Genomic DNA, 57,671 nt, shown 5'->3' on the forward strand with positions numbered 1-57,671 from the left:
TACAAGTACACAGACTACGGCTCGTTGATTTCGCTGTCGCGTTTTTCGGCTGTGGGTAACTTGATGGGCAACCTGACTGGCAGCGTGATGCTTGAGGGTTGGCTGGCGCGGATGTTTTATGTGTCGCTGTACCGCATGCACCAGATGGCACTGTATGGCGCGTTCCGCACGGCGATGTTGATGCTGGGCAGCAAGATTGGTCGCGGAACTGAGCCGCGCCTCAAGCTGCACTAATAACCATCCCCTGTGGGAGCGAGCCTGCTCGCGATAGCGGTGTGTCAGTCGCCACATGAGTTGGCTGACACACCGCTTCGCGAGCAGGCTCGCTCCCACATTTGATCTCCACTGATTTGGAGATCCGTGTCTTACTGTACCTCCCCCCGCGATTTTCCCCCTTCGCTTACAAACTCCCCCTTGCGCGACACAGCAGCGATACACCTCGCCCGTTAAATGGCCACATCCGAGCAAGGCACCCGGCCGCGCTTCTCCACCGAGAGGTGCGGCTTTTTTTCGTCTGGCGGTTTTACACCCGAAAACGCTGCACCATCCCCTGCAACGCATTGGCCAGTTTCGATAGCTCATGGCTGGAGGCACTGGTCTGATCCGCGCCGGTAGCGGAACGCACCGACAGATCACGAATGTTCACCAGATTGCGATCCACTTCCCGGGCCACTTGGGCCTGTTCTTCCGCTGCACTGGCAATCACCAGGTTGCGCTCGTGGATTTCGTGAACCGATGCAGTGATCGTCTGCAATGCGTCACCCGCCCGCTTCGCCATCACCAGAGTTTCGGCAGCACGGGAAGCGCTGGCATTCATCGAGTCCAGCGCCAGGCTCGAACCATTGCGCATGCCCTGGACCATTTGTTCGATTTCCTGGGTCGATTGCTGCGTGCGATGCGCCAGTGCACGTACTTCATCGGCCACCACCGCAAAACCGCGCCCGCTTTCACCCGCACGCGCCGCTTCAATCGCAGCGTTGAGCGCCAACAGATTGGTTTGCTCGGCAATGGCCCGAATCACATCCAGCACCTTGCCGATGTCCTGGGACTGATTGGCCAGCGATTGCACCAACTCACCGGTGTGCTGCACATCATTGGCCAGGTCGCTGATAGCACTCGCGGTTTCGCTGACCCGCTCCTGCCCCAGATGCGCCGACTCGCTGGACTGGCGAGTGGCATCGGAGGTCGACACTGCGTTGCGCGCAACTTCTTCGACGGCGGAGGTCATTTCGTTGACCGCCGTGGCGGCTTGCTCAATCTCGTTGTTCTGTTGTTGCAGGCCCTGGGTGCTATCCAGGGTGACGGCGTTCAGCTCATCCGCCGCCGTGGCCAGCTGCGTCGCCGAGCCACTGATGGCTTGCAGGGTTTCCCGCAGGTTCTGCTGCATGGTCGCCAGCGCCTTGAGCAAACGGCTCACTTCGTCGTTGCCATGGGTCGCGATAGGTCGGGTCAAATCGCCCTGCGCCACGCTTTCCGCCGCACTCAGGGCTTCGTTCAGCGGACGGACGATACTGCGAGTCAGCAACATTGCCAGGCCGACTGTCGCCAGCGCCGCGAGTGCGATGAACAGGCTGACGATGGACCGCGAGGTTTTGTAGTGCGCTGCGGATTTCTGGCTTTCAACGGCGACCTGTTTGGCGAACAGGTCCGCCAGGTCATTGAGCTGCTTGCCGGAACCATCGACCACGGTTTTCATGTCGATCAACAGCAGTTTGGTCAGCTCGTCACGGCGACCTTGCTCGGCCAGGGTGAACGACTGGGCAATGCCGGTGCGATAGGCGGCGAAGGTGGTTTTGAACTGGTCGTACAAGGCCTGGCCTTCAGCGGTGTCGACCAACTTGTCGTAAGCCGCAATCTTCTCGCTCAGTTCCTTGTCGCGGGTGTCCATCTGGCCGCGGTAGGTTGAAATGTTCTTTGGGTCTTGATCCAGTGCCATGCGCAAGGAAATGGTACGGATGCGCAGCATCAGCTCGCGGATCTCATCACCACCACGGATGCTCGGCAGCCATTGCTTCTCCACCGCCACCTCGCTCTCGCGAATGCTCGACATCTGCCCCAGGGCAAATATTCCAAGCAACGCCACCAGCACGGCAATCAAGGCAAAACCCAGCGCAGCACGAGGGGCAATATTCAGCTGACGAAGAAACATAACGAGTGCCTTTCTTGTTGTTGGCCTGAATGGGAGGTCGCGAGTGCGCCCCGACAGCTCGTTATCGGCTAGTTGTACGATGACTTGAAAGGATTCGGCTTTTTCAAAGGCAAAAAAAATCCCCGTATCTTTCGATACGAGGATTTTTAATATGGTCGGGGTAAGGGGATTCGAACTCCTGACATCCTGCTCCCAAAGCAGGCGCGCTACCGGACTGCGCTATACCCCGGTAAAAAAAAGGCACCTTTAAAAGGCGCCTTCTGCGAACAGAGCTTTTGGCGTCTGATCTTAAGATTCGATTCCAGCGTTAACTGGTTTCAAAAATGGTGGGTCGTGTGGGATTCGAACCTACGACCAATTGGTTAAAAGCCAACTGCTCTACCAACTGAGCTAACGACCCAAAAATGGTCGGGGTAAGGGGATTCGAACTCCTGACATCCTGCTCCCAAAGCAGGCGCGCTACCGGACTGCGCTATACCCCGGTTTGAAATTGGCTCCGTGACCAGGACTCGAACCTGGGACCCAATGATTAACAGTCATTTGCTCTACCGACTGAGCTATCACGGAACTACATATTTCAATTTACAACGGTGAAGCTTTACTGCGTTCTCTTCGACCCGTTCGCATCGCTGCGTTCGTGTGTCTGAGGCGCGCTATTCTACAATCTTAAGCACCTCTGTCAACCCCCTAAATTGCATTCAAGTTAATGATTTGCAACTTATTTCAGATTCCTGCTTGGGGAGCAGAAACCCTTCCGGGTGACTTACTGCGGGGCGCACTTTACAAGCCTTTTCCTTTGAGTTCAACAACCTGACGAAAAAAAGGCCTCGCAATGCGAGGCCTCTTCAGTTTTGTTGCTAACGCGGATCAGGCGAAGACGATTTCGTCGTTTTCCACCACACCCTTGGCGGTATCGCCGGGCATGAAACGCCCCGACAAAATCAGCTGCGCCAGCGGGTTTTCGATCCAGCGCTGAATCGCACGTTTGAGTGGCCGTGCGCCGTACACCGGGTCGTAGCCAACCGCGATCAGCTTATCCATGGCCTCAGGGCTGAGTTCCAGTTTCAGTTCGCGCTCAGTCAGGCGACTGCGCAGACGACCCAACTGGATCTCGGTAATGCCCGCGATCTGATCCCGCGCCAATGGCTCGAAGATCACCACTTCGTCGACCCGGTTGATGAACTCCGGCCGGAAGTGCGTGGAAATCGCATCCATCACCGCTGCGCGCTGAGCCTCACGATCACCGACCAGTTCCTGGATCTGTACCGAGCCCAGGTTGGAGGTCATGACGATCACGGTGTTCTTGAAATCCACCGTGCGGCCATGGCTGTCGGTCAGGCGGCCATCTTCCAGCACTTGCAGCAAGATGTTGAACACGTCCGGGTGGGCCTTCTCGACCTCATCCAGCAGGATCACCGAATAAGGCTTGCGACGCACCGCCTCGGTCAGGTAGCCGCCCTCTTCATACCCTACGTAGCCTGGTGGCGCACCGATCAACCGGGCCACGGAATGTTTCTCCATGAACTCGGACATGTCGATCCGCACCATCGCCTCTTCGGTATCAAAGAGGAACTCGGCCAACGCCTTGCACAACTCGGTTTTACCGACACCGGTCGGGCCGAGGAACATGAACGAACCGCTTGGACGATTCGGGTCGGACAAACCGGCCCGCGAACGACGCACCGCGTTGGAAACCGCGATCACCGCTTCGTCCTGACCGATCACACGCTGGTGCAACAGGCCTTCCATCTTCATCAGCTTGTCGCGCTCGCCTTCGAGCATTTTCGACACCGGAATGCCGGTCCACTTCGAGACGACTTCGGCGATTTCTTCCTCGGTCACCTTGCTGCGCAGCAACTGGTTTTCGCTTTTGCCATGCTGGTCGACCATTTGCAGGCTGCGCTCCAGGTCCGGGATCACCCCGTATTGCAGCTCGGCCATGCGGTTCAGGTCGCCTTTACGGCGTGCGGCTTCCAGTTCCTGGCGGGACTGTTCGATTTTCTGCTGGATCTGCGCAGAACCCTGGACTTCGGCTTTTTCCGAGTTCCAGATTTCTTCGAGGTCCGAATACTCACGCTCATGACGAACGATTTCTTCCTGGAGTTTTTCCAGACGCTTGATCGCCGCTTCGTCGCTCTCTTTCTTCAGCGCCTGGGATTCCACCTTCAGCTGAATCAGACGGCGCTCCAGACGGTCCAGCACTTCTGGCTTGGAGTCGATCTCCATGCGGATGCGGCTGGCGGCTTCGTCGATCAGGTCGATGGCCTTGTCCGGCAACTGACGATCGGTGATGTAGCGATGACTGAGCTTGGCTGCAGCGATGATCGCGCCGTCGGTGATCGCCACTTTGTGGTGAACTTCATAACGCTCTTTCAGGCCACGCAGAATGGCGATGGTGTCTTCTTCGCTCGGTTCATCCACCAACACTTTCTGGAAGCGCCGCTCAAGGGCCGCGTCCTTCTCTATATATTGGCGGTACTCGTTGAGCGTGGTCGCGCCGACGCAGTGCAACTCGCCACGGGCCAACGCAGGTTTGAGCATGTTGCCCGCATCCATCGAACCTTCGCCTTTACCGGCGCCGACCATGGTGTGCAGTTCGTCGATGAACAGAATGATCTGCCCTTCCTGCTTCGACAGCTCGTTGAGCAGGGATTTCAGGCGTTCTTCGAACTCGCCACGGTACTTGGCACCGGCAATCAACGCACCCATGTCCAGGGACAGCAGGCGTTTGCCTTTCAGGCCATCCGGCACTTCGCCGTTGATGATGCGCTGGGCCAGGCCTTCGGCGATGGCGGTTTTACCCACGCCAGGCTCACCGATCAGCACCGGGTTGTTCTTGGTGCGGCGTTGCAGCACCTGAATGGTCCGGCGAATTTCGTCGTCACGACCGATTACCGGATCGAGCTTGCCGTCTTCGGCGCGCTTGGTCAGGTCGACGGTGTATTTATCCAGCGCCTGACGCGACTCTTCGTGGTTGGCGTCGTTGACCGCTTCGCCACCACGCAGGTTGTTGATCGCGTTTTCCAGGGCTTTTTTGCTGACGCCCTGACCGAGCAACAATTTGCCGAGCTTGCTGTTCTCGTCCATGGCGGCGAGCAGCACCAGCTCACTGGAAATGAACTGATCGCCCTTCTGCTGGGCCAGGCGATCCGCCTGGTTGAGCAGACGCGCCAAGTCCTGCGACATGTTGACGTCGCCGGTCGGGTTCTGGATTTTTGGCAGCTGGTCGAGCTCTTTGGTCAGCTCTTTACGCAGGCTGTTGACGTCAAAACCGACCTGCATCAACAGGGGTTTGATCGAACCACCCTGCTGTTCAAGCATGGCTTGCATCAAATGCGCCGGTTCAATACCGGGATGGTCGAGGCCGACGGCCAGCGATTGGGCGTCGGATAGAGCTAACTGCAATTTGCTGGTTAAACGATCTATACGCATGGGTCACCTTCCTTTTGAGCAGGCCGGACCTATAAAACATCCTGAATGAAGAAACCTGCCAGATACCGCTATAGATGTGGTCGATTCTGGGAGTTTCAAGCGTCGTACAGTTGACGCAGGTCAGAGGAGTTTAGCGTTCGAGCCAGATAAGGGAGGCAAACCGACCGGTGCGAGGGCTGCGGCGGTAAGAAAAGAAGCGGGGATCGGTCACGGTGCAGAAACCGCCACCATAAACAGCAGTGACACCACGAGCCGCCAGACGCAAACGCGCCAGCTCATAGATGTCAGCCATGAATTTGCCAGCGTTTTGGCTGGGCACGAAGGCTTTCGCGGATTCGGGCAATTGCTCGACGAAGGTAGCCCGCACTTCCGGGCCGACTTCAAAGGCTTGCGGGCCAATGGCCGGACCGAGCCAGACCAGCACGTCTTCCGAGGGCACGGCCAGCGCATCGAGCGTCGCTTCGAGCACACCCGCCGCCAACCCGCGCCAACCGGCGTGGGCCGCAGCGACACGAGTGCCGGCACGGTCGCAGAACAACGCGGGCAGGCAATCAGCCGTCATCGCCGCGCAGGCAATACCGGGCGTTGCCGTCCAGCTGGCGTCGGCGGTGGCCACAAGGCTTGGGTCCGCATGAGCCACGGCGATGCCGTGAACCTGCTTCAACCAGGCCGGCTGCATGGAGAAATGATCGGTGAGGCGACGGCGGTTTTCGGCAACAGCTTCGGGGCTGTCGTCGACGTGATCGCCGAGGTTGAGGCTGTCGAACGGCGCCAGACTGACGCCGCCCGCACGGGTGGTGACGCAGGCTTTCACCCCGGCAGGCGCAGGCCAGTCGGGAATCAGCCAGTCACTCATCCGATGAACGCCTCGCGGTCTTGCTTGAGCAGCGTCAGCAACCAGACGAAATCGTCCGGCAGTGGCGATTCCCAGCTCATGCGTTTACCGGTAGTCGGGTGATCCAGCTCCAGGAACCGCGCATGCAGCGCCTGACGCGGGAACGTCTTCAAGGAATCGACCATGGTCTGGCTGGCGGCTGGCGGAATACGGAAACGACCGCCGTAGGCAGGATCTCCGACCAACGGGTAGTTGATGTGCGCCATGTGCACGCGAATCTGGTGCGTACGACCGGTTTCCAGCTTCACCCGCACGTGAGTGTGGGAGCGGAAACGCTCAAGCACACGGTAATGGCTGACGGCTTGCTTGCCACCTTCCATCACGGCCATGCGCTGGCGTTGCTGGCCGTGACGACCGATCGGCGCGTTGATCTTGCCGCCCGCCGTCACCACGCCGATCACGATGCACTCGTAGATCCGGCTGACGCTGCGGCTCTGCAACTGTGTCACCAGCTGCGTCTGCGCTTGAATGGTCTTGGCCACCACCATCAGACCGGTGGTGTCCTTGTCCAGACGATGCACGATACCGGCGCGGGGCACATTGATGATGTCCGGCACGTGGTGCAGCAAGGCGTTGAGCAAGGTGCCATCAGCGTGACCGGCAGCCGGGTGCACCACCAGGCCCGCAGGCTTGTTGATCACCAGGATGTCGTCGTCTTCATAGACGATGTCCAGCTCGATGTCTTGAGCGATCCATTCGCCCTGAGCTTCCTGCTCGGCAGTCAGTTCAAGAATGGCGCCACCGTGAACGATGTCTCGCGGGCGGATAACCGCCCCATCCACAGTCAGGCGGCCGTCTTTGATCCAGGCGGAAAGGCGCGAGCGCGAGTGCTCAGCGAATAATTGTGCGGCGACTTGATCGAGGCGTTGGCCGCCCAATTCGGACGGCACCTCTGCGCGAAGTTCAATTTTATCGGACATGCTCAGACTAGGCGTCGGCACAGCCTTTGGTTTCGGCTGCGCGCTTGTGGTTAAATACGGCGTCTTTTGCCCCGAGGCTATTCAACGGGGCGCTCATCATAACAGGACGGCCCCGCCCAAGACAGCGGCCGTCATAGGGACGCAAGCCGCCATGCAAGTGAAACACCTGCTGCTGATCGCCATCCTCGCATTGACCGCTGCTTGCTCATCGAAGGAAGTCGTAGACGAAAACCTTAGCGAAGTCGAGCTGTACCAGCAGGCTCAGCAAGATCTGGACAACAATAGCTACACCGCCGCCACAGCCAAGCTGAAGGCGCTGGAGTCGCGTTATCCGTTCGGTCGCTACGCCGATCAGGCTCAACTCGAGCTTATCTACGCCAACTACAAGAACACCGAGCCTGAGGCTGCGAAGTCTGCCGCCGAGCGTTTCATTCGTTTGCACCCTCAGCATCCGAACGTGGACTACGCCTATTACCTCAAGGGCCTGACCTCTTTCGACCAGGACGTCGGCCTGCTGTCGCGTTTCCTGCCGCTGGACATGACCAAGCGTGACCCGGGTGCTGCCCGCGACTCCTACAACGAGTTCGCCCAACTGACCAGCCGCTTCCCGAACAGCCGCTACTCGCCGGACGCCAAGCAGCGCATGATTTACCTGCGCAACCTGCTGGCTGCCTACGAGATTCACGTCGCCGACTACTACCTGACCCGTCAGGCCTACGTCGCTGCCGCGAACCGTGGTCGTTACGTGGTGGAAAACTTCCAGGAAACCCCATCGGTCGGCGACGGCCTGGCGGTGATGACTGAAGCCTACCAGCGTCTGCACCTGGACGACCTGGCAGCCACCAGCCTCGAAACCCTGAAGCTCAACTACCCGAACCACCCAACGCTGGTAGACGGTCAGTTCGTGCCATCGGTCGACGAAGCCGACAACCGTTCGTGGTTGAGCAAGGCGACTCTGGGCCTGATCGAATCCCGTCCACCGCTGCCGCCGGGCGAAACCCGCGCCAACCAGGACGTGCAGAGACAATTCCGGGACGCCAAAGAAGCGATTCCGAACGATCTCAAGCCTAAAGATGAAAATGGCGACGTGATCGAAGAAGAAAATCACGAAGCGGAAGGCAACAACAGCGACCGCTCGTGGTTCAGCTACATGACCTTCGGCGTGTTCGACTGATACGACCGGTGGTGCAAAAAGGAGCCTTTCGAGGCTCCTTTTTTATGTCCGGACTTTTATTGCGGCGCTAACAGGCTGTGCGCCCGTCATGTCCTTGGCTAAACTGCTTAATCACTCGTCATAAAGCAGCTCATCATGCTTCGTTTACTGTTCTGGATCGCCCTGATTGCCGCTGCGGTATGGTTCTGGCGCAAGTTCAAGGGTCAGGCTTCTGTGCCCAAGTCCCCCGCCGAACTGGAAGCCGCGCCCATGGTCCGCTGCGCCCATTGCGGCGTACACCTGCCCCGCGACCGCGCGCTGAGCCTTCAACAACAGTGGTATTGCAGCCAGGCTCACCTCGAGCAAGGCCCGGGCTCCAGTGATCGCTGAGACGTCCAGTCCCGGCAGCAAACAGGCTCAGCGACTGCTGCGCCTTTATCACCTCTACCGCCTAAGCGTCGGCATCACCTTGGTGCTGCTGATCTCCAGCAACCTGGACAACCAGTTGCTGACGTTCGCCAATGACAGCCTGTTGCGCAGTGGCAGCTGGCTGTACCTGGTGCTGAACATCTTGCTGGTGGTCTTCTTCGAGAACACTCGCCGCCCGGCGCAACTGTTCAGCCTGGCGCTGATTGATGTCCTGCTCTTGTGTGGCTTGTTCTACGCCGCCGGCGGTGTCGCCAGCGCCATCGGCAACTTGCTGATCGTCTCGGTGGCCATCAGCAACACCTTGTTGCGAAGCCGCATCGGCCTGCTGATCGCCGCCGTGGGCGCGCTCGGCATCGTCGGGCTGAGCTTTCTCCTGAGTTTCAGCCATCCCGCCAGCCCCAACGATTACCTGCAAGCCGGCACCCTCGGTGTGTTGTGCTTTGCCGCGGCGTTGCTGGTGCAAGGCTTGATCCAACGCCTGGAAGTCAGCGAAACCCTCGCCGAACAACGGGCCAGCGAAGTCGTCGGCCTCGAAGCCCTCAATGCATTGATCCTGCAACGCATGCGCACCGGCATCCTGGTGCTCGACGGCCAACTGCGGGTGCAATTGGCCAACCACAGCGCGCTGATCTTACTGGGCCGAGACCATCTTGAAGGCCAACGGATCGCCGACTGCTCGCCCATTCTGGTCGAACGCCTGCAACTGTGGCGGAACAATCCGACGCTGCGCCCCCAGAGCCTGAAAATCGCCAACAGCGGCCTGGAACTGCAACCGAGCTTCATTGCCCTGGCCCAAAGCCCACACCACCAGACCCTGGTCTTCCTTGAGGATCTCGCACAAATAGCCCAACAGGCCCAACAACTGAAGCTCGCCGCTTTGGGCCGCCTGACGGCTGGTATCGCCCACGAAATTCGCAATCCTTTGGGCGCCATTAGTCATGCCGCTCAGCTATTGCAGGAATCGGAGGAACTGAACGGCGCGGATCGACGTCTGACCCAGATTATTCAAGACCACTCTCAGCGAATGAATCGGGTTATCGAAAACGTCCTGCAACTGTCCCGCCGTCAGCAAACCGTGCCGCAACGACTCGATCTGAAGCCGTGGCTGGAGCAGTTCGTGGCCGACAGTCGCGAAAGTGCGCTCGATCGTCAGCAGATTCACCTGCGCATCGGTTCAGGCGACTTCAAAACCCTGATGGACCCGAACCAGCTCACCCAGATTCTCGACAATTTGTTGCGCAACGCCTGGCGTCATAGCGCTCAGGTCCACGATCAGGCGCAGGTCTGGCTCGATTTGTTTGTCGACCCCGACAGCCAGTTGCCGATCATCGAGGTTCGGGACGATGGCCCCGGCGTGGCACCGGACCAGCAGGTGCATTTGTTCGAACCGTTCTATACCACCAGCGCCCAAGGCACAGGCCTGGGGCTGTATCTGTCCCGTGAGCTGTGCGAAAGCAACCAGGCCCGCCTAGACTTCAAGCCACGCCATGATGGCGGCTGCTTTCGCATCACCTTTGCTCACGGACGGAAACAAAGTTGAACATGTGCCCACGGCAAAAAGTCCTGATCGTCGACGACGAGCCGGATATCCGCGAACTCCTGGAAATCACCCTGGGACGGATGAAACTCGACACCTTCAGCGCCCGTAACCTCGGCGAAGCCCTGGCGCTGTTGAAGCGTGAGACGTTCGACCTGTGCCTGACCGACATGCGCCTGCCGGACGGCACCGGTCTTGAACTGGTGCAACATATCCAGCAACGCGCCCCAAACCTGCCGGTGGCCATGATTACCGCCTACGGCAGCCTCGAAACGGCGATCAACGCCCTCAAGGCCGGCGCCTTCGACTTCCTGACCAAACCGGTGGACCTCACGCGATTGCGTGAACTGGTCACCAGCGCCCTGCGCATGCCGGCACCGGGCGCAGCCATCGACCGACGATTGCTGGGCGATTCGCTGCCCATGCGTAACCTGCGTAAACAAATCGACAAACTGGCCCGCAGTCAGGCGCCGGTCTACATCAGCGGCGAGTCCGGCAGCGGCAAGGAACTGGTCGCCCGACTGATCCACGAACAAGGACCGCGCGCCAACCAGCCGTTTGTCCCGGTCAATTGCGGCGCGATACCGTCGGAACTGATGGAAAGCGAGTTTTTCGGCCATCGCAAAGGCAGCTTCAGCGGCGCTATCGAAGACAAACCCGGACTGTTCCAGGCCGCCCAGGGAGGCACGCTGTTCCTCGACGAAGTGGCCGACTTGCCACTGTCGATGCAGGTCAAACTGCTGCGGGCGATTCAGGAAAAAGCCGTTCGCAGCGTTGGCGGCCAACAGGAAACCGTGGTCGATGTGCGGATCCTCTGCGCCACCCACAAAGACCTCGACGCCGAAGTCGCCGCTGAACGCTTTCGCCAGGATTTGTATTACCGGCTGAATGTGATCGAACTGCGGGTTCCGCCTTTGCGCGAGCGCCGCGACGACATCGAGTCATTGGCCGGTCATGTGCTCAAGCGTCTGGCGGCAGCCAGCGGCCAACCCGTCCCGAAGCTCCACCCACAAGCGCTTGAAGCGCTGAAAAGCTATCGCTTTCCGGGCAATGTGCGGGAATTGGAGAACATGCTCGAACGCGCCCACACCCTGTGCGACAACAAACAGATCGAAGCCAGCGACCTGCGACTGGCCGAAGGCAATTGCAGCGCCGACAGCGGTGTGCCGGACCTGACGCAGATCGACAATCTGGAAGACTATCTGGAAAACGTCGAACGCAAACTCATCCTCCAGGCCCTGGAGGAAACCCGCTGGAACCGCACGGCAGCGGCTCAGCGATTGAATTTGTCGTTTCGGTCGATGCGTTACAGGTTGAAGAAATTCGGGCTGGATTGAGGGCCCCTTCGCGGGCAAGCCTCGCTCCTACAGATGTCAATCGTCGTTGATCTTGTAGGAGCGAGCGGTGCGGCGACCCGACTTGCCCGCGAAGGCGTTCTGGAAGACGACGAATGTTTCGCGTCTAGATCCGCCCTGCCGGCGCATACGGCGCCGGATCAATGATCGGCGTCCTGCCCAGCATCACATCCGCAAACAACTGGCACGACGCCGGCGCCAGCACCAACCCGTTACGGTAATGCCCGCAGTTGAGCCACAACCCCTCGAAGCCCGGCACCCGCCCGATGTAGGGAATGCCCTCCGGTGAGCCCGGTCGCAACCCCGCCCAATGCCCGACCACCTCGGCATCCGCCAGCGCTGGAATCAATTCCACTGCAGACGCTTTCAAGCTCTCAAGCGCAGAGCCGGTCGGCGTCTTGTCGAAGCCTTCATGTTCCAGCGTGCTGCCAATCAGAATGTGTCCATCCCGGCGAGGAATCGCATAACGCCCCTTGGCCAGCACCATGCTCGGCAGGAAGTCCGCCGCGCACTTGTAAAGAATCATCTGTCCTTTCACGGGTTCAACCGGCAACGCAAGGCCCAGGCTTTTGAGCAAATCACCGCTCCAGGCACCCGCCGTCAGCACCACCTGATCACCGTGGATCGCGCCCGCCGAAGTCTGCACGCCGACGACTTTTTCGCCTTCGCGAACGAACCCGCTGACTTCGCACTGCTCATGAATCGTCACGTTCGGCATCGCCAGCAAGGCAGCCTTGAGGGATTTCACCAGCCGCGGATTGCGCACGTTGGCCACGTCGGCCATGTAGATCGCGCGGGCGAAACCGCCACCCAGGACCGGCACCGCGTCGTGCGCCGCCGAGATATCCACAGCCCGCAGCGGACGGTGTTCCCGCTCGGCCCAGGCCAGCGCCTCGGCTTCATCGTCCAGGTCCAGCCAGTACAGGCCGGTGGTGTGCACTTCAGGATCAACCCCGGTCGCGGCAAACAGGCGCTCGCCCAGCTGTGGATAAAAGTCCTGAGACCAATGGGCCAGCGCGGTAACTGCCGGGCTGTAGCGCCACGGGTAGAGTGGCGAAACGATACCGCCACCGGCCCAGGACGATTCCTGACCGACATTCGAACGGTCCAGCAGCACAACGCTCTGTACTTGCGACGCGAGATTGAACGCTGTCAGCAGGCCAATTACACCGCCGCCGACTATCACCACTTGCTGTTGCATGGTCATGTTCCGATCCAACCGTTAAAGAGACAGGAGGCGCAAAAGGCGCCCGAAAAAAAACTCAGCGACCCCAGCAATCTTTGGTGGTCAGTCCGGCCGTCGCATTGACCATGCTTCTGACACCGGTGTTGGTGATGGTGAAATCGCCACACTTGTCAGTCGCCATGCTGCCGGCCTTGCGTGTAGCGGTCAGCAGGAAGGTCTGGTCGGTCAGGGTCGGGGTGATGGTGTAATAGTCATTGCCGGCGCTCAGGCCGGTGGCACCGGTGTAGACATTACCCTTCGAGTAAAACCGTTCAAGAACCTGCGCCTGCTCGGAGAGCAGCCCGGCCACTTCAGCCCGGCGGCCCTTTTTCACGTATTCGGTGAGGCTCGGGTAGCCAATGGTGATGACGATCCCGATGATCGCAATCACGATCATGATTTCGATCAGAGTAAAACCTCGGTTGGATCTGCGCATGCCTCAACTCTCACTTACTGTATTTGTCGCCACATGATGCGGCGGCTGCCACCGCCGCCTTTTTCGGTCAGCTTGGTCACCGTTGAATCGGTACCGGTTAGGATCTTGCCTGTTCCGCTGTTGGTAACGGCGCTCAAGAATTGCATCCCGCTAGTGAAAATCACCCCGGCGGATATCGCGTCCGCGCTGTCGACCACCCCATCGCCAGTGGTATCGAGCACCGCGTAGTTGAGCATCTTACCGCTGAACGCATCCAGTTCGACCAGTTTGCTAGTGCCGAAACTGGCACAAGGATCTGTGGTATCCACAATGGCCGTGGTAAATACGATTCGCCCCAGCACCAGCGCCGCCTGGCTGATCACCCGCTCACCGGTCAATACGCTGTTGTAGACCAGTGGTAAATACCAGCCCTTCTCCGCCGGATAGGTCACTTCGTTCTGGCTGGTGGTGATGAACTGCCCCGTACTTCCCGAGAACACGCCCGTCACCGACTGGATCTGCAAACTGGACGTGGTGATCTGTCCAGAGCCGCCGTCAGCATCCCACACCGCATAGAACGCCTGCAGATCCTTGTTGGTCTTGTCGACCGTTTCATTGAATTTGCCGGTACCGAAAAACACCACTTTGCCGCCCAGTGAATTGTCCGCCAACAACGGCTGCGCGGTGATTGGCTGGGTGGCGCCGCCCGCCGTCGTGAACAACGGTTTGCCGGAAAACGCCACGCCCCAGGTGTCCGTGGTGGCGCCGCTCAAATCAAACTTCCATAACCGCCCTTTCAGGTCCCCGCCATAGGCGGCCTGCACCACATTCTGCGAGTTGACCTTGAGTTTCACCGACGACAAACCGTTGGTGGTTTCCGTACTGTCGATGACGATTTTCTTGATCAACGACCCATCGCGGATATCCACCACGTACAACGCCGCCACACCCGAATTGCTGCCGTAGCCGTTGGAGATGAATGCCGCCCAACGACCATCCGCCAAGCGTGCCACTTCCGGACGGGCGTAGGCATAACCCAGATCATTGAAAACGTTCGCCGTGTTTGCTGTGGCAGGTGCACTGATTTCCCACAACGCCTTGGTCACGTTACCGGCCGAGGCGTCAAACAGCTGCAAGGCGTAGAACGTCTTGCCGCCCGCGCCTGTTCCGCCGAGCGCCAGGGTTTTCCAGGCACTGTTGAGTTGAGCATCAAAAACGCCGACCTGACCGTCGACCAGAAACTTGTGGCTGACGCCGTTGATGTAGGCGGTATCGGCGATATAGCGCAACGATGGCAAAACACTGGAGGGCATGTAGGCATAACGTCTGGCGCCGTTAACCGAGTTGATGACGCTGACAAAACCATCGTTGGCATTGACCACAAGGCTGGTGTTCATGTTGCTGGATTTGGTGGCCAGATAGGTGCTGTAGCTGGTGTCACTGACCAGATCGGATGCGGTTTTTTCCGTTGGCGAGGCCAGCACCAAAGGCGAGTTGATGATGTCGCCGAGCAACACACTGCGTACTTTCAACCCGGTCTTGTTGGTGCCCTTGCTCCACTCCACAAGGTCGCTGCCCGTGATGCCGGTGGGCAGGCCCTGATTCAGCGCCGTCTGCTGTGCCGGGGCGAAATTGGCGAAAGCCAGCGTGACGGGGGCATTGCTCACGTTGTTCCACGACTGGTAAGTCGGCGCTGTGGCGCCGGGCACGATGGCGGTATCAGTCGTCCAGAGCACCGTGGAGGTATTGACCGAACCGGTGGCGGTGAACCCGTAGGACTTGATGGTGCCGCGCCAATCCTTGGGGTCGTAGCTGGTCTGGTAGTAAGCGGAACCGACCCCGACGATTGCGCTGCTGGTGGTGCCGCTCCCGCCGGAACCGGCTTTCGACGTGATGTCGCCCAGCGCTGATGACAACGCGGTATTCAGGCCGGCACTGTCCGTTGCCTGGTAGTACTTGCCCTGCCCGTAACCGGCGGCGTCCGACAACATCTGGTTCGCGGCGGTGAAACCCACGGTGTAGGTGTTCATGTTCTGTTTGGGGAAATCTGCGGCGTTCCAGTTTTTGCCACCGGCGTCGGTACCGGTGGTGCGCATATCGATGTCGAAGGCGAATTTGGCGATGTCGTCCAGGTACAACGTGTCCCCCTCGCCATCACCGGAGAGGTTGTCGCCATCGTTCGCGCTGTTGCCGTCCCAGTTCGGCAAGCGGGCGCCACCGAGCGGATCGTTGGTCGGGAAGGTCCTGTCGAACGTAGGCAGGCCATCGGTGATCACCACGCCATAGTTTTTCTGGCAGCGATACTGGATCGGGCTGGTGTAAGTGGTTGGCGCCGAGTTGTAGTACGGCGCCATGCCGCGCATGTACCGCGTAATCTCGTAATAGGTTTCCGCCAACGGGGTACTGGCGATTGCACTCAAACCATCGATCGAAGAGATCAAGGCGTTGTAGTTGGTGTCCGCCTGGGCCTGGGTAACGCTACCACTGACGGGAGACAGGTCACTGACCGCGCGGGCGATATAACCGCCGGGGCCGGAGTTGCCACTGACAGAAGGGTTGAATGTCGCCAGGCCTATTCTCAATGAACGGTTGCTGGTGACCAGATTGGTGGACACATCCTGCGCAACGCTGATGCGGTAATCATTGGGGATAGCACCGGTACCGGTGGTGAAATCCCTGTTCGAACCGTTGGCCAGTGTGACCAGATAAGACAGATAGTTAGCCGTATAACGCGTGTTTTCGTTGCCCACCGGGTCGGGCAGCTTCAGGCATATCGATGACAGTCCCAATAAGCCCCGATAAAAACCGTACCAGTTGCCATTGTTGGAGCAACCGCCGCGATTGAGGCTCGACAAGGCGATGTTGGTATCGTCCATGTCCAGGTTCTGACCAGTCAGACACGAGCTGTTCGAACTGCAATTGGCAATTTGCGGGCGACTGACCGTCGGATCGAATCCCGGCGCCCAAATGATGTTGTTCATGCTCCCCGAATCATCGATCAGCAGCATCACGTTGGGCGCAACCGCCGCAGCGCTCAACAGGGGCGAGTCCGAAGGCGTGAACGCGTACGCAGGCGCTGACAGGTACAGCCCCAATGCAATACCACTCAGAAACCGCCAGATCCCTGAGCACCTATTAGTATTTGGCATAGATGCTCTCCACCACACTGCGCACGTTGTTGCCCACGATGGCCACTGCCGTGACCCGATAAAGCGTCGCAGAGGTGTTGCTCGGCACATTCACGGCATTCAACGTGGTGCCGATGTTCTGTACCCCATAGAAACCGTTCGCGGCCGCGATCCAGGTGACCCCCGAGGAGGAATTGAGACCGGCAGCCGTGAGGGTCGATGACTCGGCGGGCGGCAAACATTGATTGCCGCTGCAAACCGGCAATGTATAGGTATCGAGCTGAACCGCACTTTCGCCGATGCGCAACGCGGCTTCGGCGATCTGGAACGACTGATTGCGCAGGGTGACGCTGCTGGCCATCTTTTCCTGCAGGGTTGCGTTCTGCATCGATGAAATGCCAATCAGCGTCAGCAACAGAAGGAACACCAGGCTGACCAGCAGCGCCATGCCGCGCTGGGCGTGAGAGGTAGCGGGAGAAAAACTCATCGGCCCTCCCCTCATGGCAAGCGGTTGCGCAAAGCGGCAACCACGTTGAATGTTTGATCGCGGACCCGGCTGTTCGGATCTTTCAGTATCAGCGTCAGGCGCACACTACGGATTCGCGCAGGGTCGGAAGGGTTGGTGCTGTAACTGGAAGCGGCCATATCGGTGGCTGACGCTGCGAGACCGAAGCTCACGTCAAAGGCTTTGACGTTGTCGACGAGCACTGCCTGAGTCGGCGTGCCGATGCCGCTGCCCATCGTCAGTTGGCCGTTCTTGAGGCTGTAGATCAGTCGTCGAATCGGAAACGCCAATTGTCCTGTGGCGGGAGCCTGCACGTTGGAGTAAGCCGTCGCGGTATTGCGGCAATCCGAAACCACCGTCCAGGTCGGCGTACCGCCACCCGCTCCGACATCGGCGGTCACCAGGGTCAGCTTAAGGTTGGCATTGTCCCAGCTGATCGGCGCTATCTGGCTGGCAGTGAAGCTCGCCCCGGCGCTTGCATCAGTAATAGCCCCCAGACAACCAAACATCCCCACCATGCGGATTTCCTGAATCATTTTGCTCAGCACGAAACGCGCGTCTTCCTGCATGTTCGCCGCCGCGTTCTGGCTGACATACGTGTTCTTGGCCGCTATGAAAATCTGCGCCACACCGAGCACCACGACCAGGCTCAACGCCAACGCGATCAACATTTCGATCAGGCCGAAACCTCTGTTGAGCCGGATCATGGTGTCGCCACCGGATCGACGGCGGCGCGACTGGTCAGCACAAAGCTGCGACGGGAATTGGCGGCATTGGCCGCCCGCGAGTCGTCCCAGGTTATGGTGATGGTGTACACCCGCTGATTGAGGGTGACGCTGCCCGTAGCGGTGGCGCCGAGCATACTGACGATATTGGAGGTGAAGTCGTAGAGGTCCTGATCCCGGGCAACGTTGAGGTTGCCCGACGTAGGAGGCGTGACCGTGTAATCGGCGCCGGCGTTGGCGCGGATGCGGTCCATCATGTCGTAGGCGATAAAGCTCGCCTGGCTGGTCATCCGCGAACTGTCGGTGTACTTCAGCGCATTGAGCTGGAACGCCGCCGCCCCCAACAGCCCCACGCTCAAAATCAACAACGCCACGAGAACCTCGATCAGCGTCATGCCCTCCTGTGCACGCTTGCTCCATCCCCTCATCCGCAACTTCCACCCAATAGAATTCGTCCTTTCAAACACACATTCAGCGTCCTGCTTTGCGCCCCCAATACGTAGCTGATCACCACCGCCGTGGACGGTGCCGACAGACCGCCCAGATTGTTGAAATCGATGGCGGTCACGCCTGAGGTTAGCGTCAGAGTCGCGCCGCTGCTCATCGCGGGAACAACCCGCAATACATTGGCCACAGTGCCAGTACTGTCATAGACCGCCAATTCTCCGGTCCAGACGCTGCCACCCGCCGTCGGCCGCACCCGGGTGGTGAGGCCGCGATCGATGGCCTCAAGCCGGGCGAAATTCAAGGCGCGCTGCAGGTCGCCGATCTCGGTATCAGCCCTGGTGCCTTGCACCGAACGGGTAAACGCCGGTACTGCCAGGGTGATCAGAATCAAAAAGACCGCAAGCGCGACCAGCAACTCGATCAGCGTGAAACCTTTTGTACGATGATCCATCAATGCCCTCCGTTGCCGTCGGCTATACCTGCTGTTACACGCTAGAACAATCGACCCACAGGTGTCGGTTGTTTTGCCATTACTGCGCAAGGTTTGCGCGGGCCACCGCACTCCAGGGAGGGAGATGTCATGCATCAGCAGGGTTTCAGTCTGATTGAACTGCTCATGGGACTGACGATTGTCGGGATTGTTCTGCATCTGGTCAGTCCGGCGTTCGCAGCGCTCACGGAATCGAACCATCAGGAGGAGGCAGCGAAGTCGCTTGTCAGTGGCATGCGCAGTGCCAGAAGCGAGGCAATCACGCGAAACCAGGCTGTCGTCATACACGGGATAAACGACGATTGGGGCCAAGGCTGGCGGATGATTCTGGATTTAAATGGCAAGGGACATGAGGACAGCCGCAATCCGCTGCTGGTCGAGCGCCGAAGCGACACTCGGGTGCCGGTTGTCGGCAATCACTATGTCAGGACTTCAGTACGATTCAGCCATCTCGGCGAACCGCAGCACGGAGGCTTTCAAGCGGGGACATTGCATGTTTGCGCAAAACACGAGCCAGTGAGTCAGCACCAAGTGGTGCTGGCCCCGAGCGGTCGCGTCAGCCTGCGCAGCATCAAGGCTGTGCAGGCGTTGTGCGAGAAAGGAAAAAAATCAAAGTAGCGAACGAACGCGTAACTCTTTCGGCATGGAGAACGTGATGTTCTCCTCGCGACCTGCCAGTTCATCGGCACCGGTAGCGCCCCAGGCCTGCAACTGCTGGATCACGCCACGCACCAGTACTTCCGGTGCAGAGGCACCTGCGGTAATGCCGATGCGCTCGACACCGTCGAACCAGCTCTTTTGCAGGTCCTCGGCGCCGTCGATCAGGTAGGCCGGAGTGGCCATGCGTTCGGCCAGCTCACGCAGGCGATTGGAGTTGGAGCTGTTCGGGCTGCCGACAACCAGCACCACGTCGCATTCGTCGGCCAGCGTCTTGACGGCGTCCTGACGGTTTTGCGTGGCGTAGCAGATGTCGTCCTTGCGCGGGCCACCAATCGCCGGGAAGCGTGTACGCAGTGCGTCGATGACGCGGCTGGTATCGTCCATGGACAGGGTGGTCTGGGTCACGAACGCCAGTTTTTCAGGGTTGTTCACCTGCAACGCGGCGACGTCTTTTTCGTCCTCGACCAGGTAAATCGCGCCGCCATTGCTGCCATCGTACTGGCCCATGGTGCCTTCGACTTCCGGGTGACCGGCGTGGCCGATGAGGATGCATTCACGACCATCACGGCTGTAGCGCGCGACCTCGATGTGCACTTTGGTCACCAGCGGGCAGGTGGCGTCGAACACCTTCAGGCCACGGCCGGCGGCTTCGGTACGCACCGCCTGGGAAACGCCGTGGGCACTGAAGATCACGATGACGTCGTCCGGCACCTGATCCAGCTCTTCAACGAAGATCGCGCCGCGAGCGCGCAAGTCTTCGACGACGAATTTGTTGTGGACCACTTCGTGGCGCACATAGATCGGCGGCCCGAAAACTTCCAGGGCGCGGTTGACGATTTCGATCGCCCGGTCCACACCGGCGCAGAAGCCACGGGGGTTGGCGAGTTTGATTTGCATGCTGTGCCTCGTGTCTTGCGCGCAGGAAAATTAGAACATTACATCCTGTAGGAGCAGAGTTTGCTCCGGGCGGCGTTCCGACGAAAGCGGTGTGTCAGTCAACATTGATGTTGAATGTGATGACGCCTTCGTCGGAACGCCGCCCGGAGCAAGCTCTGCTCCTACATTTGACCGCATTCAGTCAGTTACAGCGATTTGACGTTGATGATTTCCACGTCAAAGGTCAATGTCTTGCCGGCCAACGGATGGTTGAAGTCGATGGTCACTTGCTCGTCATCGAACTCTTTCACCACGCCAGGCAGCTCAGTATTCGCCGCATCGTTGAAGATCACCAGCAAACCCGGCGAAAGGTCCATGTCCTTGAACTGCGAACGCGGGATGATCTGTACGTTTTGCGGGTTCGGCTGACCAAAAGCGTTTTCCGGCTGAATCGTCAGCGTACGCTTGTCGCCGGCCTTGAAGCCGAACAGCGCCGCTTCGAAACCTGGCAACAGGTTACCGTCGCCGACCTGGAAGGTCGCCGGGGCTTTGTCGAAGGTGCTGTCGACGGTGTCGCCGTTCTCCAGGCGCAGTGCAAAATGCAAAGTGACTTCCGTGTTCTGGCGGATGCGTTGCTCAGCCAATACCTGTTCAGTCATGAACTGCTTCTCCCGTCTTCTTTGATTTGAACATGTCCAGCGCCAGCATCACCGCACCCACAGTAATTGCACTGTCGGCGAAGTTGAACGCCGGGAAGTACCAGCGGTTCTGCCAATGCACCAGGATGAAATCGATCACATGGCCCAGGGCTATGCGGTCGTACAGATTGCCCAGCGCACCACCCAGGACCAGCGCCAATGCGATGGCCAGCCAGGTTTCGTTGCGCCCCAGACGCTTGAGCCACACCACCAGCACCGCACTGACCACGACCGCGATCAGGGCGAACAACCAGCGCTGCCAGCCCGAGCTGTCGGCCAGGAAACTGAACGCCGCGCCTGTGTTGTAGGCCAGGGTCCAGCTGAAGTAATCGGGGATCACCACGATCTGCTGGTACATCTCAAGCTTGCCTTCGAAGTAGAACTTGCTGGCCTGGTCGATGACCAGGACCAGCAAACTCAACCAGAGCCAGCCCAGCCGTCCAAAACGGCCAATGGCGTTAGGCATAGTGACGAACCTCGCCAGTGCCGCTGATGTTATCGACGCAACGACCGCAGATTTCCGGATGTTCCGGGTTCACGCCGACGTCTTCACGGCAGTGCCAGCAACGGGCGCACTTGGCGAAGGCCGACTTGACGATTTTCAGCTTCAGGCCGCTGACTTCGGTGACCACTGCATCGGCCGGAGCCTGTACGAACGGCGCAACGCTGGCGGTCGAGGTGATCAGTACGAAGCGCAGTTCGTTGCTCAGCTTGGCCAGGTCGGCGCTCAGGGCGTCTTCGGCGAACAGCGTCACTTCGGCCTGCAGGTTGCCACCGACGGCTTTGGCCGCGCGCTGGATTTCCATTTCTTTGTTCACAGCGACCTTCACCGCCATGATCCGCTCCCAGTAGGCGCGGCCCAGTTCGACGTTTTCCGGCAGCTCGGTCAGGCCTTCGTACCAGGTGTTGAGCATCACCGATTCGTTGCGCTCGCCCGGCAGGTATTCCCACAGTTCGTCGGCGGTGAACGCGAGGATCGGCGCGATCCAGCGCACCAGCGCTTCGGAGATGTGGTACAGCGCGGTTTGCGCCGAACGGCGGGCCTTGCTGTTGGCGCCAGTGGTGTACTGACGGTCCTTGATGATATCGAGGTAGAAACCGCCCAGCTCCTGCACGCAGAAGTTGTGGATCTTGGAGTAGACGTTCCAGAAGCGGTATTCGCCGTAATGCTCTTGCAGCTCGCGTTGCAGCAGCAAGGTGCGATCCACGGCCCAACGATCCAGCGCGAGCATTTCTTCGGCCGGCAGGATGTCGGTGGCCGGGTTGAAACCGGTCAGGTTGGAGAGCAGGAAGCGCGCGGTGTTACGGATGCGCCGGTAGGCGTCCGCACTGCGTTGCAGGATCTGCTCGGAAACCGCCATTTCACCCGAATAGTCGGTGGATGCGACCCACAGACGCATGATGTCGGCGCCCAGGGTGTCGTTGACTTTTTGCGGCGCGATCACGTTGCCCAGCGACTTGGACATCTTGCGGCCGGACTCGTCGACGGTGAAGCCGTGGGTCAGCAGCTCGCGGTATGGCGCGTGGTCGTCGATGGCGCAACCGGTCAGCAGCGACGAATGGAACCAGCCACGGTGTTGGTCCGAGCCTTCCAGGTACAGGTCGGCGCGTGGACCGGTTTCGTGGCCCATCGGGTGCGAACCGCGCAGGACGTGCCAGTGCGTGGTGCCCGAATCGAACCAGACGTCCAGGGTGTCGCTGATCTTGTCGTACTGCGGCGCTTCGTCACCGAGCAGCTCGGCAGCGTCCATCTTGAACCAGGCTTCGATGCCTTCGACTTCGACGCGCTTGGCGACTTCTTCCATCAGCTCGGCGGTACGTGGGTGCAGCTCGCCGCTTTCCTTGTTCAGGAAGAACGGGATCGGCACGCCCCAGTTACGCTGACGGGAGATGCACCAGTCCGGACGGTTGGCGATCATCGAGTGCAGGCGCGCCTGGCCCCAGGCCGGAACGAACTGAGTTTCTTCGATGGCTTTAAGAGCGCGTTTGCGCAGGGTGTCGCCGCTGACAGGCTCTTTGTCCATGCCGATGAACCACTGCGCGGTGGCGCGGTAGATCAGCGGGGTCTTGTGGCGCCAGCAGTGCATGTAGCTGTGTTCGATGATGGTGGTGTGCAGCAGCGCACCGACTTCGGTCAGCTTGTCGACGATGGCCGGGTTGGCTTTCCAGATGAACTGGCCGCCAAAGAACTCCAGCGAAGTCGCGTAGACGCCGTTGCTTTGCACCGGGTTGAGGATGTCGTCGTTGACCATGCCGTATTTCTTGCAGGTCACGAAGTCGTCCACGCCGTAGGCCGGAGCGGAGTGAACCACACCGGTGCCAGCGCCCAGTTCAACGTAGTCGGCCAGGTAAACCGGCGACAGACGGTCGTAGAACGGGTGACGGAAGTTAATCAGTTCCAGTTCTTTACCGGTGGTGATCGCGATGACCGAGCCTTCCAGGCTGTAACGGACCAGGCAGGATTCAACCAGCTCTTCAGCCAACACCAGCAACTTGTCGCCGACATCGACCAGGGCGTAGTTGAATTCCGGGTGAACGTTCAGCGCCTGGTTGGCCGGGATGGTCCACGGGGTGGTGGTCCAGATCACGATCGAAGCAGGTTTGCCCAGCGACGGCAGACCGAAAGCGGCAGCCAGCTTGGCTTCATCGGCAATCGGGAACGCCACGTCGATGGTCGAGGACTTTTTGTTCTCGTACTCGACTTCCGCTTCAGCCAGGGCCGAACCGCAGTCGAAGCACCAGTTCACAGGCTTCAGGCCCTTGAACACGAAACCGCCCTTGACGATTTCGGCGAGTGCGCGGATTTCACCGGCCTCGTTTTTGAAGTCCATGGTCTTGTACGGGTTGGCGAAGTCGCCCAACACGCCCAGACGGATGAATTCGGATTTCTGGCCTTCGATCTGCTCGGTGGCGTAGGCACGGCACAGTTCGCGGGTCTTGTCCGCGCCCAGGTTCTTGCCGTGGGTCACTTCGACTTTGTGCTCGATCGGCAGACCGTGGCAGTCCCAGCCTGGAACATAAGGCGCGTCGAAACCCGACAGGGTTTTCGAGCGGATGATCATGTCCTTGAGGATCTTGTTCAGCGCATGACCGATGTGAATCGTGCCGTTGGCGTACGGAGGACCGTCGTGCAGAACGAACTTCGGACGATCCTTGCCAATCTCGCGCAACTTTCCGTACAGGCCAATACTGTCCCAGCGCTGCAGAATCTGCGGTTCGCGCTGTGGCAGGCCGGCCTTCATTGGGAAGGCGGTGTCCGGAAGGTTTAGCGTGGCTTTATAGTCGGTCATTTATGGCTCTTCATTAGCGATTGGCGCTAGGTGCGACAGGGCACGGGCGGCGGCGACATCCGCATTGATCGCCGTCTTAAGCGCCTCCAGAGAGGCGAAACGCTGCTCTTCACGCAGCTTGTGGTGGAAAACCACCGTCAAACGCCGGTCATACAGATCGCCGGCAAAATCTAAAAGATGTACTTCGAGGTGGGCTTTGCCATCCCCTTGGACCGTAGGACGCACGCCAATATTGGCGACGCCTGGACAGGTCTTGCCGTCGATGTCGACGTTGACCAGGTAAACCCCGGTGAGCGGCACGCGACGGCGCTTGAGTTGAATGTTGGCGGTTGGCGTACCCAACTGGCGCGCCAGTTTCTGGCCATGCAGGACTCGCCCGGTGATCTGGAACGGCCGACCGAGCAGACGCTCTGCCAAGGCGAAATCGGCAGCGGCCAGGGCATTTCGCACCTGGGTGCTGCTGACGCGAATGCCGTCCAGCTCAACGGTTTGCGCCGCTTCGACGGTGAAGCCCTGCATGACGCCGGCCTGTTGCAGGAAATCGAAATCCCCTACCCGGTCACAGCCGAAGCGGAAGTCGTCACCGACCTCAAGATGCTGCACGCCGAGACCGTCCACCAGAATGGTATCAACGAATTCGCTGGCGCTGAGCTTGCTCAGGCGCTGGTTGAAAGCCAGGCACAAGACCCGGTCGACGCCTTCGTCAGCCAGCAGCTGGAGTTTGTCACGCAGGCGCGCCAAGCGGGCCGGCGCTGTCTCCGGGGCGAAAAACTCCCGTGGCTGCGGCTCGAAAATCACCACGCAGCTGGGCACGCCCAACTCGAGCGCTCGCTCACGCAGCCTCGCCAGGATAGCCTGGTGGCCACGGTGAACACCGTCAAAGTTGCCAATAGTGGCGACACAGCCCCGATGCTGGGGGCGCAGGTTGTGGAGGCCTCGAACCAGCTGCATAACGCGCTTCTTGCTCATAAAGTGGTCGATTATAACCACACCCGGCGGCCGACGACAGGCAACACCGTAACCCAAAGTGATCGAACCGACAAAACCGCCGGCCCGCCCGTGTTTATCGAGGCAAAAGCCTCAGTTCAGCGCCTTGCGATTGAAGTCGCGCAAACGGAAGCCCATCAACAGCAACATGCCGAAATACGAGACCACGCCAGCCCCTACCAGAGCGCCCAGACGCAGGAATCGCTCAAGCATGTGGCCCTGATCCCAGGCCGGCATGAAATGCATCCCGGCCAGCAACACCGCGGACATCACCGTGACCGCTACCACCAGTTTGGCACCGAACTTCGCCCAGCCCGGCTGCGGCTGATACATCTGCTGTTTGCGCAGCTGATAGAACAACAACCCGGCGTTAAGGCAGGCACCAGCGCTGATCGCCAGAGCCAGACCGGCATGGGCCAGCGGCCCGATCAGCACCAGGTTGAACAACTGGGTAACCACCAGGGTGAAAATTGCGATTTTCACCGGCGTGCGAATGTTTTGTTGCGCATAAAAGCCCGGCGCCAGCACTTTGATCACGATAATGCCAAGCAACCCGACCGAATACGCAATGAGCGCCCGCTGAGTCATGGACGCATCGAAGGCGTTGAACTGGCCGTATTGAAACAGTGAGACCGTCAGTGGCTCAGCCAGGATCCCCAACGCCAGCGAGCACGGCAGCACCAGCACAAAGCACAGGCGCAGCCCCCAATCGAGAATCCGCGAATACTCTGCGCGATCCTTGCTGGCGTAGGTCTTGGCCAGGGTCGGCAACAGGATCGTGCCCAACGCCACGCCCAGCACGCCGGACGGCAATTCCATCAGGCGGTCGGCGTAATACATCCACGACACCGAACCGGCGACCAGGAACGAGGCAAAAATGGTGTTGATGATCAGCGAAATCTGGCTCACCGAAACGCCGAGAATCGCCGGCAGCATCTGTTTCATGACCCGCCACACGCCACTGTCACGCAGGTTCAGGCGTGGCAGCACCAGCATGCCGATCTTTTTCAGGTGCGGCAGCTGATAGAGCAACTGCGCCAGACCACCCGCCAGCACCGCCCAACCCAGCGCCATGACCGGCGGATCGAAATACGGTGTCAGGAACACCGCAAAGATGATCATGCTGACGTTGAGCAAGGTCGGCACGAACGCCGGCACCGAGAAGCGGTTATAGGTGTTGAGGATCGCCCCGGCCAATGAAGACAGGGAGATCAGCAATATATAAGGGAATGTCACCCGCAACAGGCTGGAGGTCAGCTCGAATTTTTCCGGGGTATCGGTGAAACCGGGCGCGGTCACCCAGATGACCCACGGCGCAGCGAGCATGCCCAACGCAGTGACCACTGCCAGCGCCAGGGTCAGCAGTCCGGAGACGTAGGCAATAAAGGTTCGTGTCGCCTCTTCGCCTTGCTGGCTTTTATATTCAGCAAGAATCGGCACAAACGCCTGGGAAAACGCCCCTTCGGCGAAGATCCGGCGCAGCAGATTGGGCAGTTTGAAGGCGATAAAGAAGGCGTCGGTGGCCATTCCCGCACCAAAAATACGCGCAATGAGGGTGTCACGGACGAACCCCAGAATCCGGGAAAGCATCGTGATAGAGCTGACGGCGGCCAACGATTTGAGCAGATTCATTGAAAGAGTTTGTGCCTGTCGATAAACAGCAGGCGAACAAAGCGCCCACTTATGCGATACTCCGCGCCGCAGCAGCACAGAGCCAAAGCTCGCGAGTTTACAGGTCAAGCGCCGGAAATAAATATCCCGCCTCTTTATACCTACCACTTAGCGGAACGTCTCAACCGCCCTTGACAAGACATCAACTCATCGGCATGATTCGCGGCCTATTTTGTTTGCTATTTCCTAAAAAGTCTTTCGAGGAGCTCGACGGTGGCCAACACACCTTCCGCCAAAAAACGTGCAAAACAGGCTGAGAAGCGTCGCAGCCACAACGCCAGCCTGCGTTCCATGGTTCGTACCTACATCAAGAATGTAGTTAAAGCCATCGACGCAAAAGACGCTGAAAAAGCTCAAGCTGCTTACGTTCTGGCCGTGCCAGTTATCGACCGTATGGCCGATAAAGGCATCATCCACAAGAACAAGGCTGCTCGCCATAAGAGCCGCCTGAATGGCCACGTCAAGGCTCTGAACCTTGCTGCTGCCTAAGTAACACGCTTGTTAAAAAACCGACCTCAGGGTCGGTTTTTTATTGCCTGCGATTTGACCTCGTCACTCAACCCAACCCAACCCCACACCGGGAGCACATCCACCACAGGATGCACTCTCCGGACAAAGGCTACTCACCGAAATTGAACACCACCGGCTTCGGCGGAGGACAACCTTCTGGCGGCGGAAAATTCTGAACACCCGCCTCATCGTAACCGGTATAGCAACCGACCAGCTTGTCATCCTTGAAGTTGAATCGCCGCTTGATCACACCCGCCTGGTAATAGCAGACCATTTCTCCCTCACGCCTGGCATACGAATAATCCTTGTACTCTCGCCCCTCGACCGTGATCAGACGAAAGCCCTGTTTTGCCTCCGAACACTCCAACTGTCCATTGGAGTAGTAACTGTTGCGAGTCACATGATCATCAGGCCCCAGCAACACTTCGCGAACCTTTCGCCCATCCTGGACATGCCGGACACTTTGCTCATTGCCGAACAGATACTCAGCCTCAAAGTCGAACTGGCCGTTATTAAAGCCACCTCGCTGCTTGCCGCAGAGCTTGATACGGGTGTACTTCCCGTCCGCCACATGGCAATAGTTTTTATCCTCGACCAACACTCCAGCCTCATCAAATGACTGAAGATTGCCAATTGGCTCGCCCGCTTCGTAGGTAGCCACCCGATCGGGCCTCCCATTGGGATGAAAGTCTCGAAAAGCACCGTCTATCGAACCGTTACGCCAGGAGATATCCGAGCGCAACACAGCACCGTCCTCGCTGTAAGTCAGCGCACGCCCGTCAATCTGGCCATTGGCATAGTTGGCCGAATAGGTAAGCTTGCCATTGGCGGCATAGGTTTCTTTGAGCCCATCAAGAACGTCGGCACGATAATGCTCGACGAGGCGCAACACGCCTGCCGCATCAACTTCCCGCAACTCTCCCTGCTTCTTGCCGGCGACGAAATTGACAGTCTGCACACGCCCATCCTGAACGTTCAACTTCCAGGTGCCTTCGCGAACGCCCCACAGGTAACTGCCCTCGCCACTCCTGGTAATCCAGTAACCATGCTGCTGACTCTTTACGAAATCGCCGCGCTGGACGATCTCACCATGGCTCATGCGCTCGGTAGGACCGTCGAACTCACCGTGTTTGTAGGTATCAAACCCCGACAGCTCGCCCTCCCCCGATTGCGCACGAATGACCCAGCGCCCCTCATAAAAGTCATCGACGATCATGCCTTCTGAAACGGTATCCTCATCCTGAACAATCCAGCGCCCCTGGCGCAGCCCGTCCACGTAGGCACCGCTAGACTCACCCGACTCTTCGAAGATGACCCAGCTGCCAGACTGCTTACCCTGAACAAATGCACCACGCGCCAGTAGCCTGCCCTCACTCAACAACACCGATACACCGTCTTCCGATCCTCGATACTGCTTCGGATCAGTTTCCCAGGCCACTCTGCTAACCCTATAGGCAGAGCCGACATCGTCCTCCGAAGGATAGACACGTTCATAAGTGACCGTCAGCCAATGCCCGTCACGATTCTCGAAAGTCTTCTTATAGGTGTCACGATGACCATCCTCCGGTCCATGCACCGCAGAAGCCGGGACGCCATCAACGCCAAAATACCCCACCAGCGTTCCGCCAGCAGGATCGAGCGCATCGAATTCGACAATGCCGGTTCTCACCATGGGCCGACCGTAGTCATAAGGTGACAACTTAACGAGTTCGCGCTGGACGAGGGCGGCATTGAGGGTTTTATGACCACTGGCAATTCGATCCAGAACCGACTGCAGGGTTTCGAGTCGGCGGTACCGGCCCGTCTGCGGGGAGAACCGGTAACCACGAAGCGCATATCGCCCCGAAGCCCGGGAAAGCACGATCAGCGTCTCAATGTCGCTGTCGAGGCTGGCATAGAACACCGACTCAATACTCGCATCACCGAAGTTATCCAGTAATTGTGGCGCCTCATCAGGCGACTCGCACAGACAGGTATAACCTTTCACCCCGCCCGCCTCACGGAGAAAGGCCAACGTCGCACCACTGTCCTGAGAGCCCTTTATCACTGGATGCGCCAGCGACTTCCCAACATAAAATGGCTCCGCCAATACCGAGCCGGACACCGAACAGCACAGCACAAACCACAGCAAAAACGACCGCATACGAATCCTTTCGCGCCTGAAGCACTTCAATTCCACCGAACAAAAAAATGGCGAGCCGAACGGCTCGCCAGTCAATCAACCATCCATTAACGCCACGGCAATATCGGAATCGCCGTCACCGCATTCTGCGGACTGCCTTCGATCAAGCGATCGCTGTACACCAGATACACCAGCGTATTGCGCTTCTTGTCGAGGAAACGCACCACCTGCATGGTCTTGAAGACTAGCGAAGTACGCTCCTTGAACACCTCTTCGCCATCCTTCAATTCACCCTTGAAGTTGATCGGACCAACCTGACGGCACGCAATGGACGCTTCCGCTCGATCTTCAGCCAGACCCAAACCACCCTTCACACCACCTGTCTTGGCTCGGGACAGGTAGCACGTCACGCCTTCGACCTTCGGATCATCAAATGCCTCGACGACGATGCGGTCGTTCGGGCCGACGAACTTGAACACCGTCGACACCTGACCAATCTCCTCGGCCGAAGCCAGCAGCGGCATTGCCAACAGCAAGCCCAACAATCCTTTTGCCACGCGCATTCAAATATTCCTTCAGACCAGGATCAGGTTATCGCGATGAACCAGTTCCGGCTCCGCCATGTAACCCAACAGACCGACAATCGCCTCAGACGACTGACCGATGATTTTTTGTGCTTCCAGCGCACTGTAGTTGGCCAGGCCACGGGCGATTTCACGACCGTCCGGCGCCACGCACACCACCATTTCACCGCGACGGAAACTGCCCTGAACCAGTTTGACACCCACCGGCAGCAGACTTTTATTGCCTTGGGACAAGGCCGTCACCGCACCAGCATCCAGCACCAGCGTGCCGCGAGTTTGCAGATGCCCGGCCAGCCATTGCTTGCGCGCCGCCAGCATGCCGCGCTCCGGCGACAGCAAGGTGCCGATGCGCTCGCCTGCCTTCAGGCGATCCAGCACACGCTCAAGGCGCCCACCGACGATGATGGTGTGCGCACCGGAACGCGCTGCCAAGCGCGCCGCACGCAACTTGGTCTGCATGCCGCCACGACCCAACGCACCACCGGTACCGCCTGCGACAGCATCCAGCGCCGGATCATCAGCACGAGCTTCGTAAATCAGCTTGGCATCGGGATTGTTGCGCGGATCGGCGTCGAACATGCCGTCGCGATCCGTCAGGATCACCAGCAAATCAGCCTCGACCAGGTTGGCCACCAGCGCCGCGAGCGTATCGTTGTCGCCGAAACGGATTTCGTCGGTGACCACGGTGTCGTTTTCGTTGATCACCGGGATCACTTTCAACTCGACCAAGGCACGCAAGGTGCTGCGGGCATTCAGGTAGCGCTTGCGGTCAGACAGATCGTCGTGAGTCAGAAGAATCTGCGCAGTGTGCCGGCCATGCTCGGCAAAGCTCGACTCCCACGCTTGAACCAGACCCATCTGACCGATGGCGGCAGCTGCCTGCAATTCGTGCATTGCACTGGGTCGCACGGTCCAGCCCAGACGGCTCATGCCCGCCGCTACCGCCCCGGAGGACACCAGCACCAGCTCGACGCCCGCCTCATGCAAGGCCACCATCTGTTCGACCCAGACACCCATTGCCGCGCGATCCAGGCCCTTGCCGTCCGCCGTCAGCAACGCGCTGCCGATTTTCACGACCCAACGCTGCGCACCTGTCACCTTGCTCCGCATCATCTTCAACCTTAGCTTGAGGGCAGCGCGACCCAGCGCTGCCCGTGACGTTAATCGTGGCTATTTGTTACCAACAATCGATTTCCAGATACTAAAACGCCGCTCCAGGGAGCGGCGTTCAAGTTTATCGCAACAGATCAGTCACGCACGTAAATGATTTCCGGACCGTCTTCGTCATCCACATCTTCTTCATCCCAATCATCGTCACCGATGTCATGGACCGACTTAACGCCGCTGCGACGCAGGGCACGCTGGTCATCCAGGGCCTGCAACTGAGCGCGCGCTTCGTCTTCGATGCGCTGATCGAGCTCGGCCAGCTCTTCCTTGTAGGCCGGATCGTTCGCCAGACGGTCAGCACGATCTTCCATGTAACGCATGATGTCGTGGCAAAGACGCTCGGTACCGAGCTTGGAGATGGCGGAGATCACGTAAACCGGACCGGTCCACTCCAGGCGATCAACGATTTCCTTGACGCGAGCATCGTGCTCTTCTTCAAGGATCTGGTCGCACTTGTTCAGCACCAGCCAGCGATCACGCTCAGCCAGGGATGGACTGAACTTGGTCAGCTCGCTGACGATCACTTCAGCCGCATCCGGGGCGCTGGTGTCATCCAGTGGCGCCATGTCCACGAGGTGCAGCAGCAAACGGGTACGCGACAAGTGCTTGAGGAAGCGAATCCCCAGGCCAGCGCCGTCGGAAGCACCTTCGATCAGGCCCGGAATGTCCGCGACCACGAAGCTTTTCCAGCGATCGACGCTGACCACACCCAGGTTCGGCACCAGCGTGGTGAACGGGTAGTCGGCGACTTTCGGCTTGGCGGCCGATACCGAGCGAATGAAAGTACTTTTGCCAGCATTCGGCAAACCCAGCAGACCAACGTCCGCCAACACCTTCATTTCCAGCTTCAGGTCACGCGCCTCACCCGGCTTACCCGGAGTGGTCTGACGCGGAGCGCGGTTGGTACTGGATTTGAAACGGGTGTTACCCAGACCGTGCCAGCCGCCATGGGCCACCAGCAGCTTTTGACCAGCCTTGGTCAGGTCGCCGATCACTTCCTGAGTGGCAGCGTCGATGACCGTGGTGCCGACCGGCACACGCAGTACCAGCTCTTCACCTTTCTTGCCGGTGCAGTCGGTGCTGCCGCCGTTGGAACCGCGCTCGGCATCGAAGTGCCGGGTGTAACGGTAGTCCACCAGGGTGTTGAGGTTTTCGTCGGCAATCATGTAGACCGAGCCGCCATCACCACCGTCGCCGCCGTTCGGGCCGCCGTTTTCGATGAATTTCTCGCGACGGAAGCTCATGCAACCGTTGCCGCCGTCACCGGCCTTTACTCGAATCGATACTTCATCAACAAACTTCATAACAAAACGCCTCTCGCCATACGGACGAGCCGAAAAAATCCAGACATAAGACTCTTGCAAAAATGAGCGCAGCGACCTCAATCAACGACCGCAAATCCAGCGCTGGAGCTCATTACAAACAGCTTTGCAAGAGACTCACCCCACAAACGAAAAAGCCCCGTCGCGAGACAGGGCTTTTCCAGCATCTACGTAATTATGCCGCGACGACTTCAGTCTTCGGGACAATGCTCACGTAACGGCGGTTGAAAGCGCCTTTTACTTCAAACTTGATCACGCCGTCGATTTTAGCGAACAGAGTGTGATCTTTACCCATGCCAACACCGTAACCGGCGTGGAATTGGGTGCCGCGCTGACGCACGATGATGTTGCCCGGAATGATAACCTGGCCGCCATACATCTTCACGCCAAGGCGTTTGGCTTCTGAGTCGCGACCGTTACGGGTACTACCACCAGCTTTTTTGTGTGCCATGAGTCAATTCTCCTAGTGAGGAATTAGGCTGAAATTAAGCCTGAATACCGGTGATTTTGATCTCGGTGTACCACTGGCGGTGGCCCATACGCTTCATGTGGTGCTTACGACGACGGAACTTGATGATGCGGACTTTATCGTGACGACCTTGGGAGATCACTTCAGCCACAACGGTAGCGCCAGCAACAACTGGAGCGCCGATGTTCACGTCATCGCCATTGGCGACCAACAGAACGCGATCAAAAGTAACGGATTCGCCGGTAGCGATTTCCAGTTTTTCGATCTTCAGGTATTCACCTGGGGCGACCTTGTATTGCTTGCCACCAGTAACAATTACTGCGTACGACATGGTATTTCTCCGATAATCCTGCTCACCCAGCTCTTTATAAGAAGAGGTATTGGCTGGCATGGCTGCATATGGCTGGAAGGCCAGTTTGCAATTGCGTAAGGCAGGTGCTGCCCAGGAAGTTCAGGGTGCGCGATTGTACGCAAGCTGCCGTGGCGTTGCAAGAGGCCGTCCATCGCGCCTTGACACCCGCCGACGTGGGTCCTAGCATGCCGCGCAACCCTTCTGGAGCGACTGTCGCTGATGCAACCCCAAGCTTTCTACCGCGCGGTGGCGGACGATTTTAGCGCCGTCGACGGCATCATCAAGAAGCAGCTGACTTCCCGAGTGCCGCTGGTATCGAAAATCGGCGATTACATTACCTCGGCCGGCGGTAAACGCCTGCGTCCTTTATTAGTGCTGCTGTGTGGCAAGGCCCTTGGCCGCGAAGGCGACGACCTGCGTCTGCTGGCCGCGACCATCGAGTTCCTGCACACCGCCACCCTGCTGCACGACGACGTGGTCGACATGTCCGGCATGCGCCGCGGCCGTTCGACCGCCAACGCCATGTGGGGCAACGCACCTAGCGTGCTGGTGGGCGACTTCCTGTACTCGCGCTCCTTCGAAATGATGGTCGAACTGGGCTCCATGCCGGTGATGAAGATCCTTTCGCAAGCCACGCGCATCATCGCCGAAGGCGAAGTGTTGCAGCTGTCCAAGGTTCGTGACGCGAGCACTACCGAAGAAACCTACATGGAAGTCATCCGCGGCAAGACCGCGATGCTTTTCGAGGCTTCGACCCACAGCGCCGCCGCCCTCTGCGAAGCCACGCCGGAACAGGCTGAAGCCCTGCGCACGTTTGGTGACCACCTGGGCGTAGCCTTCCAGCTGGTCGACGACCTGCTGGACTACAAAGGTGACGCAGAGACCCTGGGCAAGAACGTCGGTGACGATCTGGCCGAAGGCAAGCCGACCCTGCCGCTGATCTACACCATGCGCGAAGGCACGCCGGAGCAGGCTGCCCTGGTGCGCAAGGCGATCCAGAAAGGTGGCATCGAGGACCTGGAAAGCATTCGCGAGGCCGTTGATGCTTCCGGTTCGCTTGAGTACACCGCGCAACTGGCCCGCGACTACGTGGCCCGTGCGATCAAATGCCTCGACGCGCTGCCCGCCAGCGAATACCGCGATGCATTGGTCGAGCTGAGTGAATTCGCGGTCGCCCGCACTCACTGATCTGCTTTTCGTAGGAGCCGGCTTGCTGGCGATTGCATCACCGCGGTGCTTCTGGAGCACCGCGGCGACTGGATCGCCAGCAAGCCGGCTCCTACAGACCCCCTCCCGGCTAAAACTCTATATAATGTGCGCTTTTTAGCGATCCTGAATCCAAGGAGCTTTAGTGAGCACGTTGCCACCCTGCCCGAAATGCAATTCCGAATACACCTATGAAGACGGCGCGCAGCTGATCTGCCCGGAGTGCGCCCACGAATGGTCTGCCAGCGGCGAAGCTGAAGCGGCGTCCGATGACGCCGTGAAAAAGGATTCGGTGGGCAATGTCCTGCAAGACGGCGACACCATCACCGTGATCAAGGACCTCAAGGTCAAAGGCACATCGCTGGTGGTCAAGGTCGGCACCAAGGTCAAGAACATCCGCTTGTGCGATGGCGATCACGACATCGACTGCAAGATCGACGGCATCGGCCCGATGAAGCTCAAATCCGAGTTCGTCAGAAAAGTCTGAACCTGCTGTATTCCATCCCGCGCCCGGCGTGGGATGGTGCTTCGCCCTCCCCCGCTTCGCCCCGCATTCCCTCGCAATAGCCAAACGCCAGCCGCTTTGACCTTACGCAATCTTTACCCGGAAAAAATCACAAACCGCCAATAGGCCCTTGCTATTTGATGAATAAGAATTATTCTCATTGAAACCAATCAATGGAGATGAGACCCATGACTTATTTGATCGATGCCTGGCTGGACCGCCCACACCCCTACCTCAGGATCCTGCATCGGGAAACCGGGGAAGTCTGTGCGGTGCTTGAAGAAGAAGCCTTGAACGAGCTGCAGGATCAGGGTGACCTGGACGTCAACGGCTTGAGTTCCAGCGAGCCGGTGGTGCTCAAGGAACTGGTGCGCAATCTGTTTCTGTTCTGCTATGCCCGGGCGTTGCGCCCGTCGCATGAACTGCATCACAAGCTAGAAATATGAGAAACCCCACAAAACCTGTAGGAGCGAGGCTTGCCCGCGAACCCGACAACTCGGTTCCGACTTGAAACCGAGGTGATGCATTCGCGAGCAAGCTTCGCTCCTACAGGCTCATGTATTACAGAACGTCGAGCAGCTCGACGTCGAAGACCAGTACGCTGTGCGGCGGAATGCTGCCAACGCCTTGAGCGCCGTAAGCCAGTTCGCTCGGCACGTACAGACGCCATTTGCTGCCAGCGTTCATCAGTTGCAGGGCTTCGGTCCAGCCAGCGATCACGCCGCCTACCGGGAATTCTGCAGGCTGACCGCGCTCGTAGGAGCTGTCGAACACAGTGCCGTCGATCAGGGTGCCGTGGTAGTGAGTACGCACTTGGTCTTCACGGGTCGGCTTGGCGCCTTCACCGGCGGTCAGCACTTCGAATTGCAGACCGGAAGCCAGGGTGGTGATGCCATCGCGCTTGGCGTTTTCAGCCAGGAATGCCAGGCCTTCGCCAGCAGCCGCTTCAGCCTTGGCAGCTGCTTCGGCTTGCATGATTTCGCGGATAACCTTGAAGCTGGCGGACATTTCTTCCTGACCTACACGGCTTTCCTTACCGGCGAAAGCGTCAGTCAGGCCTGCCAGGATTGCGTCCAGGCTAACGCCCGGCGGCGGGTTGTCGCGCAGTTGGTCGCCCAACTGACGGCCAATGCCGTAGCTGACGCGGGTTTCGTCGGTGGACAGATTTACTTCGGACATGACACTGCTCCGCTGTGCGGACGGCCCTGGAACTTGCCGTGCGTGCACAGCGCGTCCCGGAACGCCCGGAACCAAAAGGGCCAGCAGACTAGCACAGATGTCGTTGCGCTGATGAGGGGGTGTCAGTGCTGCCAGGCAGAACCGAAGGCAATCGGCACCTTCAGGCTTTCCCCCGCACTCGCACCCAACCCGCACATTTCATCGTGAACCGATGTATGCACAAGGTTGAATGGCAAGGTGGGAAAGTTATGCAGCACTTCACGCGCATGCTCGACCGAGCGCAGGTGAACCATCTCGCCGTGAGCATCACTCAACGGGTAGGCGGCCCCGTGCATGCGCGCCTCCAACAGGTAGATTCCGCCTTCCATGGAGATCAGGTTCAGCTCATCGACTTTCCCTGCGATGGCATAAGCACGTAACTCTACGAAGTTCATGAACGCACCTCACGCAGCGGCGAGCCAGCATTCATACAGGCATAGGCCTCACAGCATCAAAGTACAAGCCATAAACGCCACCGCCCGTCTGTTTCACACCGTTCATGTAGGAGCGTGCGGTGCGGCGATCCGACTTGCCCGCGAAGAGGTCGTGTCAGTCGACATAAGTGTTGTCTGTCACGACGCCTTCGCGGGCAAGCCTCGCTCCTACAGTGCCTGGTGAGGATCAGTGCTTGGTGAGTTTATCCAGATACCCCATGGCAAACGCCGATACCACGAAGGTCATGTGGATGATCACGTACCACTTCAAATGCTCGGGATCGACGTTTTTGGCGTCCATGAAGATCCGCAGCAGGTGAATCGACGAAATCGCCACGATGGACGCCGCGACCTTCATCTTCAATGAAGACGAATCCATGGTGCCCAGCCAGTTGAGCTTTTCCTTGTTGTCATCGATATCCAGCTCGGAAACGAAGTTCTCGTAGCCGGAAATCATCACCATCACCAGCAAACCGCCCACCAGCGCCATGTCGATCAACGACAGCAGCACCAGAATCAGGTCCGATTCGGCCATCGAGAACACGTTAGGGATGACGTGGAAGACTTCCTGGAAGAATTTCAGCGCCAGGGCCAGCAGCCCGAGGGACAGACCGAAGTAGATCGGCGCCAGCAGCCAGCGGGAGGCATACATTGCATTTTCGATAAAGCGTTCCATTGAATCTCACACGTGGGCTGGAAATGGCCGCGAGTATACCAGCCCCCCGTTACAGCCAGAAACACTCGGAAAATCCGCCACCTGCGCGTGTGTGACAAGGTTTTTCTGCTAGTGTCCAAAGCATTGACACCTCTGCGACATCGGACAGGACGACGGGAAATGGATGTGCGATTGCCTTTAATGAGCGCCGGGATTTGTCTGGCCCTGCTGGTGAGCGGCTGTTCACCGGACGATGACAAACGCCAGGTCAGCCTTGAGGAAAAGACCGCGCAATTCGAAACCTCCCTCGACGCGATCCAGGACCCGAAACTCAAGGATGCCGTGGCCGAACTCGGTGGCTCCCTGCTGCTGCTCGAACGTGCGCAACTCAAACTCGACAGCAAACCGGTGGAAACCGAGTACGGCGCAGATGTCCTCGCCGTGCTCAAGCACTACCCCACGCCACAGGCGCTGGTCGACACGTACATTAACGGCCTGTTTGTGCTGCACAAGGATTCCAGCTCCGACTACCTGACCGATCTACAACCGGTGTTCCCGTTCAACTTCAACATTCCCGCCGAGTTTCTCTTTCCCCACGGCCTGGAATGGCAGTCGGTGACCTTGAGCAACAAACGCGTGATCCCGTTCCAGCCGGAGTGGTCGGAAACCGATCCGGGCATTCAACTGAGCCCGTCGAGCTCCAACCTGACCAGCCCCGACGATCTCACGGTGACTTATCCCTTCATCGACGGCCTGGGCATGGAAATCAAGAACCAGCCGCAGCCCATCAGCCTGCAAGGCAAGGTCGAAGTCATCGCCCCGCGCAGGCTCTATAGCTTCGACCTGACCAAAAAAGACGTCGGCCAGACTCGCAGCAATGACAACCTGAGCGTCACGCTGCTGAAGCTGACAAACAACTACGCCGAAATCGAGTTCAGCAACAGCGCGCCGCTGGCCCCGGAAGTCAGCGAGATACCCTTCAACCCGTCGGTCGTCCAGGCCAGGGACGCCACCGGGCAATTTCTCTCACGCTCGGGTTCGATCAACCAAACCGCCGCGCAAATTGCCTTCTACCAGAAACAACTGGCGAAAATGCAACAGCAGAAGAGCTGGAGCGAAGCCTTCGAAAGGCAGCTCGATGAGGAACAACGCGCGTTTGAGAAGCAACAAACCAGGCATTACTCCAAGGTGTATTTCAACGGCCCCATCGAGACCCTTGAAGTCAGCCTGCTGGACTTTTCGGCGGCCACGGTCACGCGCAAGGACCTGGACCTGCCGATCCGTCGCTTCGATCAACACACCACGGCAAAAACCATCCAGCCACTGACTTTACCCGTGGTCGTGTACGACGATCAGGCACCGACCTGGCTCAAAGGCGCAACGCTCAGCGAGGAGCAACTGAAGAAGAGCGTCAGCATCCGGCAATCGGTGGACGACCCGAGCGCGGCGCGCATCGAGTTCGATCACACCCGAAGCTTCAACGATGAACTGCTCGGCACGTCCTTCAGCCCTGGCGATAGCCCGGTCAGTTTCTTTACCGAGGACAGCAGCGGTCAACGTGACGAGCCGATCGAACTGCCGCCCGAGGCTTATCAGGTCGATCCCCTGCGCGGCATCATCACTTATGACTTGAACCTGTTCGCGCAAACGCCGGCGTTTGCGGTGGGATCCATGCCGCTGTTCCTGGCCACCGTCGACAAGCAGACACTTGAAACAGACCGGCTGCCCAAAGGCCTGGAACTGAAAGGCAATGCACTGGTGGTTGATCTGAAGCTGTTCCCCGCCCAGGACTGGCGCTTTTTCGCCAGGGACGACAGCGGCCACTATCTCAAGGAGATTCTTTCGGTCATTCACGATGCAAGTGCGCAGGGCCCGGCGTTATTCAGCGTGCATTACTTCTACGGCCAGCCGGCGCAGCTGGAAACCTACCAGCGAACCGATCTCACCACGGTGCAATATGGATTCGAGGTCAAACTCGACAAGGCTGATACGTCCAGCCTCGCCCAATAGTCGTCTCAGTGATCGGGGCGGAACTCGAAGCCGCCCATGTTGCGGCAGCGCCCACCATTGATTTCCCGTAGCTGGGCTTGCAGGTGCAGGCACCAGATTTGCGGGTCATCGGCCAGTTCATAGCCGTGCAACGTCAGGCTTTCAACGATGGTGTCGAGGATCGATTCAGCCGCGAAGGGCCCAGGAAACGGACCTTGGGCTTTGATGGCTGAGGGTTGTTCGCCAGCCATTCCGGCGGCGAAAAGCAAAGTCCACATGCCCGTATCACCAGCCAATGGCTTGATGGCACATTCGATACGGGTCACAAGGCCCAGGCATTGACGGGTGAGGCAGAGGTTGCGCGACATGGCGGCGACCCTCGGTAGATCCGGTATTCAGCTCCCACGGGAGAACTGTCTCGATCCAGTGATTACTGTCGATGTCCTTGAGCTGAGAATAGAAGAAAAGTCAGGCCCGCACGCCAACTGAGACCAGAAGGCGCCGAATGGTCATTGTGTGAATATTGACGTCAGAGTGATGGCACTTGTAAGAGCGAGGCTTGCCCGCGAAAGCCATGACGCGGTTTGCCGGAATAACCGCGTTATCGTTCTTCGCGGGCAAGCCTCGCTCCTACAGGGACTCCTCTGTGTCAGGCCGGCTTGGCTTCGACCAACGCTTCCTGTGCCGCTTCTTTCTCGGCTTCTTTCAGGTCTTCTTCGCTGATCATTTCCGCGATCACCCGCAAGCGCTCCACCACCCGCGCATTCACGCTGCCTTCTGGGAATTCGCCATTCTCATCCGGCGCACCGGCAGGCTCGCCGACCAACAGGCTCAGCGCTTCGTCAGCCTGGCGTACTGCGTAAACGTGGAATTGCCCTGCGCGCACCGCCGCCAGCACTTTCTCGTCCAGCATCAGCGTCGCCACGTTGGCGTGAGGAATGATCGCCCCCTGCTCACCGGTCAGCCCGCGGGCTTCGCAGAGACGGAAGAAGCCTTCGATCTTCTCGTTGACCCCGCCCACCGCCTGCACTTCGCCGAACTGGTTGATCGAGCCGGTGATTGCAAAGCATTGCTTGAGCGGTGTTTTCGACAACGCCGAAATCAACGTGCATGCCTCGCCCAACGACGCACTGTCGCCATCGACATAACCGTAGGACTGCTCCAGGGCGATACTTGCGGAAATTGCCAACGGGAATTCCTGAGCGTAACGGCTGCCCAGATACCCGGTGAGGATCATCACGCCTTTGGAGTGAATCGGCTGGCCGAGGTTGACCTCACGCTCGATGTCGACAATACCGCTGCCACCCGGGTACACCGTGGCGGAAATCCGCGCCGGGACACCAAACGCCGAGTCCCCGACTTCCAGTACCGTCAGCCCGTTGCACTTGCCCACGGCCGCGCCATCGGTGTCGATCAGGATGATCCCCGCCAGCATGTCATCGAGAATCCGCGCCGAAACGCGCCCGGTGCGGGTGGCCTTGGCCTTGAGCGCACGCTCGATGTGCCCGGCGTCGGTCATTTCATCGCTGGCCAGGTGACGAATGAAATCCGCCTCGCTGACCAGTTGGAACAAGTCACCGATCCGCGCCGACAAACGCCCCTGGTGCTCGGCCAGACGCGCGCTGTAGGTCGCCAGACGCGCCACCGCATCGGCGGTCAGCGGTGCCATGCCTTCTTCGGAGGTACGGGTTTTGAGCAACTGGGCGAACTGCTCCAGGCTTTCGTCGACCATCGGGATGTCTTCGTCGAAGTCCACCAGAACGCGGAACATCTCCTGGAAGTCCGGATCGAGGTCTTGCAGCGTGTAATACAACTGCCGGGCACCGATGATGACGACTTTGACCTGCAACGGAATGTGTTGCGGTGTCAGGGTCACGGTGGCCAGACGCCCCAGCTCACCCAGCGGTGATTCCATTTTCAGTTTGCGCGATTGCAGGGCGCGCTTGAGCGCATCCCATACGAACGGCTCGCTGAGCATTTTATCGGCTTCAAGGATCAGGAAACCGCCGTTAGCGCGGTGCAGCGCGCCCGGTCGCAACTGGCGATACGTGGTGTAGAGCGCGCCCTGATCGGTGCTGTATTCGATGCGGCCAAACAGGTTTTCGTAGGTCGGGTGCGGCTCGAACACCACCGGCGCACCGCCGCTGGCCGAGTGACCGACCACCAGGCTCGGCGCGTATTGCTCTTCCAGCATCTTGCGCGCCACCGCATCGACCTTGCTGTCGTCGACCAATTGCTCGACCACGGTTTTCAGCAAGTAAACCTGCATGGCTTGCAGGTAACCGCACACCGCCGCGTTCTCGGCGTATTTTTCCGACAACGGCGACAGCAACGGCTGCAAGGCCAGGGTGATGGTTTCTTCGTTGAGGTGGCGCAGCTGATTGCTCGACTCGCGCTTCCACTGCGGCAGGCTGGCGAGTTCTTCGTTCAGACGCTCTTCCAGACCGGAGATGTCTTCGTGGAAACGCTCGCGATCGGCTTCCGGCAACTGGGCGAATTCAGCTTCATCCAGCGCCTTGCCTTCGCTCATCGGGGTAAACGCGATGTTGCTCGCGTCACGGTACAGCGCGACTTCTTTTTCCAGCGCCAGGCGCTCGATGATGTCCAGCGCCTTGTCGTAGCGCTGGTTGAAGGCGCGGTCGATGGCGCTTTTTTTCTGCTGATAAGACGGATGTTCGAAGACCGCCGGGAAGGTCGCCAGCAGGTTGTCGATCAAAGCGTTGATATCACCGATGAACGCGCCGGCCGTGCCCGATGGCAATTCCAGGGCGCGCGGCTCGCGGGGTTCATCGAAATTGTTGACGTAGACCCAATCGGCCGGGGTCTGCAGGCGCTTGCCTTCGGCCTTCAGGTAGCGTTTGACGAACGAAAACCGGCCAGTGCCAGGCTCGCCCATGACGAATACGTTGTAACCGGGGCGTGGCATGGCCACACCAAACTGCAAGGCTTCGACCGCACGTTCCTGGCCAAGCACACCGCGGAAGGGCTCCAGATCATTGGTGGTAGAGAAGCTGAACTGTTCAGCGGAAAACGGACGGGTCAGCGCTTCGGGCGCTAGACGCAAGCTGGCAGCAACAGGATCAGGCATCGGGCTTCCTTACATCAGGCGGGGCAGATAGCGGCATTCTGGCGCTGCCCATACCCCACTTGCAAGGCGCGCCTTTCGCCAAAGCATAGCCAAACGGGCATCCCCAGGCGGGCCGGGTCTAAATCAATGTTTTCAACGAATGTTTCGGAAAAAGTAACGGAACCCTTGGAACGTGCCTAAACTCCAAGCTGCGCGGCTGGAACAATAACCGGCCCACTGGCGCCGTAGTGGTCTGTACGAAAACTCGCCGAGCGGCGATCAGGCAAGGCGAAAACAGACGAGGAAGCGGAGTGTGGGGGACCCACATGAGCATTCCGAGTCTGTTTTCAACGCAGCCTGATCGTCGCGCAGGCAGTTTCCGTACAGAGCCGGGCCAGAACCCTTGTCCATTGGTACGCACATAAAGAGAACAAAGCTATGAAACGGATTCTTCTCGGTACTCTCTTCACCGCTGTATCCATCAACGCTATGGCACAGGCGCCAGGCGGCCCGGATTGCGGGTGGGGCAACATGCTGTTCGAAGGTCAGCGTGGCACCCCGGCACACTTCCTGGCATCCACCACTAACGGCACTTCCGGCAACGCAACGTTCGGTATGACCTCTGGTACCAACGGTTGCGCGACTAATGCGTCGCTGACTTATGGCGGCAAATCCTGGTTTGCCATGAATGGCATGATGAACGAGCTGTCCGAAGACATGGCTAAAGGTAACGGCGAAGCGCTGACGACCTACGCCGTGGTACTGGGCGTGGCGCCGGAAGACCGTGCGCATTTCGCGGCTGTGACTCACGAGCACTTCCAGCAGATCTTCAGCAAGGCTGACATGACTGCAGAAGATGTGCATACCAACACCCTGGCCGTTTTGAAGGCCGATCCTCGTCTGGCCAAGTACGCAACTCAAGCTTAAGCTCGACCCGCCCGCTCCTTTCGGGGAGCGGGTTTTATTTTTTTGGACCTGCCCTCTTTCGGCCATATCGTTCAATTGTAGGAGCCGGCTTGCTGGCGATCGCATCAACGCGGTTGTCCAGTTACAACGCGGCGCTGCCATCGCCAGCAAGCCGGCTCCTACAAGGACGGATCTTCCGTACCGGGTCTTTATTTTTTTCGACTTAAGTTGCCCACTATGCTCAAACGCCTTGCCTGGCTGGCGCTCTGTGTCTGCGCCCCGCTGTCCGCCGCGCCTCACATCGACAATCAACGTTTGCAGCAACTGGCCAACGACCCCTTCTGGATTTCCCTGGGGCATTACGAAACCGCCAAGCTCGGTGGCTGGCGCAGCTATGTCAGCGACAGGAAATTCTTTCTGGCGCCCGATGGCAACGAACACCCCGACCGCGAACTGGCGGCCACCGTACAGGCGCTGTACGCACCGGCCAGTGCCGGCGAAAAGCATGCGCAATGTGTCTACCCGGCGCGTACCCGCTGGCTCAAGGCGCAACTCAACCTGACTGACTTGCCGGCACTGGACTGTGCCGAATTCAAGCAATGGTTCAAGGATGTCTCGCCCCACAGCGCGGTGATGATTTTCCCGGCAGCCTACTTGAACAGTCCGTCATCGATGTTCGGCCACACGCTGCTGCGCATCGATCAGGCGGATGTGCAGAGCGACAAAACGTCATTGCTCAGCTACGCCATCAACTTCGGCGCCTACATCGAAGGTTCCGACAACAGCATTCTCTACGCCTGGAAAGGTTTGATGGGCGGCTATCCGGGCCTGTTTGCGCTGGTGCCGTATCAGGAAAAACTCTCGGAGTACCGCAGCCTCGAAAACCGTGACCTGTGGGAATACCGGCTGAACCTGACACAGCAGGAAACCGAGCGCATGGTCGAGCACGTCTGGGAACTCAAGCAGATCCAGTTCGACTATTTCTTCTTCGACGAAAACTGCTCCTATCGCCTGCTGGAACTGCTGCAAGTGGCGCGTCCAAGCCTGCGCCTGACCGAACAGTTCCCGCTGACCGCCATTCCCACCGACACGGTCAAAGCGGTGAAAGAAGCCGGCCTGGTGGAGTCCATTCAATATCGGCCTTCCCGCGAACGCGAACTGCTGAGCCGCGCCGAACCGTTGAATCCTGAAGAGCAGCAGTGGGTACTGAAAGTCAGCGCCGACCAGAAACAGTTGCAGGAACCGGCGTTCAAGGCGCAACCGCGCGAACGTCAGGCGCTGATCATCGACGCGGCTTACCGGCTCGAACGCTACCGCGCCAACGGCCAGGAACGCGACCCGCAGCGAGCTCAGCGCAGTTTTGAATTGCTGCGGGCGATCAACCAGAACCCGGCGCCGGAGCTGGACATCCCGCAACCGGGCTTGCCCGAAGATGGCCATGAATCGCGCACCTGGCAGGCCGGTCTCGGCACCCGGGGCGACAAAGCCTTTGGCGAATATGGCCTGCGCATGGCGTATCACGATCTCAACGACAACTCGGAAAGCTTTCCCCTCGGCGCGCAGATCGAAATCCTGCAGATGAAACTGCGCCAATACGAAGGCAATCAGTGGCAGTTGCAGCAACTGGATCTGGCGACCATTCGCTCCCTGACCCCGCGCAACGAGCTGCTGCAACCGCTGTCGTGGCAGGTCACCGGCGGCCTGGAGCGGGTGCCGGGCAAACATGACGATGAAACACTCGTCAGTCATGTCAACGGCGGTGGTGGCGGCACGTGGCAACTGGGCGACGACATGCTCGGTTTTGCCTTGGGCACCGTGCGCGTCGAACACAATAACGACTTCGCCGGTTTCATCGCCCCCGCGGCAGGTTTCAACAGCGGTGTGCTATGGAAGAATCCGCTGGGCAATTTCAGCCTGGAGGCCAAGGGGGATTTCTTCACCAATGGCGAAGTGCGCCGTAGTTTGAGTCTGAACCAGCAGTGGGAATTGTCGCGTAACCTGGGTCTGCGTCTGAGCGCCCAGCGCGAATTCAGCCATCTGGCCACACCTGAGAATGAAGTGATGCTTGAGCTGAAGTGGTATCACTACTGACCTGACACACCACCTTCCCTGTGGGAGCGGGCTTGCTCGCGAAGGCGTAGTGTCATTCAACACTGATGGTGACTGACAATACGCCTTCGCGAGCAAGCCCGCTCCCACATTGGATCTGTGTTGTTCAACGGATTCATCACAGGCCTTTCACGAAGGTCTCACGAATGCACTTCTAGACTTGAACCATAGGCCGTTGAACGGCCGGGAGTCCGAGATGTGGCGTTGCGTGGGTGTGATGGGTGTGTTGCTGTTGTGCGCGGGTTGCCAGACGACTCACGAAGACCTGATTGCCAAGGGTTATCCTCCGGCATTCGCCGATGGTTTCGATGACGGCTGCAGCAGTGGTCGACAGGCCGCCGGGGCGATCACCGGTGAATTTCGCAAGAACGTGCCGCGGTATCTCAAGGACAAGCCATACGCCGAAGGCTGGAGCGATGGCTTCCGCCAATGCCAGGCCATGCGCGAAAGCGAAGACCGCGAGGACTATCGCAGCCATCACTGGGACGAACGTGAAAAAGCCTGGCAACAGCAGAAAGATCAGGACGCCGCCCGTGCGTTTCGCTCGCAATGAGTCGCTGACAGACATCCGCCGAAACTAAAAGCCTGTGACCATGGCCTAAACCCTATAACGGGAGGAAACCATGAGTCGCGCCTTCGTCAATGAAGATAACGCCGCCGCGCAAGTTGATCAGCCCGTCGAACGGCAGGTCAGCACGCAGCCCAATTACGTCACGCCCGCAGGCCTTGCCCAGTTGCAGGCAAAAGTCGCCGGGTTGCAACAATTGCACAATGAACAATCGGCCCAAGGCGAGCAGGCCGACAAGCAACGCCTGGTGGACCTTGAGCGGGATTTGCGCTACTTCAATCAGCGCCTGCAAAGCGCTCAGGTCGTGACCGCCGCCAGTTCAACGCAAAAGGTGCAGATCGGCAGCCGCGTGACCTTCGCCGACGAGTACAGCACCGAGCAAACCGTGCAATTGGTCGGTGAAGACCAGGCCGACGCGTCTGCGGGCCTGATCAACTGGGGTTCACCGCTGGGCCGGGCATTGCTTGGGGCGCAACTCGGCGACGAGGTGCTGTGGCAACGCCCGGCGGGCGATCAGACGATCGAAATCATCCGCATCGAACCGGCTTAAACCACGCCCTGGGCGAGCATGGCGTCGGCGACTTTGACGAAACCGGCAATGTTCGCGCCTTTGACGTAGTTGATGCGGCCGTTCTCTTCGCCGTAATGCACGCACGCATGGTGGATCGACTGCATGATCCCGTGGAGTTTGCTGTCCACTTCCCCGCCGGTCCACAGCAGACGCATGGCGTTCTGCGACATCTCCAGCCCGCTCACCGCGACACCGCCGGCGTTGGACGCCTTGCCCGGCGCGAACAGAATCCCGGCCTCGATAAACAGGTCCACAGCTTCCAGGGTGGTCGGCATGTTCGCGCCTTCCGCCACGCAGATGCAGCCGTTGCGCAGCAACGTGCGCGCGGCCTCGGCATCCAGTTCGTTTTGAGTGGCGCAGGGCAGCGCGATGTCGCACGCCAGATCCCACGGGCACTGACCCGCACGGAACTCCAGACCGAAACGCGTGGCCAGTTCGCTGATCCGTCCACGCTTGACGTTTTTCAGCTCCAACAGCGCCAGCCACTGTTCTTCGGTCAAACCCGCCTCGCAGTACAGCGTGCCTTCGGAGTCCGAGAGCGAAATCACCTTGCCGCCCAGGTCCATGACCTTGCGCGCCGCGTACTGCGCAACGTTGCCGGAACCCGAGATCGCTACGCGCTTGCCTTCGACGGCTTCACCGCTGCGCTTGAGCATTTCCTCGGCGAAGTACACGCAGCCGAAACCGGTGGCTTCCGGACGAATCAGGCTGCCGCCATAGCTCGGGCCTTTCCCGGTCAGCACGCTGGTGAACTGGTTGCTCAGGCGTTTGTACTGACCGAACAGGAAACCGATCTCGCGGGCACCGACGCCGATGTCGCCGGCCGGCACGTCAACGTCTGCACCGATGTGGCGGTACAACTCGCTCATGAAGGCCTGGCAGAAGCGCATGACTTCCGCGTCGCTTTTGCCTTTCGGGTCGAAGTCCGAGCCACCCTTGCCACCGCCCATGGGCAACGAGGTCAGGGAGTTTTTGAAGGTTTGTTCGAAGGCGAGGAATTTCAGTACGCCGAGGTTCACCGATGGATGGAAACGCAAGCCGCCCTTGTACGGACCGATCGCGCTGTTCATCTGGATGCGGAAACCGCGATTGACCTGCACCTTGCCGTGATCGTCGACCCAGGAAACACGGAACACAATCGCCCGCTCCGGCTCGCAGATCCGCTCCAGAATGCCGGAGGTCAGATAATGCGGATTGGCTTCGAGAAATGGCCACAGACTGCGCAGGACCTCTTCGACGGCCTGATGGAATTCAGGTTGGTCCGGGTCGCGTTTTTTCAGTCGGGCAAGGAAGGTTTCGACGGATTCGATCATGGAAAAGTCTCGGCAAATTTATTGTCGCTGGAAGAGATTGGGCCGGACTTTAGCAAACGGAGCGCGCACAGTAATAGAGCAAAATGTCGCGTTTATGAAATTAAATGGTGCGCAGGATATAAATAACCTCCATTTTCAGGCTGATTTCGCACCTAAAAAGGGATTCACAAATTGGATCATGCACCAGTAGTGATTCCGCTTTCGCGAGCAAGCTTTGCTCCTACAGTTGATCGCGTCCCCTGTAGGAGCAAAGCTTGCTCGCGATGAATGCACCTCGGTGTACCTGAAAAAACCCATAAAAAAACGGAGCCCCGAAGGCTCCGTTTTTTCATGCAACCAACCCGAAATCAGGCCAGTTTCTTGTGCCGTACACGATGCGGCTGGGAAGCCGCTTCGCCGAGGCGTTTCTTACGGTCGGCTTCGTACTCGGTGTAGTTACCTTCGAAGAACACCGCTTGCGAATCGTCTTCGTACGCCAGGATGTGCGTCGCGACGCGATCAAGGAACCACCGATCGTGAGAGATCACAATGGCGGCGCCCGGGAAGTCCAGCAGGGCTTCTTCCAGGGAACGCAGGGTTTCAACGTCGAGGTCGTTGGACGGTTCGTCGAGCAGCAGGACGTTGCCGCCCTCTTTCAGGGTCAAGGCCAGGTGCAAGCGACCGCGCTCACCACCGGACAGGTCCTTGACGAACTTCTGCTGATCGCCGCCCTTGAAGTTGAAGCGACCGACGTAGGTACGCGACGGGATCTCGTAGTTGCCGATGCGGATCTGATCCGAACCGTCGGAGATTTGCTGGAACACAGTCTTGCTGCCGTCCAGGTCTTCGCGGCTCTGATCGACGCAGGCCAGTTGCACGGTTTCGCCGACTTCGATGCTGCCCGAATCCGGTTGTTCCTTGCCCATCAGCATGCGGAACAGCGTCGACTTACCGGCACCGTTACCGCCGATCACGCCGACGATGGCGCCTTTTGGCATGGAGAACGACAGGTTGTCGATCAGCACGCGATCGCCGTAGCCCTTGGAAACGTTCTTGAACTCGATGACCTTGTCGCCCAGGCGCGGACCGGCCGGGATGTAGATTTCGTTGGTTTCCGAACGCTTCTGGAATTCCTGCGATTGCATTTCTTCGAAACGTTGCAGACGTGCCTTGGATTTGGACTGGCGGGCCTTGGCGCCTTTGCGCACCCACTCCAGTTCTTCCTTCATGGCTTTTTCGTGGGCCGACTGCTGCTTGGATTCGGCAGCGAGACGATCGGACTTGGCTTCAAGCCAACCCGAATAGTTGCCCTCGTACGGGATACCGGCGCCGCGGTCGAGCTCGAGGATCCAGCCAGCAACGTTGTCCAGGAAGTAACGGTCGTGCGTGATCGCAACGACAGTGCCCGGGAAGTCGTGGAGGAAGTGTTCCAGCCAGGCGACGGAATCGGCGTCCAGGTGGTTGGTCGGTTCGTCGAGCAGCAGCATGTCCGGTGCGGACAGCAGCAGGCGGCACAGGGCCACACGACGCTTTTCACCACCGGAAAGGAATTCGACCTTGGCATCCCAGGCCGGCAGGCGCAGCGCATCGGCGGCGACTTCCAGTTGGCGATCCAGGTTGTGACCGTCGCTGGCTTGCAGGATGGCTTCGAGCTTGGCCTGTTCGGCGGCCAGTTTGTCGAAGTCGGCATCTTCATCAGCGTAAGCCGCGTAGACCTCGTCCAGGCGTGCCTGGGCGTTCTTGATCACGCTGACCGCTTCCTCGACCACTTCACGCACGGTCTTGGTCGGGTCCAGGATCGGTTCCTGTGGCAGGTAGCCGATGTTCAGCTCCGGCATCGGACGGGCTTCGCCCTCGAACTCGGTGTCGACGCCGGCCATGATTTTCAGCAGCGTGGATTTACCCGAACCGTTGAGGCCGAGCACGCCGATCTTGGCGCCGGGGAAGAAGGACAGCGAAATGTTTTTCAGGATTTCCCGCTTCGGCGGAACAACTTTGCCCAGCCGATGCATGGTGAAGACGTATTGAGCCATGGAGAACCTTGGGTCAGTGACAGATGAATGATTGGAGCGCAGGCGATGCCCGGCCAGGCCGTGCGCGTCGACGACTGATAGGTATCAATGCTGCGCGCTGAAAAAACCTGATTCTAGGAGCTGGAACGCTCCCGCGTAACCGGCAAAGCTACCTTATTGACAGAAGGCAGTCCAGCCGGGAGGGTCTGGCACTTTGCCACAACTCAAGGCATGCTAGCCGCCCTCCGGGCGTCCGGCTTATAGTGCACGTCGCGCCAGTCCAGCTAAATCGCAGGATTACAGTTTGTCTAATGTCACTCCGCCCTTGACCACCCGTGCACCGACTGCTGTGCCCGGTTCCCCCCTGCGCGGAACATTAAAGGGCGCGCTGGCGACACTCGTGCTTTTGCTGCTCGCGTTGCTGTTCTGGCAACTGCTGGATCAGCTGCGCGAAACCCAGAAAAACCAGCGCCAATACACCATCGACTACACCGCCGATCTGGCTGCGCAAGTCAGCCTGAACATGTCGCTCAATGCGCAGATCGCCCTCAACCTGCTACCGATCGTCGAACAGCCGCAAAGCGCCGACGAACAGCAGGAGCTGCTGCGCAAGCTGCAAAAGTCCTTGCCCGACCTGCGCAGCCTCGCGTTGTTGAGCCCCTCAGGGAAAGTCATCAGCGACACCACCGCCGACAGCGACGACGCCGACTACCTCGTCGAACTGGTACGCCGCAGCCGTACCCAGGCACATTATTTCAGCAACGCCGATAACGGTTCGGTGGTGCACCTGTTGCTGCATCAAGCCAGCGGCAGCTCTCGGGGCTATTGGGTCCTGCGCCTGACGCCGAGCTTTTTCTCGTCACTGACCAAACCAGGCGAGGCCGGCATCCGCCCAATGTGGCTGGTGGAAAACCGCGTCAATCACCAGGTCATCAGCCGCGATGATTCACAGCCCCTGGCCAAGCCGAGCGAGCTGACCGCGAATGATGTGGCCAACAGCGTGCTGACGGTCCCCCTGACCGGCAGCGACTGGCAACTGCGCGGGTTGTTCGACCGCCAACGTGTGATCGAAGAACTGCTGCCGGCGTTTATCGGTAAATGCCTGTTGGGGCTGGCGCTCTCTCTGCTGCCGCTGATCGCCCTGTTGAACATACGCCGTCGTCAGCGCCAGGTGAGTGAAGGTCGCCGGCGCTATCAGGATATTTTCGAAGGCACCGGCGTCGCCCTGTGCGTGCTCGATGTGTCTGGCCTCAAGAACGTCTTCGACAAAAACCAGTTGCACAGCACCGAACACCTGCAAACCTGGCTGGAAACCCCGGAACAACGCCAGCAACTGTTGCAGGAACTGCGCATCACCGAGGTCAACCAGGTTGCCCTGCAACTGCTCAACGTGAATTCCTGCGAGCAAGCCTGGAAGTTGCTGATCGACGGCAATCCGCTGGATGGCACCGCCATCGGCAATCAAGTGCTTGAAGCGGTGCTCAATCAGCAGAAACAGTTTGAGCTGGAAATAAAACTGCAAGACGCCAATGGCCGCGATCAGCACCTGTGGCTGGTGATGCGCCTGCCGGAAAACCAGGACGACTATAAAGCGGTGATCCTGAGCATCAGCGACATCACCAGTCGCAAGCTCATCGAACTGTCGCTGCTTGAGCGTGAAGGGTTCTGGTCCGACGTGGTGCGCACCGTGCCGGATCATTTGTACGTCCAGGACGTGATCAGCCAGCGCATGATCTTCAGCAACCACCACCTGGGCCAGACACTCGGTTACAACCGCACCGAGCTGCACCAGATGGGCGAGTACTTCTGGGAAATCCTGCTGCACCCCGAAGATGCCGACCACTACCACCGCGCGCGCCAGACCCAGCGGCACGCGGGCTATACGCAATTGCTGCAATGCCAACTGCGCTTCCGTCACCGCAACGGCAAATGGCGGCGTTTCGATATTCGTGAGCAGGCGCTGGCGCGGGACAAACACGACCAGGTCACACGGATCATCGGCGTGGCCAAGGACATCACCGAGCAGATCGAGGCCAGTGAGTCCCTGCGCGACAGCGAGCAGCGCTACCGGATGCTCGCCGAAAGCATCAGCGACGTGATTTTCTCCACCGACAGCAAGCTCTCGCTCAACTACGTCAGCCCGTCGGTGCAAGCCGTGCTGGGCTACGACACCGACTGGATTTTCCAGAACGGCTGGCAGTCGACCATCGCCAACCCGCAACAGTTGACCGGCATCTACAACCTGATGGACCGCGTCAGCAAAGCGCTGGGCAAACCCGACCAACTGGCGCTGTTGCGCAGCCAGGTGCAGACCCAACTGTTCCTGTTCGACTGCCTGCGTGCCGATGGGCGCAAGATACCAATCGAGTTGCGGCTGGTGCTGGTCTGGGACGAACACGGCGCCTTCGAAGGCGTGCTCGGTGTCGGTCGCGACATCAGCCAGCAACGCCGCGCCGAGAAAGACCTGCGCATGGCGGCCACGGTATTCGAACACTCGACGTCGGCGATCCTGATCACCGACCCGGCAGGCTACATCGTGCAGGCCAACGAAGCGTTCAGCCGCGTGAGCGGCTATGCGGTGGAGCAAGTGCTCGACCAGTTGCCGAACATGCTGACCGTCGACGAGCAGCAGGAAGCGCACCTGCGCTATGTGCTCAAGCAATTGAACCAGCACAGCACCTGGGAAGGCGAAGTCTGGCTCAGGCGTCGTAACGGCGAGCATTACCCGGCGTGGGTCGGTATCACAGCGGTGCTCGACGATGAAGGCGATCTGGCCAGTTACGTGTGTTTCTTCAGCGACATCAGCGAGCGCAAGGCCAGTGAACAACGGATTCACCGCCTCGCCTATTACGACGCCCTGACGCACCTGCCCAACCGCACGCTGTTCCAGGACCGCCTGCACACCGCGCTGCAATCGGCGGAACGGCAGAAGTCCTGGGTGGTGCTGATGTTCCTCGACCTCGACCGTTTCAAGCCGATCAACGACTCCCTGGGCCACGCCGCCGGCGATCGCATGCTCAAGGAAATGGCCACGCGCCTGCTCGGTTGCGTCGATGACGACGACACCGTGGCGCGTATGGGCGGCGACGAATTCACCTTGCTCCTGCAACCGCGGGCCAACCGTGAAATCGCCCTCAATCGGGCGATTCACGTGGCCGAACAGATTCTTGCCAGCCTGGTGAAACCGTTCGTGCTTGAAGGCCGCGAATTCTTCGTCACCGCCAGTATCGGCATCGCCCTGAGCCCGCAGGACGGCAACGAACTCAGTCAGCTGATGAAGAACGCCGACACCGCGATGTACCACGCCAAGGAACGCGGTAAGAACAACTTCCAGTTCTATCAGGCGGACATGAACGCCAGTGCCCTCGAGCGTCTGGAGCTGGAAAGCGACCTGCGTCACGCCCTGGAACAGAACGAATTCGTTCTGTACTACCAGCCGCAATTCAGCGGCGACGGCAAACGCCTGACCGGTGCCGAAGCCTTGCTGCGCTGGCGTCATCCGCGCCGTGGCCTGGTGCCGCCGGGGGATTTCATTCCGGTGCTCGAAGAACTGGGCCTGGTGGTGGACGTCGGCGACTGGGTGATCAGCGAGGCGTGCCGTCAGCTCAAGACCTGGCATCAGGCCAAGGTGCGGGTGCCGAAGGTATCGGTAAACATCTCTGCCCGGCAGTTCTCCGACGGCCAGCTCGGCACGCGGATCGCCACCATCCTCAAGGAAACAGGCCTGCCACCGGCGTGCCTGGAGCTGGAGCTGACCGAAAGTATCCTGATGCGCGAAGTCAGCGAGGCGATGCAGATTCTGGCCGGGCTGAAAAACCTCGGGCTGAGCATCGCGGTCGACGACTTCGGCACCGGTTATTCGTCGCTCAACTACCTCAAGCAGTTCCCGATCGACGTGCTGAAGATCGACCGAACCTTTGTCGATGGCTTGCCGTCGGGTGAACAGGATGCGCAGATCGCCCGGGCAATCATTGCCATGGCCCACAGCCTCAACCTGGCGGTGATCGCCGAGGGCGTGGAAACCCATGAGCAGCTGGACTTCCTGCGTGAGCATGGCTGCGATGAGGTTCAGGGTTACCTGTTCGGGCGGCCGATGCCGGCGGGCCGGTTTGAAGCGCAGTTCAGTAATGATGCGTTGTTCATGTTCGACTGAAATTTGTAGTGCTGCAGATGACCCCTTCGCGGGCAAGCCTCGCTCCTGCGGATATCACCGACTGTAGGAGCGAGGCTTGCCCGCGAAGAGGCCGGCACGATCGCCGCCGATTCCTGCATGAACACCACTTGTCTGCGACATGATGCCCTTTCATATGCCATCTAAATCCCATTGGGTTAGAATGCCCCCCTTTTCTGCCCCGATCCTTGAGGACCGCCATGTTCAGCCGTGATTTGACTATTGCCAAGTACGACGCCGATCTTTTTGCCGCCATGGAGCAAGAAGCTCAGCGCCAGGAAGAACACATCGAGCTGATCGCTTCGGAAAACTACACCAGCCCTGCGGTGATGGAAGCTCAAGGCTCGGTACTGACCAACAAGTACGCCGAAGGCTATCCGGGCAAGCGCTACTACGGTGGTTGCGAGTTCGTCGACGTCGTTGAGCAACTGGCCATCGACCGTGCCAAAGAACTGTTCGGCGCCGATTACGCCAACGTTCAGCCGCACGCCGGTTCGCAAGCCAACAGCGCCGTTTACCTGGCCCTGCTGCAAGCTGGCGACACCATCCTGGGCATGAGCCTGGCTCACGGTGGTCACCTGACCCACGGTGCCAGCGTTTCGTCCTCCGGCAAGCTGTACAACGCCGTTCAGTACGGCATCGACGCCAATGGCCTGATCGACTACGACGAAGTCGAGCGCCTGGCCGTTGAGCACAAGCCGAAAATGATCGTGGCCGGTTTCTCTGCCTACTCGCAGATCCTCGACTTCCCGCGCTTCCGCGCAATCGCTGACAAGGTTGGCGCCTACCTGTTCGTCGACATGGCCCACGTGGCCGGTCTGGTCGCCGCTGGCGTCTACCCGAACCCGGTGCCATTCGCTGACGTCGTGACCACCACCACGCACAAGACCCTGCGCGGTCCACGTGGCGGCCTGATCCTGGCTCGCGCCAACGCCGACATCGAGAAGAAGCTGAACTCCGCAGTATTCCCGGGCGCCCAGGGTGGCCCGCTGGAGCACGTGATCGCTGCCAAAGCGATCTGCTTCAAGGAAGCGCTGCAGCCTGAGTTCAAGGCTTACCAGCAACAAGTGGTGAAAAACGCCCAGGCCATGGCCAGCGTCTTCATCGAGCGCGGTTTCGACGTGGTTTCCGGCGGTACTGAAAACCACCTGTTCCTGCTGTCGCTGATCAAGCAGGAAATCTCCGGTAAAGACGCTGACGCCGCTCTGGGCAAAGCATTCATCACCGTGAACAAGAACTCCGTGCCAAACGATCCACGTTCCCCGTTCGTCACCTCCGGCCTGCGCTTCGGCACTCCGGCTGTGACCACTCGCGGCTTCAAGGAAGCAGAGTGCAAAGAGCTGGCCGGCTGGATCTGCGACATCCTGGCTGACCTGAACAACGAAGCGGTGATCGACGCCGTTCGTGAGAAGGTCAAGGCCATCTGCAAGAAGCTGCCGGTGTACGGCGCTTAATCAGCCCGTTAAACCGTAGTTAGAAAAAACCGGCCAGTGATGGCCGGTTTTTTTTCGCCTGCGTTTTGTAGGAGGTGGCTGGCTGGAGCGCTTGTTCTTGAGCCTTGTAGGGATCTTTCTGGCGCCATCGCCAGCAAGCCGGCTCCTACACAACCAGCTTCGCTGGTCAGACCGGTCATGCCAATTTTCAGGTTTTCACTTGTAATCGTAAAAAAATCCGGCGTAGACTGCGCCTGCACTGGACATACCGGTAAGACCACAATAATTAAGTCCTGAATCTGATGCGCGCAGCGCACGGCAGCCAGGACACCGACCAGGATTCCTCCCATGCTCAGATGGTGCTCGCGTTCAATCTTCCTTCAAGTGGTTCTCGGACTGGTGCTCGGCATCGTCTGCGGGCTGACCCTTCCCGAATACTCCGCCCAGCTCAAACCCCTCGGCGACGGCTTCATCAAACTGATCAAGATGCTCATCGGCCTGATAGTGTTCTGCGTGGTGGTCAGCGGCATCAGCGGCGCCGGCGACCTGAAGAAGGTCGGGCGCATCGGCCTCAAATCGGTGATCTACTTCGAAGTGCTGACTACCATCGCCCTGGTGATTGGCCTGGTGTTCGCCTTCAGCACCGGCATTGGCAGCGGCGCGAACATTCATCTGGAGCAGCTGTCTGCCGCCGACATGGGCGACATCGCCCAGCGCGGCCAGCACATGCACACCACCACGCAGTTCCTGATGGACCTGATTCCGACCTCGGTGATCGGTGCATTTGCCGACAACAACATCCTGCAGGTCCTGCTGTTTTCAGTGCTGTTCGGCAGCGCACTGAACCTGGTGGGCGAAGCCGCGTCGGGCATTTCCCGGCTGATCAATGAGCTGAGCCACGTGATTTTCCGCATCATGGGCATGATCGTGCGCCTGGCGCCGATCGGCGTGTTCGGCGCGATTGCCTTCACCACCAGCAAATATGGCCTGGACTCGCTGCAACACCTTGGCAGTCTGGTCGGTCTTTTCTACCTGACGTGTGTAGCGTTCGTGGCGCTGATTCTCGGCCTGGTGATGCGCCTGTCCGGCCTGCGCATGTGGCCGTTGCTCAAATACCTGCGCGAAGAACTGATGATCGTCATGGGCACCGCGTCGTCCGACGCCGTGCTGCCGCAAATCATGCGCAAGCTCGAACATCTGGGCATCGGCAGTTCGACAGTCGGGCTGGTGATTCCCACCGGTTACTCATTCAACCTCGACGGTTTTTCGATCTACCTGACATTGGCCATTGTGTTCATCGCCAATGCCACGGGCACGCCGTTGGCCATGACTGATTTGCTGACCATTTTGCTGGTGTCACTGATCACCTCCAAAGGGGCTCACGGGATTCCCGGCTCGGCGCTGGTGATTCTGGCAGCGACACTGACGGCCATCCCGGCGATTCCGGTGGTCGGTCTGGTGCTGGTACTGGCGGTGGACTGGTTCATGGGCATCGGCCGCGCGCTGACCAACCTGATCGGCAACTGCGTCGCCACCGTGGCCATCGCCCGATGGGAAAAAGACATCGATATCCAACGCGCAAACAAGGTGCTTTCCGGTCAGGTGGGTTATACCTTCCAGCCTCGAAAACCGGTCGCGCCCGCGCACCAGCAGGAATTTTAAACAACGTGTGCCCGCCTATGGGCGGGCACATTATCGCGACTTGGAGCGAACAGTGATTACCTCGTCAACCGTCGTAAATTCAGTAGTGGAAAAACTTCGTGCCGCGCTGGCACGTGGGCAATGGCGCTCCGGCGAGATGCTGCCAGGGCAACGTGAACTGGCCGAACAACTGGGCATCAGCCGCCCGAGCCTGCGCGAGGCGGTCATCGTCCTAGAAACCCTCGGCCTGGTGCGCTCGATGCCGGGCAAAGGCGTGGTGGTGCTCGATGCCCAACTGGCTGACAGCCAAAGCCACGACAGCGCAGTGGCCGGCGCGAGCCTGGAAGACGTGCTGCAACTGCGCTACACCCTTGAGCCGTT

50 protein-coding genes and 4 tRNA genes (2 of these 54 running past the window's edge) are annotated in these 57,671 nt (G+C 59.2%); 19 read left to right on the forward strand and 35 right to left on the reverse strand.

The annotated features are described in order from the left end of the window. Positions 1–234, forward strand: the 3' portion of a protein-coding gene (locus ACM6IO_RS04170; RefSeq protein ID WP_414911005.1) for an NAD(P)/FAD-dependent oxidoreductase. The gene continues 1,065 nt to the left of window position 1, outside the view; the window shows 234 of its 1,299 coding nt (coding positions 1,066–1,299); its start codon lies off the left edge, out of view; the stop codon is at positions 232–234. Between the two features lie 289 nt (positions 235–523). On the opposite strand, the gene ACM6IO_RS04175 is transcribed toward ACM6IO_RS04170, so the two are convergent. The 8 genes from ACM6IO_RS04175 to rluD all read right to left on the reverse strand — a co-directional run bounded on the left by ACM6IO_RS04175 (position 524) and on the right by rluD (position 7,396). After that, complete coding sequence (locus tag ACM6IO_RS04175) at positions 524–2,149, reverse strand: methyl-accepting chemotaxis protein (protein ID WP_414911006.1); 1,626 nt, start codon at positions 2,147–2,149, stop codon at positions 524–526. 152 nt (positions 2,150–2,301) lie between these two features. Continuing rightward, positions 2,302–2,378, reverse strand: a tRNA-Pro gene (locus ACM6IO_RS04180). Positions 2,379–2,473: 95 nt separating this feature from the next. Beyond that, positions 2,474–2,549 (reverse strand) — tRNA-Lys (locus tag ACM6IO_RS04185). Between the two features lie 5 nt (positions 2,550–2,554). Then, positions 2,555–2,631 (reverse strand) — tRNA-Pro (locus ACM6IO_RS04190). Between the two features lie 9 nt (positions 2,632–2,640). Next, a tRNA-Asn gene (locus tag ACM6IO_RS04195) sits at positions 2,641–2,716 on the reverse strand. Positions 2,717–3,016: 300 nt separating this feature from the next. Beyond that, on the reverse strand, positions 3,017–5,581 hold the full coding sequence (gene clpB / locus ACM6IO_RS04200; RefSeq protein WP_008037881.1) for an ATP-dependent chaperone ClpB: 2,565 nt from the start codon (positions 5,579–5,581) through the stop codon (positions 3,017–3,019). A gap of 130 nt (positions 5,582–5,711) precedes the next feature. Next, positions 5,712–6,437, reverse strand: coding sequence for a peptidoglycan editing factor PgeF (gene pgeF, locus ACM6IO_RS04205; protein WP_192227995.1), 726 nt, complete (start codon positions 6,435–6,437; stop codon positions 5,712–5,714). Then, positions 6,434–7,396, reverse strand: coding sequence for a 23S rRNA pseudouridine(1911/1915/1917) synthase RluD (gene rluD / locus ACM6IO_RS04210; RefSeq protein WP_008028788.1), 963 nt, complete (start codon positions 7,394–7,396; stop codon positions 6,434–6,436). Before rluD ends, pgeF begins: the two co-directional genes overlap by 4 nt. 151 nt (positions 7,397–7,547) lie before the next feature. On the opposite strand from rluD, the gene ACM6IO_RS04215 reads away from it, so the two are divergent. From ACM6IO_RS04215 to ACM6IO_RS04230, 4 genes are all read left to right on the forward strand, one after another. Then, on the forward strand, positions 7,548–8,570 hold the full coding sequence (locus ACM6IO_RS04215) for an outer membrane protein assembly factor BamD (protein WP_008028792.1): 1,023 nt from the start codon (positions 7,548–7,550) through the stop codon (positions 8,568–8,570). Positions 8,571–8,705: 135 nt separating this feature from the next. Continuing rightward, positions 8,706–8,939 carry a PP0621 family protein gene (locus tag ACM6IO_RS04220; RefSeq protein WP_008037883.1) on the forward strand — a complete coding sequence of 78 codons (234 nt, stop codon included), beginning with the start codon at positions 8,706–8,708 and terminating at the stop codon, positions 8,937–8,939. Next, entirely contained in the window at positions 8,929–10,518 is a 1,590-nt protein-coding gene (locus ACM6IO_RS04225; RefSeq protein WP_280162243.1) for a sensor histidine kinase, read from the forward strand. Before ACM6IO_RS04220 ends, ACM6IO_RS04225 begins: the two co-directional genes overlap by 11 nt. Positions 10,519–10,520: 2 nt before the next feature. Beyond that, positions 10,521–11,852 carry a sigma-54-dependent transcriptional regulator gene (locus tag ACM6IO_RS04230; protein ID WP_223451755.1) on the forward strand — a complete coding sequence of 444 codons (1,332 nt, stop codon included), beginning with the start codon at positions 10,521–10,523 and terminating at the stop codon, positions 11,850–11,852. A gap of 124 nt (positions 11,853–11,976) precedes the next feature. On the opposite strand, the gene thiO is transcribed toward ACM6IO_RS04230, so the two are convergent. Genes thiO through ACM6IO_RS04265 form a run of 7 tightly spaced genes read right to left on the reverse strand, consistent with a single transcriptional unit; the run spans position 11,977 to position 18,766 of the window. Then, positions 11,977–13,077 carry a glycine oxidase ThiO gene (thiO, locus tag ACM6IO_RS04235; RefSeq protein ID WP_414911007.1) on the reverse strand — a complete coding sequence of 367 codons (1,101 nt, stop codon included), beginning with the start codon at positions 13,075–13,077 and terminating at the stop codon, positions 11,977–11,979. A 55-nt stretch (positions 13,078–13,132) separates the two neighbouring features. Further along, a complete protein-coding gene (locus ACM6IO_RS04240; protein ID WP_008028801.1) occupies positions 13,133–13,531 on the reverse strand; it encodes a type IV pilin protein in 399 nt (132 codons plus the stop codon). A 14-nt stretch (positions 13,532–13,545) separates the two neighbouring features. Continuing rightward, a complete protein-coding gene (locus ACM6IO_RS04245; protein WP_414911008.1) occupies positions 13,546–16,659 on the reverse strand; it encodes a pilus assembly protein in 3,114 nt (1,037 codons plus the stop codon). Further along, positions 16,646–17,125 carry a PilX N-terminal domain-containing pilus assembly protein gene (locus ACM6IO_RS04250; protein WP_192227999.1) on the reverse strand — a complete coding sequence of 160 codons (480 nt, stop codon included), beginning with the start codon at positions 17,123–17,125 and terminating at the stop codon, positions 16,646–16,648. The genes ACM6IO_RS04245 and ACM6IO_RS04250 overlap by 14 nt, the downstream gene beginning before the upstream one ends. An 11-nt stretch (positions 17,126–17,136) precedes the next feature. After that, entirely contained in the window at positions 17,137–17,850 is a 714-nt protein-coding gene (locus ACM6IO_RS04255) for a PilW family protein (RefSeq protein WP_414911009.1), read from the reverse strand. Beyond that, complete coding sequence (pilV, locus tag ACM6IO_RS04260; RefSeq protein WP_008028808.1) at positions 17,847–18,296, reverse strand: type IV pilus modification protein PilV; 450 nt, start codon at positions 18,294–18,296, stop codon at positions 17,847–17,849. The genes ACM6IO_RS04255 and pilV overlap by 4 nt, the downstream gene beginning before the upstream one ends. Beyond that, positions 18,293–18,766 (reverse strand): GspH/FimT family pseudopilin, encoded by a 474-nt coding sequence (locus ACM6IO_RS04265; RefSeq protein WP_414911010.1) that lies wholly within the window; start codon positions 18,764–18,766, stop codon positions 18,293–18,295. Before ACM6IO_RS04265 ends, pilV begins: the two co-directional genes overlap by 4 nt. A gap of 129 nt (positions 18,767–18,895) precedes the next feature. On the opposite strand from ACM6IO_RS04265, the gene ACM6IO_RS04270 reads away from it, so the two are divergent. After that, positions 18,896–19,423: a GspH/FimT family pseudopilin gene (locus tag ACM6IO_RS04270; RefSeq protein ID WP_414911011.1), complete on the forward strand. Its 528-nt coding sequence runs from the start codon at positions 18,896–18,898 to the stop codon at positions 19,421–19,423. Here ACM6IO_RS04270 and ispH read toward each other — a convergent pair. The 6 genes from ispH to murJ all read right to left on the reverse strand — a co-directional run bounded on the left by ispH (position 19,415) and on the right by murJ (position 26,948). Continuing rightward, positions 19,415–20,362 (reverse strand): 4-hydroxy-3-methylbut-2-enyl diphosphate reductase, encoded by a 948-nt coding sequence (gene ispH, locus ACM6IO_RS04275; RefSeq protein ID WP_008028815.1) that lies wholly within the window; start codon positions 20,360–20,362, stop codon positions 19,415–19,417. The genes ACM6IO_RS04270 and ispH overlap by 9 nt on opposite strands. Before the next feature lie 185 nt (positions 20,363–20,547). Beyond that, entirely contained in the window at positions 20,548–20,985 is a 438-nt protein-coding gene (fkpB, locus tag ACM6IO_RS04280) for an FKBP-type peptidyl-prolyl cis-trans isomerase (protein WP_177318165.1), read from the reverse strand. Between the two features lie 7 nt (positions 20,986–20,992). Further along, the gene (gene lspA, locus ACM6IO_RS04285) at positions 20,993–21,505 is read right to left on the reverse strand and encodes a signal peptidase II (protein ID WP_008028819.1); all 513 of its coding nucleotides are present in this window, start codon (positions 21,503–21,505) and stop codon (positions 20,993–20,995) included. Further along, entirely contained in the window at positions 21,498–24,329 is a 2,832-nt protein-coding gene (gene ileS, locus ACM6IO_RS04290; RefSeq protein ID WP_414911012.1) for an isoleucine--tRNA ligase, read from the reverse strand. Before ileS ends, lspA begins: the two co-directional genes overlap by 8 nt. Continuing rightward, positions 24,330–25,280, reverse strand: coding sequence for a bifunctional riboflavin kinase/FAD synthetase (gene ribF, locus ACM6IO_RS04295; RefSeq protein ID WP_008028822.1), 951 nt, complete (start codon positions 25,278–25,280; stop codon positions 24,330–24,332). Between the two features lie 129 nt (positions 25,281–25,409). Beyond that, a complete protein-coding gene (murJ, locus tag ACM6IO_RS04300; protein WP_008037902.1) occupies positions 25,410–26,948 on the reverse strand; it encodes a murein biosynthesis integral membrane protein MurJ in 1,539 nt (512 codons plus the stop codon). Between the two features lie 252 nt (positions 26,949–27,200). Here murJ and rpsT point away from each other — a divergent pair, with 252 nt between their 5' ends. Then, positions 27,201–27,476, forward strand: a complete 276-nt coding sequence (gene rpsT, locus ACM6IO_RS04305; RefSeq protein ID WP_008028826.1) for a 30S ribosomal protein S20 — start codon at positions 27,201–27,203, stop codon at positions 27,474–27,476. 130 nt (positions 27,477–27,606) lie between these two features. On the opposite strand, the gene ACM6IO_RS04310 is transcribed toward rpsT, so the two are convergent. The 6 genes from ACM6IO_RS04310 to rplU form a co-directional block, all read right to left on the reverse strand. Continuing rightward, complete coding sequence (locus ACM6IO_RS04310; RefSeq protein ID WP_414911013.1) at positions 27,607–29,715, reverse strand: hypothetical protein; 2,109 nt, start codon at positions 29,713–29,715, stop codon at positions 27,607–27,609. Between the two features lie 11 nt (positions 29,716–29,726). Then, positions 29,727–30,182 carry a CreA family protein gene (locus tag ACM6IO_RS04315; RefSeq protein ID WP_192228005.1) on the reverse strand — a complete coding sequence of 152 codons (456 nt, stop codon included), beginning with the start codon at positions 30,180–30,182 and terminating at the stop codon, positions 29,727–29,729. Between the two features lie 12 nt (positions 30,183–30,194). Then, entirely contained in the window at positions 30,195–31,313 is a 1,119-nt protein-coding gene (gene proB / locus ACM6IO_RS04320; RefSeq protein ID WP_017340857.1) for a glutamate 5-kinase, read from the reverse strand. 137 nt (positions 31,314–31,450) lie between these two features. Further along, entirely contained in the window at positions 31,451–32,674 is a 1,224-nt protein-coding gene (gene cgtA / locus ACM6IO_RS04325) for an Obg family GTPase CgtA (protein ID WP_008037904.1), read from the reverse strand. A 193-nt stretch (positions 32,675–32,867) separates the two neighbouring features. Beyond that, the gene (gene rpmA / locus ACM6IO_RS04330; RefSeq protein ID WP_003215862.1) at positions 32,868–33,143 is read right to left on the reverse strand and encodes a 50S ribosomal protein L27; all 276 of its coding nucleotides are present in this window, start codon (positions 33,141–33,143) and stop codon (positions 32,868–32,870) included. 34 nt (positions 33,144–33,177) lie between these two features. Then, entirely contained in the window at positions 33,178–33,492 is a 315-nt protein-coding gene (rplU, locus tag ACM6IO_RS04335) for a 50S ribosomal protein L21 (RefSeq protein WP_003176051.1), read from the reverse strand. A 240-nt stretch (positions 33,493–33,732) separates the two neighbouring features. Here rplU and ACM6IO_RS04340 point away from each other — a divergent pair, with 240 nt between their 5' ends. From ACM6IO_RS04340 to ACM6IO_RS04350, 3 genes are all read left to right on the forward strand, one after another. After that, complete coding sequence (locus ACM6IO_RS04340; RefSeq protein ID WP_008028837.1) at positions 33,733–34,701, forward strand: polyprenyl synthetase family protein; 969 nt, start codon at positions 33,733–33,735, stop codon at positions 34,699–34,701. A gap of 163 nt (positions 34,702–34,864) precedes the next feature. Next, positions 34,865–35,206: a zinc ribbon domain-containing protein YjdM gene (locus tag ACM6IO_RS04345; protein WP_008028840.1), complete on the forward strand. Its 342-nt coding sequence runs from the start codon at positions 34,865–34,867 to the stop codon at positions 35,204–35,206. A gap of 206 nt (positions 35,207–35,412) precedes the next feature. After that, a complete protein-coding gene (locus tag ACM6IO_RS04350; protein WP_008028843.1) occupies positions 35,413–35,670 on the forward strand; it encodes a hypothetical protein in 258 nt (85 codons plus the stop codon). Between the two features lie 115 nt (positions 35,671–35,785). Here ACM6IO_RS04350 and ACM6IO_RS04355 read toward each other — a convergent pair whose 3' ends face one another. From ACM6IO_RS04355 to ACM6IO_RS04365, 3 genes are all read right to left on the reverse strand, one after another. Next, positions 35,786–36,403: an FKBP-type peptidyl-prolyl cis-trans isomerase gene (locus ACM6IO_RS04355; RefSeq protein WP_008028844.1), complete on the reverse strand. Its 618-nt coding sequence runs from the start codon at positions 36,401–36,403 to the stop codon at positions 35,786–35,788. A gap of 122 nt (positions 36,404–36,525) precedes the next feature. Further along, a complete protein-coding gene (locus tag ACM6IO_RS04360; protein WP_008028846.1) occupies positions 36,526–36,837 on the reverse strand; it encodes a DUF6482 family protein in 312 nt (103 codons plus the stop codon). Positions 36,838–37,063: 226 nt separating this feature from the next. Then, positions 37,064–37,552 carry a TIGR00645 family protein gene (locus ACM6IO_RS04365; protein ID WP_008037914.1) on the reverse strand — a complete coding sequence of 163 codons (489 nt, stop codon included), beginning with the start codon at positions 37,550–37,552 and terminating at the stop codon, positions 37,064–37,066. 159 nt (positions 37,553–37,711) lie between these two features. Here ACM6IO_RS04365 and ACM6IO_RS04370 point away from each other — a divergent pair, with 159 nt between their 5' ends. Beyond that, entirely contained in the window at positions 37,712–39,541 is a 1,830-nt protein-coding gene (locus ACM6IO_RS04370; RefSeq protein ID WP_414911014.1) for a hypothetical protein, read from the forward strand. A gap of 5 nt (positions 39,542–39,546) precedes the next feature. On the opposite strand, the gene ACM6IO_RS04375 is transcribed toward ACM6IO_RS04370, so the two are convergent. Next, positions 39,547–39,888 carry a hypothetical protein gene (locus ACM6IO_RS04375; RefSeq protein ID WP_008028851.1) on the reverse strand — a complete coding sequence of 114 codons (342 nt, stop codon included), beginning with the start codon at positions 39,886–39,888 and terminating at the stop codon, positions 39,547–39,549. Positions 39,889–40,169: 281 nt separating this feature from the next. Continuing rightward, positions 40,170–42,608 carry a Lon protease family protein gene (locus ACM6IO_RS04380; protein WP_008028854.1) on the reverse strand — a complete coding sequence of 813 codons (2,439 nt, stop codon included), beginning with the start codon at positions 42,606–42,608 and terminating at the stop codon, positions 40,170–40,172. 417 nt (positions 42,609–43,025) lie between these two features. Here ACM6IO_RS04380 and ACM6IO_RS04385 point away from each other — a divergent pair, with 417 nt between their 5' ends. From ACM6IO_RS04385 to ACM6IO_RS04400, 4 genes are all read left to right on the forward strand, one after another. Continuing rightward, the gene (locus tag ACM6IO_RS04385; RefSeq protein WP_414911015.1) at positions 43,026–43,514 is read left to right on the forward strand and encodes a DUF3015 domain-containing protein; all 489 of its coding nucleotides are present in this window, start codon (positions 43,026–43,028) and stop codon (positions 43,512–43,514) included. Between the two features lie 216 nt (positions 43,515–43,730). Next, complete coding sequence (locus ACM6IO_RS04390) at positions 43,731–45,584, forward strand: DUF4105 domain-containing protein (RefSeq protein ID WP_414911016.1); 1,854 nt, start codon at positions 43,731–43,733, stop codon at positions 45,582–45,584. Between the two features lie 214 nt (positions 45,585–45,798). Continuing rightward, entirely contained in the window at positions 45,799–46,155 is a 357-nt protein-coding gene (locus ACM6IO_RS04395; protein ID WP_008037920.1) for a hypothetical protein, read from the forward strand. A gap of 70 nt (positions 46,156–46,225) precedes the next feature. Further along, a complete protein-coding gene (locus ACM6IO_RS04400; protein ID WP_414911017.1) occupies positions 46,226–46,720 on the forward strand; it encodes a GreA/GreB family elongation factor in 495 nt (164 codons plus the stop codon). On the opposite strand, the gene gdhA is transcribed toward ACM6IO_RS04400, so the two are convergent. Continuing rightward, positions 46,717–48,054: an NADP-specific glutamate dehydrogenase gene (gdhA, locus tag ACM6IO_RS04405; RefSeq protein WP_008028863.1), complete on the reverse strand. Its 1,338-nt coding sequence runs from the start codon at positions 48,052–48,054 to the stop codon at positions 46,717–46,719. The genes ACM6IO_RS04400 and gdhA overlap by 4 nt on opposite strands. 347 nt (positions 48,055–48,401) lie before the next feature. After that, positions 48,402–50,066, reverse strand: a complete 1,665-nt coding sequence (gene ettA / locus ACM6IO_RS04410) for an energy-dependent translational throttle protein EttA (RefSeq protein ID WP_008028865.1) — start codon at positions 50,064–50,066, stop codon at positions 48,402–48,404. A gap of 283 nt (positions 50,067–50,349) precedes the next feature. Here ettA and ACM6IO_RS04415 point away from each other — a divergent pair, with 283 nt between their 5' ends. After that, positions 50,350–54,198: an EAL and GGDEF domain-containing protein gene (locus tag ACM6IO_RS04415; RefSeq protein WP_414911018.1), complete on the forward strand. Its 3,849-nt coding sequence runs from the start codon at positions 50,350–50,352 to the stop codon at positions 54,196–54,198. A 218-nt stretch (positions 54,199–54,416) separates the two neighbouring features. Beyond that, the gene (gene glyA / locus ACM6IO_RS04420; RefSeq protein ID WP_008028869.1) at positions 54,417–55,670 is read left to right on the forward strand and encodes a serine hydroxymethyltransferase; all 1,254 of its coding nucleotides are present in this window, start codon (positions 54,417–54,419) and stop codon (positions 55,668–55,670) included. Positions 55,671–55,678: 8 nt separating this feature from the next. Here glyA and ACM6IO_RS04425 read toward each other — a convergent pair whose 3' ends face one another. Continuing rightward, positions 55,679–55,999, reverse strand: coding sequence for a hypothetical protein (locus tag ACM6IO_RS04425; RefSeq protein ID WP_414911019.1), 321 nt, complete (start codon positions 55,997–55,999; stop codon positions 55,679–55,681). On the opposite strand from ACM6IO_RS04425, the gene ACM6IO_RS04430 reads away from it, so the two are divergent. Next, a complete protein-coding gene (locus ACM6IO_RS04430) occupies positions 55,998–57,311 on the forward strand; it encodes a C4-dicarboxylate transporter DctA (RefSeq protein WP_008040326.1) in 1,314 nt (437 codons plus the stop codon). The genes ACM6IO_RS04425 and ACM6IO_RS04430 overlap by 2 nt on opposite strands. A 52-nt stretch (positions 57,312–57,363) precedes the next feature. Then, positions 57,364–57,671 carry the beginning of a FadR/GntR family transcriptional regulator gene (locus ACM6IO_RS04435; protein WP_223555242.1) on the forward strand. It continues 397 nt past the right edge of the window, so only the first 308 of its 705 coding nucleotides appear in the window; the start codon lies at positions 57,364–57,366; the stop codon falls past the right edge of the window.

This window comes from Pseudomonas sp. IT-P44 (assembly GCF_949768225.1).
Lineage (GTDB): Bacteria > Pseudomonadota > Gammaproteobacteria > Pseudomonadales > Pseudomonadaceae > Aquipseudomonas > Aquipseudomonas migulae.

Bases quoted from the DNA above. Each gene is read 5' to 3' on its own strand.
- ACM6IO_RS04175 (WP_414911006.1), bottom strand. From the start codon at position 2,149: ATGTTTCTTCGTCAGCTGAATATTGCCCCTCGTGCTGCGCTGGGTTTT.
- clpB (WP_008037881.1), bottom strand. From the start codon at position 5,581: ATGCGTATAGATCGTTTAACCAGCAAATTGCAGTTAGCTCTATCCGAC.
- pgeF (WP_192227995.1), bottom strand. From the start codon at position 6,437: ATGAGTGACTGGCTGATTCCCGACTGGCCTGCGCCTGCCGGGGTGAAA.
- rluD (WP_008028788.1), bottom strand. From the start codon at position 7,396: ATGTCCGATAAAATTGAACTTCGCGCAGAGGTGCCGTCCGAATTGGGC.
- ACM6IO_RS04215 (WP_008028792.1), top strand. From the start codon at position 7,548: ATGCAAGTGAAACACCTGCTGCTGATCGCCATCCTCGCATTGACCGCT.
- ACM6IO_RS04220 (WP_008037883.1), top strand. From the start codon at position 8,706: ATGCTTCGTTTACTGTTCTGGATCGCCCTGATTGCCGCTGCGGTATGG.
- ACM6IO_RS04230 (WP_223451755.1), top strand. From the start codon at position 10,521: ATGTGCCCACGGCAAAAAGTCCTGATCGTCGACGACGAGCCGGATATC.
- thiO (WP_414911007.1), bottom strand. From the start codon at position 13,077: ATGACCATGCAACAGCAAGTGGTGATAGTCGGCGGCGGTGTAATTGGC.
- ACM6IO_RS04240 (WP_008028801.1), bottom strand. From the start codon at position 13,531: ATGCGCAGATCCAACCGAGGTTTTACTCTGATCGAAATCATGATCGTG.
- ACM6IO_RS04245 (WP_414911008.1), bottom strand. From the start codon at position 16,659: ATGCCAAATACTAATAGGTGCTCAGGGATCTGGCGGTTTCTGAGTGGT.
- ACM6IO_RS04250 (WP_192227999.1), bottom strand. From the start codon at position 17,125: ATGAGTTTTTCTCCCGCTACCTCTCACGCCCAGCGCGGCATGGCGCTG.
- ACM6IO_RS04255 (WP_414911009.1), bottom strand. From the start codon at position 17,850: ATGATCCGGCTCAACAGAGGTTTCGGCCTGATCGAAATGTTGATCGCG.
- pilV (WP_008028808.1), bottom strand. From the start codon at position 18,296: ATGAGGGGATGGAGCAAGCGTGCACAGGAGGGCATGACGCTGATCGAG.
- ACM6IO_RS04265 (WP_414911010.1), bottom strand. From the start codon at position 18,766: ATGGATCATCGTACAAAAGGTTTCACGCTGATCGAGTTGCTGGTCGCG.
- ACM6IO_RS04270 (WP_414911011.1), top strand. From the start codon at position 18,896: ATGCATCAGCAGGGTTTCAGTCTGATTGAACTGCTCATGGGACTGACG.
- ispH (WP_008028815.1), bottom strand. From the start codon at position 20,362: ATGCAAATCAAACTCGCCAACCCCCGTGGCTTCTGCGCCGGTGTGGAC.
- lspA (WP_008028819.1), bottom strand. From the start codon at position 21,505: ATGCCTAACGCCATTGGCCGTTTTGGACGGCTGGGCTGGCTCTGGTTG.
- ileS (WP_414911012.1), bottom strand. From the start codon at position 24,329: ATGACCGACTATAAAGCCACGCTAAACCTTCCGGACACCGCCTTCCCA.
- ribF (WP_008028822.1), bottom strand. From the start codon at position 25,280: ATGCAGCTGGTTCGAGGCCTCCACAACCTGCGCCCCCAGCATCGGGGC.
- murJ (WP_008037902.1), bottom strand. From the start codon at position 26,948: ATGAATCTGCTCAAATCGTTGGCCGCCGTCAGCTCTATCACGATGCTT.
- ACM6IO_RS04315 (WP_192228005.1), bottom strand. From the start codon at position 30,182: ATGCGCGTGGCAAAAGGATTGTTGGGCTTGCTGTTGGCAATGCCGCTG.
- proB (WP_017340857.1), bottom strand. From the start codon at position 31,313: ATGCGGAGCAAGGTGACAGGTGCGCAGCGTTGGGTCGTGAAAATCGGC.
- cgtA (WP_008037904.1), bottom strand. From the start codon at position 32,674: ATGAAGTTTGTTGATGAAGTATCGATTCGAGTAAAGGCCGGTGACGGC.
- rpmA (WP_003215862.1), bottom strand. From the start codon at position 33,143: ATGGCACACAAAAAAGCTGGTGGTAGTACCCGTAACGGTCGCGACTCA.
- rplU (WP_003176051.1), bottom strand. From the start codon at position 33,492: ATGTCGTACGCAGTAATTGTTACTGGTGGCAAGCAATACAAGGTCGCC.
- ACM6IO_RS04340 (WP_008028837.1), top strand. From the start codon at position 33,733: ATGCAACCCCAAGCTTTCTACCGCGCGGTGGCGGACGATTTTAGCGCC.
- ACM6IO_RS04350 (WP_008028843.1), top strand. From the start codon at position 35,413: ATGACTTATTTGATCGATGCCTGGCTGGACCGCCCACACCCCTACCTC.
- ACM6IO_RS04355 (WP_008028844.1), bottom strand. From the start codon at position 36,403: ATGTCCGAAGTAAATCTGTCCACCGACGAAACCCGCGTCAGCTACGGC.
- ACM6IO_RS04360 (WP_008028846.1), bottom strand. From the start codon at position 36,837: ATGAACTTCGTAGAGTTACGTGCTTATGCCATCGCAGGGAAAGTCGAT.
- ACM6IO_RS04365 (WP_008037914.1), bottom strand. From the start codon at position 37,552: ATGGAACGCTTTATCGAAAATGCAATGTATGCCTCCCGCTGGCTGCTG.
- ACM6IO_RS04370 (WP_414911014.1), top strand. From the start codon at position 37,712: ATGGATGTGCGATTGCCTTTAATGAGCGCCGGGATTTGTCTGGCCCTG.
- ACM6IO_RS04375 (WP_008028851.1), bottom strand. From the start codon at position 39,888: ATGTCGCGCAACCTCTGCCTCACCCGTCAATGCCTGGGCCTTGTGACC.
- ACM6IO_RS04380 (WP_008028854.1), bottom strand. From the start codon at position 42,608: ATGCCTGATCCTGTTGCTGCCAGCTTGCGTCTAGCGCCCGAAGCGCTG.
- ACM6IO_RS04385 (WP_414911015.1), top strand. From the start codon at position 43,026: ATGAAACGGATTCTTCTCGGTACTCTCTTCACCGCTGTATCCATCAAC.
- ACM6IO_RS04390 (WP_414911016.1), top strand. From the start codon at position 43,731: ATGCTCAAACGCCTTGCCTGGCTGGCGCTCTGTGTCTGCGCCCCGCTG.
- ACM6IO_RS04395 (WP_008037920.1), top strand. From the start codon at position 45,799: ATGTGGCGTTGCGTGGGTGTGATGGGTGTGTTGCTGTTGTGCGCGGGT.
- ACM6IO_RS04400 (WP_414911017.1), top strand. From the start codon at position 46,226: ATGAGTCGCGCCTTCGTCAATGAAGATAACGCCGCCGCGCAAGTTGAT.
- gdhA (WP_008028863.1), bottom strand. From the start codon at position 48,054: ATGATCGAATCCGTCGAAACCTTCCTTGCCCGACTGAAAAAACGCGAC.
- ettA (WP_008028865.1), bottom strand. From the start codon at position 50,066: ATGGCTCAATACGTCTTCACCATGCATCGGCTGGGCAAAGTTGTTCCG.
- glyA (WP_008028869.1), top strand. From the start codon at position 54,417: ATGTTCAGCCGTGATTTGACTATTGCCAAGTACGACGCCGATCTTTTT.
- ACM6IO_RS04430 (WP_008040326.1), top strand. From the start codon at position 55,998: ATGCTCAGATGGTGCTCGCGTTCAATCTTCCTTCAAGTGGTTCTCGGA.
- ACM6IO_RS04425 (WP_414911019.1), bottom strand. From the start codon at position 55,999: ATGGGAGGAATCCTGGTCGGTGTCCTGGCTGCCGTGCGCTGCGCGCAT.